Source organism: Fibrobacter sp. UWB16 (assembly GCF_900215325.1).
Taxonomy (GTDB): Bacteria; Fibrobacterota; Fibrobacteria; order Fibrobacterales; family Fibrobacteraceae; genus Fibrobacter.
On the sequence record NZ_OCMS01000006.1, the window covers coordinates 57672 to 115342 of the forward strand.

Here is a 57671-nt window from a genome sequence, read left to right on the forward strand (position 1 = left end):
ACTTTCGAACGGCGTCATCATCCCGCACAAGGCTTTGCAGCACATCCTGCACATGGCTAAGGGCGATTCCACGGTTGAAGTCCGCACGTCTGCAACGCACATCCTCTTCAACACGGGTTCCATCCAGGTCATCTCGAAGCTCTACGAAGGACCGTATCCGAGCTACCGCTCTGTGATCCCGCAGCAGTTCGAACGTACCGCACAGGCCAACACCACGGAATTCCAGAACAAGATCCGCAGCGTGATTTCTATGGCCAACGCTCGCACCCGCAAGATCCGCTTGCAGTTCGACGGTAACATCCTCGAACTCAGCGCAACGGACCCGGATGTCGGCGGCGATTCTCGCGAAGCACTCGCTATCACGCACAACGGCGAAGGCAGCTTCTGCATTGGCTTTAACGGCCAGTTCCTCGCAGAAATCCTCGGCATGTGCAAGAGCGAAGAAGTCATCATGAAGATGAACAATCCGCTTGGCGCTTGCATCATCGAGCCGGTTGGCGAGAACATGAACTTCTCGTTCTTGTTGATGCCGACGCACCTCACCGACAACTAATCGTAGTTCGGAAAGATTTAAGGGCTCTCGCGAGAGAGCCTTTTTTAGTGGAATGTATCTGCAAATGGAAGTGCGCCAAGTTTAATCGGAATTGCCGAGAGAATTAATCGGGACTGCCGCGCGCAAAGAAAAACGCGCGCGTTTTGGATAAAGTAATTATGTCGAGTCAAATACGCAAGAGAGTCAATAAGAAAATCACGAAAGCTATTCACGACTTCAATTTGATTGAAGACGGAGACCGCGTGCTCATTGCCACAAGCGGTGGCAAGGATTCAAGCGTGTTGTTGATGGAGCTCGCCGCGCGACTCGGCAAATTCGGGCCAAAATGCGAACTTGCCGCCATCCACATCCAAAGCGATTTTGCAGACAAGGCCCCCCGCGAATTTTTGCAACGAATGGCAGAAGAATACCCGCAAGTGCCATTTTACTTTAAGGATGTCGCCGTAGAAGCGCGCCTCAAGGAAGGTCGCAAGCTCAATTGCTACTGGTGCAGCACGCAGCGCCGCACGGAACTCATCAAGTTCGCAAGCGAAAACAACTTCAACAAGATTGCACTCGGCCACCACATGGACGACATCGTCGAAACGCTTTTGATGAACATGCTATACAAGGGCGAGTTCAGCGGCATGCCGCCCATGGTGCCATACGAAAAGTACCCGTGTAGCATTATCCGCCCGCTCTGCTACTGCGAAGAAAGCGAAATCATCGCCTACGCCGAAGACGCAGACATTCGCAAGTTCACCTGCACCTGCGAATTCTCGAAAGCAAGCCACCGCAAGACCATCCGCGAAGAAATCAAGAGCTTGACGAAAGGAAGCTCCACGCTAAAAGCTAATTTATTCGAAAGCATGCGAAATATTAGAATGGATTATTTATTGTAAGACCGCTTTATTGCAAGATTTCCCAACGTCCATTCTTTCGAGAACCAATGCGGGCAATGTACGATTTTTCCCGTAAAGCCTTCAAAGTTCTATTAATCGTTGGTTCGGAATAACCCGTTTCATGCATAAGCAAGGGAACCGTAATAGACGGATTCCGTTTTATTTCTGCGTAAATCAGCGATTCTGTTTCCGTAAGATTTATCCTATCGTTTAACCTATCATTTATCCTATCATTTATCCTATCATTTATCCTATCACCCAACTTATCACCCAACCGCTGTTGACCTTCAAAATAGAACGAAGTCCGCATGAAATGATCCGTAAACGAAAAAGCTTTTTCGTCATAGGAGCGCAGAATACGCCGCATACCGCTCCCAAGCTGTTCGACCATATCTAAATCATGGAAAATACGCATAAGTTCGCGATTGCGCGGCATCGAGCAACAGTTGAAGAAATCTTCTTTCGAAAGGCCTTCCACTAACCCACCGTAGTTCGTTATTTCCATCCTGTCAGAAAAAATCTCAAACAGGGGCGGAACCTCTTTTGTGTAATCATTATGAACGACTGCATTGATTACAGCCTCACGCAAGGCAACCGGATCAACCAAAGGCTTTTCGATACGCTCCATAGGAGTGATTTTTGCATGAGTAATGTTCGCCACTTTCAATCGCGTGAGCACCGATTTTACAGCCTTGATAATACTACAATAGCCAAACTCTTCATTTTCAATAAGGTCGTACTTGTCCGCGCCTTTGTACCGCGCCACCTTTATCGACACACCGTTTTCATCAGCAAGGAGATAAGCGTTGTAATTGTATCTCCCATCGGGAGTAAGCAATTCTAGAGTCTTGGCAAATTGACTATTCAAGGGCTTTTTACTTTCTTCGTAGTAAATTTTCAACTGGCTAAATGTCAAATCCTGCCGCGGGGCCGGAATTCTAGCAAGAGAAATCTTTGCGCGAGAGGCGAAAGTCTCTAGAATCATCTTTTCGCTCATTCCATGGACTGAACTCCCCACACGCATAAAGCAACCTTCGGACGTCATACCAGCTTTTTTCAGGTAATACGGCTTTTCGGGACCACCAGAAATCGCCACATGAACAATACCCTTGTCGTCTTTTTCCTCCGTCACGACTTCAAAGAGCCCAATAGCATTCGGCTTGATATTGTTCAAAATTCTATCAGCCACTTGACGCTGCACATGGTCTATATCCTTTACGCCATATACAGAGCCATCGTCATTGACTCCAATATAGATGTGTCCACCTGTAGAATTCAAAAAAGCGATTACAGAACGCTCAAAGGTTTCGGACAATTCGCGCTTGTATTCAACAAGATGATTTTCTTTGTTCATTACGCCTCCATTGGGCTGTTGAGGCGTCCCCTTATTCCAGAAACCCAGAATAAAAAAAGACGCGATTCTCCATTTGACAGAGAATCACGTGCTGCATTAATGTACCTAATATCGCCAGATGTGGCAAGGGGTGTGGGAAAATTTTACAAATAGGATTATTTTGTTGACACCAATGCGCGGATTTTACCGGACACAGCGCACAGAACGATAGTCCTCTTTCGCGAACGCATTCAAACTCGCAGCATCACTGCTGAACGACAAGAACAAATAATACGCATTCGATTCTGGATTTTCAGGATCTTCGGTCGCGCTCCAAAAATACGCGTAACCGCCAAAGCCATCGAACTTGCCACCCGTAATTGCACCATCATCTGCTTTCAAAACAGCGCTGCGATATCCCGCCGGGAGCGCGTTGAATCCGAATTCATCGGAGCCGTTACCTTTTTTTGAACCAACCATCCTTTGCCTTTAAAGCCGCGCCAACTTTATTCGGGACCACGCCGGAATTGCCAGCACGAGACGTCGCGGCATCCCCAGAAGTTGCGAGATTCACCGCAGAAATGAGTGCCGCAAAGTCCGCCTTCGTTGGGAGGCGCCATCCCTCAGGGCAAATCGTTTTCGCCTCCGCCCATGTATAGAGCCGCCCCAACCGTTTGCAATTGCGAGTATCACCATCTGGGCAAGCACTTGTTTCCGTTTCGTAATTCAGATTTTCCGCCATCCACGTGAGATCGCCAATCTTCACAACATCATAACTCTGCCCGTCACGCGAATCCGTGAAGGACTCGGAACAAGCCAAGAGGAGGAAGAAAAGAGAGGTGATAAAGAAAGAGGAATGAAATGGGATGCGCATAGGGAGAATTTAAAAAATTTAGTTCCTAAACTTTTCAAACTCTTCTTATCACACCTTTGGCATTGCTTGGTAAATTTTCCCATTTAAAAGTTTTCCATTTTCCTTCTTGGAACGGCGAACACCATCAACGCCCCATGCACCCCACTGTTTAAAGAAGAACGCAACATTCTGTTCCGAAGCTTGTTTCTGGATATTTTCAACCCATGCTTTTTGCATCAGCCTTGCCTTAGGGCCGCTTTCGCCTCCAACAATAACCCAATGGATTCCATCAAGGTTTATTTCACCAAGGTCACTCAACAAGGGCTCGCAAGAAAGAAAGCGAACTTTGGCATTTATTTTACGCAATACTGCTATACGACTTTTACGAACAGCATTTTCAACAGTTACTCCAATCCAAGCATTATCCGGCACACTTCGAGTTTTAAAAAACTCTTCCATTCGTTCCGCTCTTTTCGTGAGAATTTGGAAACGGTGGTTCGTGGCCTTCTTGATTGTTTTGAAAACCTTATCAATAAAAGTAAAAGGGACTTTTTCATTGAACAAGTCGCTCATGGAGCATACAAAGATATTGCTGGGATAACGCCAATGAAGAGGTTCATCTAAGGATTCTTCGTGTACTGTAACATCAAAGCCGTTTTTGTACTTATCAAGCCCCATATTCTGCAAACGCAAAGACATGGTAGCCGCATAACAATTTGCACAACCTTCAGATAAACGGTCACACCCTGTAACCGGATTCCATGTCTGATCAGTCCATTCAATCTTCGTAGTCTTCATCTAGATAGCCTTGACATATATTCTTTCCATTTTATCATCATCAAGATAAAATGCATTCTGTCTAATTTTTTTAGATTCATCGTATGCACAAACTTGAATTTTCCCTTGTTCGGCAAATTTTCTCAATGCCGCATTACCATGCTTAGGCATGGAACCATGTTCAAAGCAAAAATCTCGAATCTGTATATTTGTTTTTGAACCTGTTTTTAAGTAGGATATCAATTTATCTTCTAGACGATCCCTAAAGAATGATTCAAGAAATGATTCTTGCCCTTGGTTTCTCTTATCATATCCAGTTCCTTCTTCCTTGTCTATTTCCCATTTCGCTTCAACAAATTTTTCCAACCCTTTACGGTTACTAGAAAAATAAATCAAACAATTATGTCCCTTACCAGCATTATCTTGGATAATGAAACTATCTACAAAAACCTTCAATTTGTTTCGAAGGGTATCTAAAATATTTCTAAGAAAGGCTACATCGCTTTTTATTGTATATAGTTCCGGTACAGAGATGAATTCTTCTAAAAAAGTCTTTACGGCATTGGTCTCACCTTCATTACTTTTAAATCGGTAAATATGAGATAAGGGTAAAAAAAGCAAAAGTTCCGTATCCCCATCACTTAAAATTTTCTTTATATCATTAAGATGTATACTCTTATAACCAAAAGGGTCTATAAAGAAAAACCTTTTGAAATAATTATGCGTTTTATGATTTTCAATTATTAGAGGAAGAAAATCGGAATAATCCTGATTCTGAACATTTATCTTTACCCAACTTGTCTTTTGAATTTTGTGTTCTGCAACTAAAGCATTCAATTTTTTGAAGTTTTCGGGGTTCATCTCATTAAAGCAAATCTTCACACGCAATCCATCCAAGAATGTTTGCGAAAGATAGTCCATCAATATCTTTGGACTACCAGGATTTCCATTTTCATCTTCGCCAGGGCCAGCAAACAAATCAGCTATATAAATTCGATCTTTTTTATTCCAGGGCAGTTTATACGCTTTACTTAATACCTTGAGATATCTTTTGATATACGCTTTATATATACTAAGCTTGGCTTTGGTCGAATCATTGAAACCTTCAAAAAATTCTGGCATACTCTATCCCTTCCACACGTGTTCGCGGTGGTATTTCAGATATGGCAAGTGATGGGCGTCTATCCAGCGAAGACGCATATCGGGATAAATGCCTACCCTTTTCAGATTAGATTCATTCAGCTGAGACGATAGCATAATGCAGCCGTTATCGTCAAAGGTGATTAGCCCCTTGTCAAAGAGTGCGTCCAGATTGGCACTCAATAAGAATCCGTTATACACATCGAGGCGTTCTTCAGCAGAGGTACATTCATTCCATGGCCTTGCATGGCTAGCACGAAGGATTTCTGGAATAATGCTGTTAGTGACGGCACACGCACCTTTCCAGTAGTTCATTAGGGCTTCGCGATATACATCTTGGCCGACACGCTGTTTGACGGTTTCCTCGGTTTCGGTTGCAGGTAGGCCTCCAGCGACAATTTGTCGCCAACGCGTATTATATATTTCAATTGGTGTCGGCGGCAATGCAATGAACAGCTCTTGCATGCGGTGCAGTACACGGCGAAGCGACTCATACTCACGTTCTTGCACTATGATTTTTTGAGATCCAACAACATCGAAAGCACCTCCGACATGGAGTTCCGATTCATTGAACGGAGCTGTAAAGGTCACATCCATTTCGTGGTCGCAACACTTGATAGTGGCACGCTCGTTATGCGAGGCGCTACCAAGAGTGACGGAATCCAAGCCATCGGATTCCACGATGCTCCAGCCCGAATCGTCACCAGCCTTTTTAATCAGTTCCCGTTCAGTGAAGGTCATAGTATTGTTAATAGGTTCCCGCGTTTTCGATAGCCTCTTCAATTAAATCGGACAAGTTGTCTTCAATATCTCGATACACACCAACACTTGTAACACACCTAGAATTAAATGTGCGCACATATTGAGACAAAGGTTCTCCATCATCAGTATAATTAAAATCCAATGGATTCAAACCTTTTTCGGATTGATTGCCGTCAGAATCTTTCAATTTATGAACATAAACGCCAACAATACCCTTTTCTAATTCGTAGGCCTTTTGAATTTCATAATCCACCCAAGGACGCGTAAATGTTGTTTCACCAATAAGAACAATTAAACAAGAACGCATTTTTAACTGCGAATTAATCCATCGTTTAATGGTCAGTTCACTACCCTTTACTTTTTCCCAATCATTATCTGTGAATGTAGAGGATTGATCTACAATTCCCATATTGCGAACTTGGTTTGCTCGCCACGCATCAGCATCGTATTCAAAGCTAAAGAATACTTGTCTTTTTATTGGAGTCATCACTCTCACCTTTATACATCAAAGCATAACTCAACAATTACAAGGACAACAACAAACTACAAAACTAATTTTCGTTCCTATTTGAAAAACGCAAGTAACAAAGGCTATAACAAAAGGAATTCCATAAAGTGGCCATAATGTTTTAGCCAACGCAGTATCAATTCGAGAACCAACACGCTTCTTATACGGATTCGGATCTAAACTGTATTGATTATCAAAATTTCCCTTAGACCTAAGCAAAACGACTTCTTTGTACATTTCTCTATACGCCCTTTCCGTTTGCAAAAAGAATGCATCAAGATACCAAAAAGCCGTCACCCCCAACAAGATAATAACAGCAAGTAGCAACACGGATAATTTCCCGTTGAACAAAGCCAAAATACCTCCAATATATGTAATGGTCCAGCCCTTTATTAAAAAGGAGTTGCTCGCCATTCTCTTTATACAATCTTGAATCAGATCAAGTTCCTTATGAAACGCTGTCAATTGTTCTGCTTGAAGCATCTTTAAACCTCCACTGAAATGTTATAGTCTTCAATATTTTCCATAATATACGCTGCTGTATCGATATAGCTCTGCGGATCTTTCGCAAAATCAGCCCACTTTACAACTTTGATATACGAGGATTCACCGCTAAGAATAACAACGCCATTCAAGCATCGGGAGGCGTTTACACGCTTACGATTGAACATATTCTTCGCAACGATATCGAATGTCACATTATTATTGTATCTCGTACAGCTGCAATTATAATTGCACGAACTTTCATTCAAATAATACGAATATGAACCGCGCCTGTCAGGAAGGACTACTGCCAAGATGGCATTAGATTGACTAGTCCGTTCATCTCTAGTCACTCGACGAAGCGAATACGAAATTTCCCAGGGAATCCACTGCGACGAATCCCTTCTATGGGGTTCCTTCATATTCGGAGATATCAATAGAATTGTGGTCGAACTATCGAAAATACGGTCTTTTAACATTTCCCAGATTGTATTTTCATCGTAATTCGACAAATCTTCGCCATCACGCTCGGCCTTATTGACATCATCTGTCTGATTGAAATACCGCTGCAACAGGTCAACATAGTCACGAACAGTAGTATGTTCAAACATTTCGGGCAATGGGTCTTTAAGCGGACAAACGTCATCATCCGCGTACTTGTACGATATGAATATTTTCTTACCCATTTACGAAAGCCACTTTGATAACGGTATATAAGTAAATGTACCATTCTTTTTAAATCTCACGTACCACCCACGCTGCTTTGGAACATTCAAGTTCTTAAATCCGGAGTTCGATTCTATTTCCTCATGAAAAAAATTTTCAGGATTAAACACATCCTGCTCATTTATATTTCCACTTCCATCACCTTCACAATAGACGATAAACGGATATATTTCCATATACTCATTCCCTCTATAATTTTGGCGAGCAATCTGAGTGTCATGCCATGCAAGGAACGCCAGGTTATCAGGAAGCTTTTGTACATCGCCCATTCCAAGTTCCCAGTTGCACCATTTTGATGCTATTGCTCCATTAGATGCCAGGAATAAGAATCTATCACACGTCTTGATCTTTTTCTTTATCACCTGAGCTGTTTTTATAGAAGTTCTTAAAGGGAGAGATTTATCTTCGCTATCTATATAAACATATACATTATATCTATTTCTTAGAAAAGAAATTAGCCCCATCGTATATTGTAAATCACTATGACTATGGGAAAGAAAAACAAATAGTTTACATTTAGACGACTGATAGTATTGTTTGCCAAGATTTTCGAGTCCTTCCCAATCATCTTCATTCTTTAAATAGTGAGACTCTTCTTGAAAACGACGATACTCGTATTCAATATCCTTATCAATATATTCTTCAAACAGTCTTGGTTGAAATAAATCTTGCAACAAAATCATTTTCTAGTTCCTTGTTTTAATTCATCTTATCCCAGGCTTCGAGGACGAGGCGTTGGGTGCGGTATTCGCCGTAGGTTGAGAGTTCGGCGTCGCGGAGGACGCGGAAGGTTTCGCTGGGGTAATCGTCGCCCATGACGGTTTTGGGGTCGAGGATGTATTCGAGGTCGCGGCGGCTTAAGCCGTAGAGTTTTGCGAAGTAGGCGTCGAGTTCGGCGCGAAGCCCCGCTCTGTGCGAGTCTTCGAAGACGATGGGCGGAATAGAGGCCGGATCGAAGTCGGAGGCGGCAAGGGCATTGATGTCGGTGCCGGTTGGCAAATCCTTGTGCTGGGCAATTATGAGCTTGCGGAGGTCCACGCTAGCGTCGTTCCAGAGAGCACGAGCCCATTCGACGATATCGGTAGCGGTATAGGTCAGGGCGAATACACGCGGGACGATAAAGTTGATGGCAGTTTCAGTGAATGCGGCCGGAGGAAGAACAGGTAACTGTTTCGTCACAAACATTGTTGCGTATGACCCGCCTATTTTTGTACGTGATACAAAATCAAACGGCAAAGCATTGAAATTCGCTAACAAGCAAGACATCATAACAGCACCTTGACTGAACGATGACAATAATTGAGTATTATGTCCAACTCCGCAAAAAGGCATTACTGACGCAATCATCGTTCTTTCGTTCATGGCATTGGTTACGCCTCGCCATCCCATTAGATACTTTGGGCAATATTTTTCAGTAGCATTGAGCAGTTTCTGCACAATATCATCGCTTTTGGTGGCATCAAGATAAACTTTCTGCAAATCAGCATCCGTTTCCGTCATAGCAAAATGCAGGCAAAGTTCACGGAGCTTTTGTCCATCTTCTTTACGCAAAGCGGAGACTACAGAGGAATCTAGGGTGGTTGATCGCAGCACTGTTTCGGTATATGGCACCCAATATTCTGGTTGAACCACGAAACCCACATCAGCCTTTTGCACTAACGAAATATCAACTGTTTTCCCATTAACAAATGTTGCCCAACGATGATCCATCTGATGCATCATTTTAGGTTCATACAAAGGTAGCATCATTTTCCCATCAGCCCCTTCCCCTGAAACCTTTGCAAAGAGATCACTTGCCGATGTCATGTTATACATCTGTTGGAATTTGATATTCCACGGATTTCCGTTCTTATCATCAGATTCACGAATAAAAACGCCCGCCTTGCGATATATCTTCTTCGCAAGTTCGGCATCTTCCTGACTTCGGAACACGGGGCATGTGTGCGTATTCGGGTTAATCAAGTCAAAGTCATCCGCCGTCATCGAGAAATGGCGTCGTTTGTCTTCGAGTTCGGGTACATTCTTGAGGAAGAATGCAAAGTCGCCCGGCGTATTCCCGGCTGCAATCGTCAGCAAGCAGAACTTGAACATTCGATGCACATTGGGGAATATGCCTTCCTTATTTTCGAAATCATAAAGGCTATGAAGTTTTCCTTTGGAGGCTATTTCACCAAAGAACGCCTTAGTTGAATCATCTGTGGCAATTCCGGATGGACATACAAAACCAGTAGTTCCTCGTTCATTACGGAGACGATAATTTAATTCAGCAAATTTTGAATAAAGATTCACCTTTCCAAACGATGTCAACGGGAAACGGCCACTATTTCCATAATAGGTGTTCTCCGCTTCTAAAGCATGTTTTCTTATTTCATACAGCTCGTATATATGCGGCCGGTCTTTTTTCAGCTGATCTATTGCTATTTTTCGATCATTACCATTTAACATAGCAATTTCTGGCAAAAGGTTCGCGAAAAATTCAACTTCCTTTAACTGCGATACCTCCCACGGTGGGTTACCCACTACGCAATCGAAGCCGCCCTTAGCGAACACTTCCGGGAACTCCACCGGCCAATGGAAGAATGAGTATTCTTCGCTCAGTTTGGCAGCAAGTTCACGGACTCCTTGTTTGGTTTCTGCAAGGTCGTTCATTACGTCGTAAACATCTTCGCTGGTCGGAATCGTCAACGGATCCGTCTTTTTAGCGAAGAATGCCGCCGTATAGAGATCGCAAGCAGCACGATTCCTAATGTAGTCCGCATCATTTAGGAGTTTCTCATAAAGCGCACGTTTACGCTCTTCACTTGCCAAGTTGTCATTAGGCAATGCCTCTATATCGCGAGTAAGCTTAGCCAGCCTTTCATTAGATAGAGGTTTCGCCTTCTTAAGGAAACTCTGCTGCGACTTTTTACCCGACTGGGAGTCATTCGTCTTCTTAGTCGCCGTACATACGGCCTTGTCATCGCCAATTAATGCCGTGTACGCAGCCGCGGGGATTCCGTCATTCAGTACCTTGAGGTCAAATACGCCTACAAGCGAGTTTCCCTGCTTGATATGGTGATTCAGGAACTCCAACGGTTTGCCCGGTTCGTAACCTTCGAGCCAGAGCGCGGTGCGAGCCAGTTCCACGGCCATTTCATTCAGGTCCACGCCGTAAATGCAGTTGGTAATCACGTCGCGAAGCGCCTTGCGGTAGGTTTCGGCGGTCGCGCTTTCCCCCGTCTTTTCGAGACGCTTTTCGCTGAGGACTTCAGCCAAGCGGCGGCTACCGGCAAGCAAAAAATGCCCAGAACCGCTGCCAGCGTCAATCATACGGAAATCAAGGATGGCGCGTTCGTAGTCCGGTTCGCGTTTTTCCTTACGGGCAAGGTCTTCTTCGGCCTTGAGCTTCGCTTCGATGGCGGGTTCAAGAGCCGTCTTGACGAGGCTCTGCACAAGGCTTGCATCGGTATAGTAGCTACCACTGAGCTTACGGGCGTTACCCTTGGTCGATCCGTCTTCGATAATGCCGTCTTCGTCGCCCACGCCCACGAAACTGAACGTCTTGGCCTGTAAATCCACATGGGGCACTAGTTCCAACAGGCTCTCGTAAACGGAGCCGAACTCTTCGGTGCCCATGTTGCGATAATCGGTGAAGGTCTTCACGTCGTCGATATCGTTCCAACGAAGCTGACGGATGGCCTTCATCAAGTGTTCGTTATCGAGTTCGCACGCATCCAGTAGCGGACACTGGTCGGCCTTGAACAGACCTCCAAGCGGCATCAAGTCCAGATTGTCGTTACCTTCCTGGAATGCCTTATAGACCACCTTCACGCCGTGCCACAGGTCGGTATAGCGGTCGGTACGGATAGCCTTCTTGGCGCGTTCGGCCAAGCGGTGGACGCTGTAGCCGGTCCAGTAGAGCCGATGGGCGTTGCGGAATCTGGGTTCAAGTTCCGCGTCGGTGCCGGATTCGCTGGGATGAGCAAAAATCAGGCCACGTTCCTCGATAGTGCTAAGGAAGAGGAATCGGTAAACTTCACGGAGTAGCGCCTTGTAGAACACCTGAACGGTATAGGGAGCACCGTCCGGGCGCTTGCCTTCGGCAAGGGAGTTCAGAAGCACATTGTTGCCGGGGCCTTCAGTCTTGAGGAATCCGGCGCCAAGGTATAGGAGAGCATTCGTCACTCCGGTACGCAGACCTTCGCGCACGCGCGTCCCCTGCAAGATGCCTTCGGTACGCCACTGTTCCCATACGTTCACGCGGCTTGCCTGCATAAAGCACCAGAACGCCACGAAATCAGGGTAACGGTCTTCCTTGAGGATGGATTCGATATTGAACGAGAGGTAGCTAGGACGGACAAGGCTTTCGGAATCGCGGAGCAATCGGAGTTCACGCCCGTTGGTGACAATCGCCCATGTGCAAGGTTCAATTGCGTTCAGGAACATCTGGGCAAGCGCATAGCCGCTCTTTTTGCGGCTAGTCACGCCTTCGATGGTGAAACGGGCATCGGCCATGTCGAGCGAGAGGTCTGCTGGCACAATAACAAGCGGAACATTTGGCGTCACGTAGGTCGTCACCGGGTATTTCACGCCGCCGATTACGGCTGGCTGTTCCTCGGTAATACCGGTATAGTCGAGAGCGGTACCGAAAAGCTGGAAGACGAAATTCTTGAGACTGTCAAACGAGGCATTCTTTGACGCATATTCGGCGTAGAGCGCCTTCGCGATACTGAACGCACGGCTGGTTTGGTCACTGAACTTGATTCCCGGAGGCAAGTTGTAGTCCTTTTCGGACTGGGCCGAGCACTTGCGCTGGGCAATCTGGGCGATACTGTCACTTACAAAGAGGGAACCGACCAAGTCAATCGTCGAAAATTCAATCTGGTTCTTTTTCATCTGAGTATTTCCGGGTTCAGCAAAAATTCAATCAGGTTCACGTGAAGGATTCCGTCCGTATCGCGGAATGTCTCGGGGATGTCGTTCTGGACGATGATTTTCGAGAAGAAATCCTTGGCGAGTTTTAGCGAATCGAGTTCCGCCTTGATTTTTTCGTCGGTGTTCATCTGCCAAGCCGACTGGATGTAGATACGCTTGTCGCCGTGGTTTACCACAAAGTCGATTTCCTTTTGGACCCTTCCACCTTTATTCCTGTCAACAACGACACCCACATCTACCGAGTAGCCTCGCGAAACGAGTTCGTTATAGACAATGTTTTCCATCAAGTGACCGGAATCAATCTGACGGAAATTCAGTCGGGCATTGCGCAGCCCCACATCGGTAAAGTAATACTTGTTCGGGTAATCGAAGTAATGCTTGCCCTTGACATCGTAGCGCTTGGCCTCGCTTACGATAAAGGCATCCTTGCAATGTTCAATGTAATCGCTCACGGTGTTCACGCTCAATTTTTCGTTCTTGACGCTCTTGAGTGCATTCGTGATGTTGGTCGGGTTCGTAAGGGAACTTATCTGGGAACTGAGATTATCCAGTATGTTTCCAAGAATGTCGGAACGCGCCACATTGTTGCGTTCCACGATATCCTTGATATAGACTTCATCGAAAAGCGATGCGAGATACTGCTTTTGCTGCTCCGAGTTTTTCAGTTTCAGCAAATAAGGCATTCCACCGTAAAGCATATAGGCGTCGAAATCGTCGCGGACATGCCCGGCCCTGTACCCGTGAAATTCGGCAAAGCTCAGCGGATAAACGTGTATTTGCGATGCTCGACCACGAAATTCTGTCGCGATGTCCTTGGAAAGCATCTTCGAGTTGCTACCCGTGACATAGACATCCAGATTCTCATAGTCCTTGAGCTCGTTCAACAAATCGTAAACGGTGATTTCGTGCCCAGCATTGTCGGGATCCGGAACAGAATAGCAGAACTGGATTTCGTCGATAAACAGATAATACTTTTTACGGCGGTCCTTTATTTGCGATTCTACGTATTCGGCAAGGACTACCGGGTTCCTGAACTTCGCGAACTTGCGCTTGTCCAGTTCAAGCATAATGATGTTCTCTGCCCTGGAGCCATTTTTCAACAGGTAGTCGTAAAAAAGATGGAACAGGAGCGTCGATTTTCCACAACGCCTGATACCTGTAATGACCTTGATCTGGCCATCCCACATGTAATCGACAATCTTTTTTAGATACCGTTCGCGATCAATCATTAAAGCCTCCATCCAAGCGACGCCTTGACTGAAAAGTTACGCCAAAAATGGCAAAAGAATTCAGACATAATATAATAAAAAAGACTCGCCACAGGTCATTATAGGTCGCCTCCGGGCACAAGCACATAACATCCAATCAAGTCCGCCGGTAAGCACGGCTCCACGGTCACGGTACCGTAACGCTGGGCGCTGGCCGAACGAACTCGCAAATGGTCTTCGGAAAGCACGGCCCCGCGTCTCTGGGCAAGGTCCGCAAAAAGCTGGGTATTACCCCGATAAAAGTCAAGCGCACGAGCCACATTGTCGCGGATAACGGGTTCGCCAAGATTTCCGGTCGGACTCCCTTCGAGGAGCGCGTTTACGTCGCCGTTTTCGATGATTCGAGGCTCCCCTACCAAGTTGACGGCCACCGCCACGGCCTCTTCGGCCATCATCAGCTTCGGCACATTCTTGCCGGTATTGCGCAACTGGTAACGAACTCGGAGCAAGTAAATGGCGGTCAGTTCATTCACGGCCTCGGTCTCGTACGCGCCAGAACGGGCTGCGATGTCGTTCTTGCCAGAAAGAGCGCCTTCCAACAGATAGTTAGAGAGACTCTCCACGATGGGATTCGTACGGTGAATAAAGGCATAGCCTTGCGGCGGCGGATACGCAAACGATATCTTCAGAGGCTTTTTCAGGTCCTTCTTGGGGAAAGATGCTTGCAACTGGCTACGGATTTCGAGAGGTAATGTCTTGACATCGAGGGTAAAGGCATGCTCCGAAGCACGTTCCTTCGCCGCATTCAAGCGCGTCGTCGCCACCTCGAAGAACTTCTGCACGTCTTCGGAGTCGCCAAGGGCTTCCTTCGTCTTGTCCCATTCCGGCATGATTTCTTCGGGCTTGAGGGACTGCTGGCTGAAAATGGTGCGGTTACGGCGTTCCTTGTCGATGGCGCGTTGCCAGTTCCGTTCAACATTGTTCACGTCGGTAGCAAACTCTTCGCCAAAGTCAAGTTCTAGCTGACCATTCTTATCGGTCGCCACGTATTTCTTGAGCAGAGCAGCTTTCACAAGCGCCACGCGGATATTGCCATTGTCTTCAGGAACCGGAACAGAAATACCGAGGTCTTCCTTGATCTTTTCGGCCTTGCGGAGGATTACATTGAAAATAAGTCCGTCTACCGGATTGTCGGCACCGTAAAGCATGGTACACCAGACATCCTTGCACTGTTGGCCGAAACGGTCTACACGGCCTTCGCGCTGTTCATGGCGAGTCGGATTCCATGCCAAGTCATAGTGAACGACGGCGTTAAAGTAGTCCTGAAGGTTAATACCTTCGGATAGGCAGTCCGTCGCCACGAGAATCGGCGAATCGGATTCCGCCAATTCACGGACCTGTTCTTCGCGTTCCTCATTGGTGAGTTCACCGGTAACGCATGCCACGCTGCACTTGGGGAACTCAGCCTTGAGCTGGTCGGCTACATAGTGCGCCGTCGCAATATACTTGCAGAAAATGACCGGACGGTAACTGTCGCCCGACTTCTTTAGCATCTTGAGCATGTCGTCAAGATGTTTGGCAAGACACTTGAACTTCGGATCTTCAATCTTGCCACTCAGGGATTCGGCCTTCGCTATCAGGCGCTTGACCGCTTCGGAATCTTCCAGAACCGGACTTACAAACTGGTCGTTGGCTTCTGTATCGTCTTCGCCGTCGTAGGTTTCGGTGATGTAGCCTTCCAAGAGAGCCGCATTTTCGGCGGTTTCTTCGGCCAGCTTGGCGTTCTCTTCGATGCTGTTCAGTCGAGTCGTAAGGGCGCTCTTGGCGGCAAGCGGACTGGAGGATATGCAGCGCAACAAAGCGAGCGTCGCATACCACATCATACGTCCCTTGAAACCGTCGGTAATTTCGGCCCTGTTCGCGATATCTACGCAGTATTCGCGAACCTCGTTAAAGAAGTCGCCCCATTCACCGGTCAACTTGTAGGTGATTTCCTTGGTCTTACGGTCAGGGAAAGCAGCCTTGCCGGGATAGTTCATCACGTCAATTCGACGGCGCTGTACCAGATGACGGCCCAAATCTTCACGGAGCTTCGTCTTTTCACTGGATGAGTGGTCCACGGACAAGTCGTCGAGTTCGGCATAGTCCTTTTTCAATAGCGAAAGAAGGTTATTGAAGGCATGTTCGTCGCCGGAATGCGGCGTTGCCGTCAAGAGGATAATATGGCGTTCCTCGTTCGCAGCCAAGTCCTGCAACAGGGAGAATCGCAACTGTCGGCCACCGCCCACGCAACATGTATGGGCCTCATCGACCACCAGCATGGCGTCGTCGATATGTGTCTTGAACCAGTCGCGGTGAGTGTCGCTCTTGATATAGTCCAGCGAAATGACCGCCGCCGGATAATGCTCAAAGAACTGTTCCGTCTTGCTGACCTCTTTTTCGAGGCTTGCAATAGAACGCGCCGTGATACCGACGGCGTCGATATTGAAGTGTTCCTTGAGTTCCGTCACCCACTGGGTCACAAGATGAGGCGGACATAGAACGACAAACTTGGATATTTCACCGCGTTCGTAGAGTTCCTTTATGATAAGGCCGGCCTCGATTGTCTTACCGATACCTACGTCATCGGCAATCAGCAAACGGACCACGGGCATCTTTAATGCCATCAGAAGAGGTACCAGCTGGTAGCTTCGCGGCTCAAAAGCCAAGTGGCCGAAACTGCGGAACGGTCCGGCGGCATTCGTAAGCTTGAGCTTCAACGCATCGCGGAGCAGCTTGGCGGATTCAAAACGTCCGATATCGGTCGTATTCGGAGCCGGGAATACGGCACTTTCAAGTCTCGTATCCTCGATGGACGGCATGATAACCTGAGTTTCGTCATCGGTTCCCCCAAGCGGACGGAGCTTGATGCAATCCTTCAAGTCGCAGGGTTCCACGACCCATTCGCGTCCACGCACTTTGACAAGGGAGCCTAAGGGGTAAATAACAGTATCAGCCATCTTAAATCCTTCAATTCATCAAAAGTTAGAGTTCGTCAGTATCGCAACCGGGGAACTTATTCCTATTCTGCATTATGGCTTGTTCCCATTCTTCTGGGGTTTTGCCGATAACGATAAAGCGATATCCCTTTGCATCAAGATATTGACGCAAGGAATCCTCCGGCATTTCTGCCAAGAGTACCAGACGCGAAGCCTTCCACAAAGCCAAAACCGTATAGGCTCCATTATTGATAGCCTTATTATATGCATCCGGCTTTACGCAGAATATCGAATCCAGTATGTCATCGAGCGACTTCGCGTGTTCATCTTCGCGTACGGTCGCCTCTGCCTGAGTTTCGACCTTTTCAGCCGTGGCGTTAGCGAGTTCGACAAGAATCTTGAGCGCGTCTTCGTCATGACGGTCAATGATGCTGTGCTGGGGTTGGTTATAGTAGCTCAATAGGCATCTGTAGCACCCTGCCACGCAGCGTACTTCAAGCGGTTTTGTCTGTTCGAGATCGTTCAGTTCATCGACAGACTTTGGCGAAGGTCCTCGACTGGGATCTTCAGCCGCACTATTCCACGAGAAGTGCATAATCGAAAGCGCACGACGAGCAATTCGGCCAATCGCCTCGCCATTGCGCAACAGTTCTGTCAGAACACCGGCTCCGCCTTCGGAAGCCTCGTAGAAAAGCAGACTTGTGCATTCCTTCTCGTTAGGCATCTGCTTTACGGAAAGTTCGGACTGTTCAATCTGGAACTCCTCTTCGATGGCTCGCTGTAGCGCGGAGGCTACCGTCGCCATCGTCGTCTGGGAATAGGGAGCCGTATCAAGCAAGCCACGCTTGGGTTCGTAGACCAGAATGTTCTTCGTGTCTTCGACAAACGGCACAATACGTTGCGGCTGGACCTTGGAATTTTCCTTGTCGTCCTGATCCGGCGCATCCGTATCGCCGGGGTCAGTTTCCCAGCGTCCCGTCATCGGATTGATTTCGAATCCCTTCACGGACATGTTCTTGCGCTTGCGCCAACCGAGATTCAACATCCACAACTTGGCATTCGGACCATAAGTCAGTTCACCGACACAATCGCCGTCCAGCATCATCTTCGACTGGTTATAGCAAAGAATACCCTTGTCGCTGGCAAAGCGATAAACCGTCTGGAGGTCATACCCCTTGCGAAGGCGTTCTTCCTCGTTTGCCGAAATACGCGTACTCGGCTTTGTCTCGACGGTTTCAATCTTGTAGAGCGAATCTATCGTCGTTCCGGCGGTCAACGGCTGGCCACACTTTTCGCACCGTTCGGCGTTCACGCTCACGTGTCCGTAACCGCAACGGTCGCAAATCACCATTGTCTGGGTAGCGAGTTTGTCCGTTGCCGTCGCCTGGCCGTTACCGGAGTTCAGCTTTGCCTTAAACACCTTGTAGCGGCGACCTTCGTGGTAAATGATGCTCTGGGGACCAAATTCGGAAATGGCAAGGAATCGCGGACGGCTCACCATAGAACCGGCGTCATCCTTCTTACCGGCGAGATTTCCCCTGACCGACGGAATCCACGCCATCAGCGGAAGGCGCGGAAAATCATACCCCGGAAGGAAGCCCTGGCTTGCCAAGTAACGGTATGGGTAGAAATCGTTGTTCTTGTTGGCAGATTTACCAATCAAAACATTCAGCTGCTGGCTGGCATCGAAGTAGCGCCTCTTGGCTCGTTCACGTTCAATGGCTGTTATGCTGAGGCTCTGAACAATCTTATCGGAATCCGCCATCTGTTTCTTGATAGACCGCAACAGAGTGCGCCAGCTGTCAAAGGCGGCGTTAAAATCCTTGGCAACATCGTCAATGACCTTATCGACGTAGTCATCCTGAACCCAAGGCTGTTTCTGTTCGTCTTCGGACAGAGCTTTGCGAACATCGGCCAAGACGTTCTTGGCCTCCTTTTTCGCAGCCTGTTTTACGCCGTCGTCGTTAATTCGTTCTAACAGGTCTTTTCGAATGTCAAGGCGTAAGCCGGATTCCGGGTCCATCACGTTATCATAGATGCTCTGGCCCAGACCGTAATCGAGTTCCTGAAGCCAAACAGCGTGAATATGGCTCGTTATCAAGTCCTTGTTCGTAATGTCAAGCGTAGGAGCATTCACGATACCGGACACCATATCGGTTCGCTTCTCAAAGAACCACTGGTCGTGGGGACTCATAGAGGAGCTATAGGTAATCACCAGAGCCGGTTGACCGGATCGCCCCGCACGTCCACTACGCTGGGCATAGTTGCTCGCCGTGGGAGGCACGTTGCGCATATAGACTGTGTTCAGGCTCGATATATCGACGCCAAGCTCCATCGTAGGAGAACAGTAGAGAACCGGCAGGCGCTTCAGCTCAATTCCTGGATTTTCCTCTTTCCATTCCTCGATATCTTTTTTGGTAAATCTAAACTGACGTTCCAGTTTCTTGCGGTCTTGCGCATCCACCTGGGCCGTATGTTCGTGTGCGCTGTAATCAAAGACATAGCAGCTCTGATTGTCGATTGCAGACTGCACAAGGGCATCCTTGACGTTCCTATAGACAGCACCGAAGTATTCATTGGCGCGGATACCGGCATTAGAAACATCCGGATTTCGACCAGTATGCCATTCCATGGTATTGGCATGCAACTGCCAGCCATCGGGTGTACGGTGAACAATATCGGCGGAACGGGCTATTTCGAATGCGGCTACGACGACTTCGCGAATCAGGTCCGCACTCCCCTTCGCCTTGATCTTAGCTTCAGCCGGAGTTCCGGCCCATATACTGGAGTTCTTGATGGCCCTAGAAATCTGGGAGTTCTGAGCCAAGGACACCGTCGCATAGTCGCGTCTACCCGCGCCACGCGTTTGCTTTCGGCCAGAATCGTCAACATAGTTGAACCCATCGGGCTTCTCGTTATAGGCGAATCCCCACTTTTCAAGTAGGTCAAGATAGGACGATTCCAGAACCTTCTGCTGCTCGCTTCTGTTCAGATAGAATGAATCCACGCAGAGCTGAGCCTTCATTATCTGGAACAAGATATGATAGAACTCTAGCCTCTTGGCCTGAGTCAAGCAAGCCAGTTCATCACAGCCTGCAAAGCGGTTGTCATCACCACAAAGTTCACGCAAGCCCTTATACTCGATATGGAGCATACCCAACATTTCAAGCGGCGGATTGTTGTTGTACCAACCGGAAGCGAGATCCTTCATCAGACGATAACCGAGAATAAACTTAGCCTCGTTCTTGACATTTTCGAGTGCATTAGGCTGGTCTATCTTCGGGTTGACCATGTACTCCTTGAGCACATCCTTGTTACGCGAATCGAAGCCCAGAGCCGCGAATACGGCACCGGAAAGCTGTTCGTACGGCAATACGCCGCCATGCTGCTCCATCGCGCCAAGCAATGCGGCACGGAGCGTCACAGTGTAGACGAAATCGTTAAAGTGTCCGGCCTGTAACGCAGCATCCTGACGGTTGTCGGTAAAACCAAGCATCTTGCGGACATCGTTATCGCCAACATCCTTGCCATAGGGATTGTCACGGAACAGCTGGTTAAGTACGGCCAGCGTAAGTACCGTGGTCGCCGAAGAACGGCCTTCACCACTCAAGCCTATAAGTTTGTTGCGGTCAGAACTGAACTGTCTGTATTCGTGGCCGCAACATGGGCAGAAACGAACCTTGCCCGGAATGTACCAGAAGTCGGTATTATTCGGTTTCTTTTCAATATCGCGTGTGCCGTCGGCCCGTATATACATCGGAATCGGCTGGAACGGAGCATAGTTCTTGCGAACTACCGGAAATCCATGCTTGTCAAGTTCCCACCAGCTTTCTGGCAGATCATCGGTTGTCTGATACTTGAAGCCGGACTTTTTCGGAACGAGGAAACCATTGACATCGCTATTATCATCCGTCGGAACCTCGCCGATATCGCGCGGTTCGAACACCTTGCGTTCATCATTGAAACGGACCGGAAAGAACTCTTCGCCACATTCTCGACAGAAGTGGGCGTTGAATAATTTTACGCCATCACTACCAGGAGCATAGACCTGAGCATCCAGGGTTACACGGCGCTTACCCTCAGGTTCGAGGGTACACAGTACGCTGCCGGGGCCGCTGATGAACTGGTGCAGCTTGAAGGCGAACGGCTTTCGGCCATTAGGGTTGGTCAGGGCATGGGCCGCCATCAGGTAATCTTGCAAGGCTCCCAACGCGCTATCCAAAGATACGTCCGCATCTTTAGCAAGTTTTTTAGCCGCCATACGAAGCGTAATTGGCTTCGCTCTCTTGGCCTTGCCTACAGCCGGTTTGTCAATACCAAGCGTAAGTTCCACCCAGACCGACAACGGATCGTTCCTAAAATCATCCAAGGACGTAAACGGGGTTACACCCTTTGCGATACGTGCATTCAGAAGCGGTCTTACCTTATCCAGATTCAGGTGTTCATCCGTCGCTTGAGCCAAAGTCTCCGTAATCACATTAGAAGGCGGGATTTCGGCACCGAACAGTTTAGACGCCACCGATGCCACGGCTCGGTTCTGGTCATCCTCGGTTCCGGCATTATCCATAGTCGCCGATGTTCCGATGCAGATTAGGTTATCAGCCTTAGTTTCACGACGTAGGCGGCGTACCAGCAAGGCCACATCGGCCCCTTGCCGTCCACGGTATGTATGCAATTCGTCCAGTACGAGAAACTGCAAGCCATCGCAATGCTCCATCACGGCCTTATCGACCTCGGAACCACGAGTCAGAATCAGTTCCATCATCATATAGTTCGTAAGCAATATGTCTGGTGGATTGCTCGCTATGCGCTTTCGTTCGGCATCCAAATCTTGCCCAGTATAACGATCCACCGTGAATGCGCCGGTATTGCCAAGAAACTTGTTGATTTCCTCCATCTGGCTATTGGCCAAGGCGTTCATCGGATAGATGATGATGGCGCGTGTACGCGGAGTTTTATCAAGTTCCTTCGCACGCAAGATGGAGTCTACGATAGGAATGAAGAAGGAAAGACTTTTACCGGAACCTGTACCCGTCGTGACAACAAAGCTTTTGTGCTCCTTTGCGAGCGATATGGCTTGTGTCTGATGCTGATATAGGGACATCGGCTTACCACCCATACCCTCGTTATCCTTGCCTACCTTGAATATGTCGCGGCACTTCGGTGACAGAACACCTTCGTCACAAAGCTTGTCAATCGTGGCGCTAGTCTGGTAGTTCGGATTGATTTGAATCAGCGGATCCGGCCAATAGCGGCCATCAGCGTATTCGGCATCGACGACGCGCTTGATGTCATCCGCCGAAATCTTAGTGAAACTGCGTGAAAAGCGGCTATACTCGTCGATAACCGCATCGCGATAGCTGAATACATTCTGCGCCATATAATAGTTCGTTCCTTACACTTATAATATAAGAAAAGTGTTCATTATTAGTTATAACGGGTCGTGCACCAACGGCAACCCTAGCCAGAATGGGAATGTCCCCCCTACCGACAATGTTTCTTTAGCGCAGCAATATACGCCTCAGCATATCTTGATTTCGTGACGCCTTTGCGCATAACATAACCGACAGTCATTTTGTCGTGGACATCAAGGCGTTTTGCGATGATGTTCTTGCCGTTGAGTTTGTGGCTAATGACACCAGAGCAAATCGTGTAGCCGTCAAGGCCGATGAGCAAGTTAAAAAGTGTGGCACGGTCGCGGACTTTGATGTTTCGCGGACAGTCAAAATCGATGGCAGTGAGCGGTTCTTCGGCAAAGTAGAACGAGTTGAAATCGCCCTGTTCGTAGGTCAAGTACGGGAATGGCTTGAGATCCGCAAGCGTGATTTTTTCTTTTTTTGCTAACGGATTCTTCGATGACATGAACACGTGAAGCGGTGTTGCAAAAAGTGGTTCAAACACGAGATTGTTCTTTTGAATGAGCTTGGTGATGACCTTTTCGTTTTTATCGCTGAGGTAGAGAACGCCCATTTCGCTTTTCATCTTGGCGACATCGTCAATGATTTCGTTAGTTTGCGTTTCGCGAAGCGTAAAATCGTAGCTCGGACCACCAAATTTGCGGATAACATCGACAAACGCATTCACGGCAAAAGAATAGTGCTGGCAGCTGACGGAGAAAATCATGTTGCCGCCCTTGCCGCCTTTATAGCGGTCTTCCAAAAGCGTCGCCTGTTCCAAAACCTGCCTTGCGTATGAGAGGAATTCATCGCCTTCGTTTGTAATGGTCACGCCTTTGTTGGAGCGGTTGAAAATCGTGACACCCATTTCTTCTTCAAGTTCATGGATGGCAGCGGTAAGGCTTGGCTGCGAGATAAACACTCGCTTAGACGCTTCAGTAATGTTTCGCGTGTCTGCAATGGCAATGGCATATTTAAGTTGTTGTAGAGTCATAAGTTTTCCTTATCGCTAGTTATAAATCACCATAGGAAAAATCTATGGTGAACGCATAAAAAATAGTATTTTACCGATGATAAAAAGTGAGGTATATTTGGAGCGTTCAAAAAACAAAGTAAAAAGGTAGGTAAAACACCATGAGCATTAAAACATCTGTAATTGGTTTCCCGCGTATCGGTAAGAATCGTGAACTCAAGTTCGCTAGCGAAAAGTTCTTCAAGGGCGAAATTTCCGAAGCTGAACTCCAGAAGGTCGCCGCAGAAATCCGCCAGTACGGTTGGCAGAAGCAGAAGGCCGCAGGCATCGACTTCATCCCGTCCAACGATTTCTCGTTCTACGACAACGTTCTCGACACCGCATTTTTGCTGAACGTCATTCCGGAACGCTACAGCAGCCTCGAATTGAGCACGCTCGAAAAGTATTTCGCAGCCGCCCACGGTTACCAGGGCGCAAAGGGCGATGTGAAGGCCCTCCCGATGAAGAAGTGGTTCAATACGAACTACCATTACATTGTTCCGGAAATCGACGACGCTACCGAACTCAAGCTCGTCGGCAAAAAGCCGGTTGAAGAATTCAACGAAGCCAAATCGGCCGGAATTGAATCCGTTCCGACGCTTATCGGCGCATACACATTCCTCCGCCTCGCCCGCTACAACGGCAACAAGAAGGCTAAAGACTTCGCTGCTGCAGCAGTCAACGCTTACGCAGAACTTGCTGAAAAGCTCGCCACCGCAGGCGCCAAGTGGATTTCGTTCGCAGAACCGGCTCTCGTCTTCGACGTGACTGCAGAAGAACGCGAACTCTTCAAGACGATTTACGCAGAACTCTTGAGAAAGATCGGCGAAAAGAAGAACCTCAAGATTGCATTGCAGACTTACTTCGGCGACATCCGCGATGCCTATCAGGATGTAACCGCACTCGGCTTTGACGCTATCGGTTTGGATTTCGTCGAAGGTCTTAAGTCTCTCGAACTTTTGAAGACAGGTTTCCCAAAGAACACGCTCCTCTTAGCAGGCGTTGTAAACGGCAAGAACATCTGGCGCGCTGATTACGCACAGAAGAACGCAATCCTCGCCGAAATCAAGAAGTATGTCGCTGCAGAAAACGTTGTTGTTGGCACTTCTTGTTCTCTCCTGCATGTGCCCTACACGGTTGCCGCAGAACAGAAGCTTTCAGCCGACATTCTCAAGCATTTTGCATTCGCCGAAGAAAAGCTCGTGGAACTTGCAGAACTCGCAAGCGCTGACGCAGACGCACTCGCCAAGAACAATGCTTTGTTCGCAACCGCTCGCGTTCAAGCAAACGCAAAGGTTCAGGCTGAGCTCGCCGCCCTCGGCGCTGCTGATTTCGAACGCAAGCCGAGCCGCCTCGAACGTCGCGAAGTGCAGAAGGCAGAATTCAAGTTGCCGGCCTTCCCGACAACGACAATCGGCTCCTTCCCGCAGACTGCCGAAGTTCGCGCTAACCGCGCTGCATTCCGCAAGGGCGAAATTTCCAAGGAACAGTACGTTGCATTCAACCAGAAGAAGATTGCCGAATGCATCAAGTTGCAGGAAGAAATTGGCCTCGACGTGATTGTCCACGGTGAATTTGAACGCAATGACATGGTGGAATATTTCGGTTCCAAGATTGACGGTTTTGTGTTCACGCAGAACGCCTGGGTGCAGAGCTACGGTACCCGTTGCGTGAAGCCGCCTGTCGTTTGGGGTGACGTGAGCCGCAGCGCTCCGATTACGGTTGAATGGTCCGTTTTCGCACAAAGTTGCACCAAGAAGCCGGTGAAGGGCATGCTTACGGGTCCTGTCACGATTCTCAACTGGTCCTTCCCGCGCGAAGACATTTCGCTCAAGACGCAGGCTCAGGAAATCGGCCTTGCCATCCGTGACGAAGTTTTGGACCTCGAAAAGAACGGCATCAGAATCATCCAGATTGACGAAGCCGCCCTCCGCGAAAAGCTGCCGCTCCGCAAGAGCGACTGGCACAAGGAATACCTCGACTGGGCCATTCCGGCATTCCGCCTGGTTCACGCCAAGGTCAAGCCCGAAACGCAGATCCACACGCACATGTGCTATAGCGAATTCAATGACATCGTTCACGACATCGACAACATGGACGCCGACGTGATCACGTTCGAAGCCAGCCGTTCTGACCTCAAGCTGCTCGACGCCTTGAACGACGCCAAGTTCGAAACGCAGGTGGGCCCGGGTGTTTACGACATCCACTCTCCGCGCGTTCCGTCCGAACAGGAAATCGTCGATGCTCTCCACAAGATCATCGCGAAGGTCCCGCAGCAGAATGTGTGGGTGAACCCGGATTGCGGCCTCAAGACTCGTGGCGAAACCGAAACGACGGCAAGCCTCAAGAACCTCGTCGCCGCCGCCAAGAAACTGCGTGAAGAAAAGTAAAGCTAGAACGCACTGGATCCTATCGGCCTATGGCCTCCAGGATGACAGTGCGCCATTCGCAAAAAACTTACACCTCTACTGTCGTTGCAAGGAGACACCTCTCTTTACTGATAGACAGATTCTAAGTTCGCTCTAGTCTATCGCTCATCCCCGTGTGCAAAAACGCCGCGGGGATTTTCTGTTTATGACAAGGAAAAACGCGCACCTTCGTTATCAATAAAACCTATACCACCCCATAAAAAAGTAGTATAGTCCTATACCTTGTGAATAACCTACCACTTTGCTATCTTTGTGCCGCATTTGAAAGAAGCATCAAAAAACAAATGCAAGAAATAATGGATCCTATCGCCTTCGGCTTCAGGATGACGAAAGCGAAGCGACAAGCGAAAGAGACAACAGGAGGCGTAACATGGAAAAACGCACAGGACTTTTTGCAAATGGAATTATATGGTTTGGCGTCGCCATCTCCGTTTCCGAAATCGAAGCGGGTATAGAAATTGGCGCTGCCGCAGCAAGGGATTCGCTCTGGCTCCCGCTCGTGCTCGGGCACATTTTTGGCGGCATCCTGCTCTTTTTCGTGGGCCTCATCGGCGCACGCGTTCGCCTGAACGCCATGGAAACAACAAAATCCTCATTCGGCAAATACGGTTCCAAATTTTTCGCCGCGCTGAACACATTCCAGTTGCTCGCTTGGGTCGCTGTTTTGAACGCTCAAGGCGCTTCGGCATTGGCAGGGCTCAACTTGCCAATTTCGTTCCCGCTCACGTGCGTGATTCTCGCAGCTCTCATCGCCATCTGGGTTTACGTAGGCATCCGCCGTTCCGCCAACGTGACGACCGTCGTGATGGCAGCCCTCGCCGTTTTGCTCGCGATTCTTTCTGTGAAGTTGTTCGGACTCGACAGTTCACCCGCAGGTGCCGCCGGAAACGCAGCAACCGCGCTCAAGTTCTGGAACATTTTCGAGATTTCCATTGCCATGCCGATTTCTTGGTTGCCCGTGATTTCGGACTACACGAAGGACGCCGAAAAGCCCGTAAAGGCAACAGCAATCTCTGCACTCGCCTATACATTCGCAAGTCTCTGGATGTACATTATCGGTATCGAAATTTCGGGCATTGGCGCAGGCAACAACATCGCGCAAGCCATTCTCCTCGCAGGCCTCGGACTCCCGGGAATCATCATCGTAGTGCTCTCGACAGTGACAACAAACTTCCTTGCGGCAAACTCCGCAGGCGAATCATCCAAGGCGATTTACAGTAAAATAAATCCAAAAATTGCAGGTGTTGTCGTGAGTTTCTTGAGCGCAGCTCTCGCCATTTCGGGAATCATGGAGCACTACATCAGCTTCCTTTACCTGATTGCTTCCGTATTCGCCCCGATGGCCGCCGTTCTCTTGGTCTCGTTCTACTTTTCCAAGGAACGCACCGAATCGCTCGGCGCTTGGCTCTGGAACATTTTCGCCTGGCTTGCGGGCTTTATCGCTTACCAAGTGGCGGAACATTTCGACTCCGTTTTCCTCGGCCCCACGCTCCTTGCAGTTATCGTTTCGGCAGCATTTGCATCCGTGCGCGTACTCTCGGAAAAGAAAGATTTTTAATTTTTAGTTCGCCATGTCTCAAAAGAAAATCGCGTTAATTAATGATGTTACAGGATTTGGTCGGTGCTCCATCGCAGTCATGGCACCGATTGTTTCCGCCATGAAAATTCAAGCGGTAACAATACCAACCGCTGTTCTTTCGGCGCACACGCAGTTCCCCGAATACTACTTCGACGACTACACTTCAAAAATGCGCGATTACATTCAAACCTACAAGGATTTGAATTTATCATTCGACGCCATTGCTTCTGGGTTCCTCGGTTCCGAAGAACAGGTCGACATTGTCATTGATTTCTTCAAGACGTTCAAGAAAAACGGCTCGTTTACCTTGGTGGACCCCGTGATGGGCGACTACGGCAAGCTCTACGAAACGTACACGCCAACTTTGTGCGAAAAGATGAAAGCGCTCGTCCATTACGCCGACATCTTGACGCCGAACTTGACAGAACTTTGCACGCTGACCGACGTTGAATACCGCACCGAAGGATTCACCGACGCCGAACTCGGCGAAATGTGCCGCAAACTCACGGAACAAGGCCCCGAACACATCGTCGTGACCGGCATTCCGTACAATAGCAAGCAAATCATGAACTACGTCTACAGCAAAGGCGAAGAACCGCGAATCGTGATGGTGGACCGCATCGGCGGCGACCGCAGCGGAACCGGAGACGTCATCAGTTCAATCATCGCGGGCATGTACATGAACGGCCACGATTTTTACGAATCGGTCAAAAAGGCCGCAGAATTTGTAACAAAGTGCATCCGCTACTGCGAAGACAACAACGTTCCCACGCATTGGGGACTGTGCTTCGAGATGTATCTTCGTGACTTGATGGAGGATTAAATGGTTGTTTATACTGTAACTGGAAACGTTGGACAAGCAGGCTACCTCGACATCGCCAACAGCGGCGACATCACAGGCAAGAACATTTACGTGAACATGACAAACCGCTGCCCGTGCAGTTGCGTTTTTTGCTTGCGCCAGACAAAGAAAATGATGGAAGGCAATTCGCTCTGGCTCAAAGGCGGCGAACCGAGCGTCGATGGCGTCATGAGCATTTTCGACAAATACGACCTTTCCGTCATCAACGAACTCGTCTTTTGCGGCTACGGCGAACCGCTTGAACGTCTCCATGACGTGTGCAAAGTCATCGACTTGCTGCACGGTAAATACCCGAATTTAAAAGTACGCCTCAATACGAACGGACTTGCAAACCTGATCCATAATCGAGACGTAACGCCGGAACTCGAAGGCCGTTTCAACACCGTTTCCATCTCGATGAACGCCCCGGACGCCGAAGAATTCCTGGAACTCACGCGTTCGAGATTTGGAATCCAGTCCTTCGACGCGCTGAAAGAATTCGCAGTGCTTGCAAAAGAACATGTGCCAAATGTGGTGATGACCGTCGTCGAGAAAGTGATGCCCGAAGAAAAAATCGAACGCTGCCGCAAGATTTGCGAAGAGCTCGGCGTCACGCTGAGAGTAAGGCCCTTCGAAAGCTAAGGAATAAAGCTAAGAAATGCTGCCGCCGACAAAATCGGCGGCTTTTTTGCAAAGTTACCCTTTAATCTTCTGCAAAATACCCTTCACCCATTCCGGTTTAATAAAGAATACCGCAATGGCAATCACGGTTGAAGTATGGAAAAGGCTATGGAAAACAACCGAGGCTGCAATATAAGGGTCTAATCCAGAGATGCGGATAAAATTGAATAAATTAAACAAAATATGAATAAGGATCATCAAAGACCCAGCCACCAAAACCGGCACATTCTTTTTCACAAGCGCAAATACGCCAACCGCTAAATAAACAACGCCAAAGAAAGCAAGTTGAAAAACGGGAGTTTGCACACAAATAAAATGAGACAAGCTATTCAATCCGCTTACGGCAAAGCAGATAGCGCAAAGCCGGAACAAGCCCAAATTAAAATCTTCATTCGCAATAGCCACGCTTTCATCTCGCTTTTTAGGAACAACAAAGAACGCCGCCACGGCAACGACAACATTTATGTTAAAAATCAAGCTAATGAAGCTCTGGGCAAGATTCACTTCTCGCATTTCATTCCCCAACAAACCGCTTATAGGATTCATAGCGAACGCACACAATACAACCCAGATAAGGAACGGCACCGCCAATATTTTTAGCGCCTTCACGCTCTTTTTGACAAGCGCAAATATCCCTAGCGCAAGTAAAACGGCAAAAGCCAAGACACCGAGCAGCACAACTAAGCCAACTCCCGAGGCAATCAACAGTCCGACCGTCGCAAGCAAATCTTCAAACGACGAATTTGTAAGCGCGCTCCACAGCGAACTGAAAAATCCACCGTGCCCAGCCATAAAGGACGTATTGAAGACAAAGTTCAATACATTCACAATGTACACGATAGCGCAAACCCTGAACAAAGCCAAGTTTCCGTTGAATTGATTTTTTTCTCCTTCGCTCATTTGGCCCCTCTATTATTGGATTAAATATATTACCTCGTTCTAAAAATACAAAAACGACCCGAATTTTATTCCGAGTCGTCTTTAAAATGTTACTGGATCCTTCGACGCGATGCCTCGCGGCATCTTGCTCAGGATGACAATCGCGCGTTATATTAAGCGGGGCGTGCCCCGCCATTTTTTACTTCACGAAGGCGGCGTAGATGGCCTTGATAGCCTTTTCAGTATCGGCTTCGTCAACACCAGTGATGATATTGATCTGGGAAGAACCCTGGTCGATAATGCGGACGTTTACCTTGTTTTCTGCGAGAGCCGTAAAGAGCTTTGCAGCAACACCGATCTTGTTCGTCATGCCGTGACCCACAGTAGCGATAAGAGCGATGCCCGGGAAAATCTTGATACGGTCCGGACGCATCTGCTGCGTGATGTCTTCGAGGACAACGTCTTGCACGGCGTCGAGAGCCTTGGAATCCACAACGATGCTCATGGAGTCAATTGCACTCGGGCAGAGTTCGTAGGAGAGTCCTTCGCTTTCGAGAACGGCGAGCACGCGGCGGCCAAAGCCAACTTCCTTGTTCATCATGGACTTTTCGATGTAGATCATCGAGAAGCCCTTGCGGCCTGCAACACCCGTAATCGGGAGCTTTGCGCTTTCCGGAGTCGGGCCAATGATGGTGCCTGCGTCTTCCGGGCGGTTCGTGTTGCGGATGTTGATAGGAATCTTCTTGGCGCGGCACGGAGCGATGGATTCGTCGTGAAGCACGCTTGCACCGGAGTAAGCGAGTTCGCGGATTTCGCGGTAGCTCACGTATTCGATCGGGAGCGGGCTTTCGACGATGCGCGGGTCAGCCATGAGCATGCCCGAAACATCGGTCCAGTTTTCGTACTTGGCAGCGTCAATGCCGTTAGCAAGGATAGCGCCAGTGATGTCGGAACCGCCACGGCTGAAGGTCTTCACTTCGCCACGGAGGTTAGAGCCATAGAAGCCCGGCAATACGTACAACTGATTTTCGTCGCCGAGAGCCTTTGCAATTTCTTCGTAGGTTTTCGGAGCGATGCGGTACTTGTCATCGAAAGTGATGAGCGGGTAGCTATCGACGAAGTTTGCACCGAGATACTTTGCCATGAGGCGTGCGCAGAGGAATTCGCCACGGCTCACGAGGAAGTCCGTGCTCACGGATTCCGGATGATTCTTGAGCTTGTCTTCGAGGCTGTCGAGGTCTTCGGTAAGCTTGTCTTCAAGACCGAGGTCCTTGCAAATTTCATCATAACGCTGGCGGATGAGGTTCCACGGCGTAGAGAAATCGAGGCCCTTGGAGGCGAGATCATAGGTGCTGTAGAGGAGGTCGGTCAGCTTGGTTTCTTTCGGGTTACGCTTGCCCGGAGCAGAAACGACGATGACTTTGCGGTTCTTGTCGCTTTCGACAATGGCCTTGATTTTTTTGAACTGACCTGCGTCGGCAACAGAGGAGCCGCCGAACTTACATACGATTCTAGACATGTTATTCCTTTGGGCCGCTGACCTCTCAGCTTCAAGCTTGACCGCTTTCCTCGCGATCATACCCCGTTCGGGATATTGCCCAAGCTTACCCATCGAGCCAGCCACTTGGTGTTTCACGACGGCATTTTACCGCCGCGCGGGCACAATGTAGAAATTTAAAATGCGACTGGCTAGGGGGTACAACACCTCCAAAAACTCCAATTACTATATTCCCATAATGAATTGTGTTTTAGGAAAAAGGAGAAAATCATGAAATACACCTTGCTTACGGCTGTGGCATCCGCATTCCTCATCGCCGCCTGCAGCGACAGTAACCCCTCAAGTGCCCCAAACGCCATTAGCGACAGCAATCCGTCAAGTTCCTCAAATGCCAATGGCGACAGCAATCCGTCATCCTCAAACGCCAACGGCGATAACACCGCCTCTGACAAAAATCCAAATTCAATAACAGGAACACTATACGTCGACGAATCACAACATTTGCTGGTCACAACATTCACAGACGTCCATGGTAACCGTTGCGATCTAGAAAACGACAATTTGATTTGGAAATCTCTAACAAAAGACGTCGTAACGGATTCCTTCGACTACGAATTCATTGGCGATACGCTTGTCCTCTACGATTATTACGAAGGCGGAATCGAAGAGTACGGCGACCTGTACGTGGGTGGCACAGCAGGCAACATTTACGGCACCTGGGTCTATACCGGCTCTGAACGCAACCGAAAAACAGGCGAAGAAGAACACTCCACAAACACCCGTTACGTGACCCGAACCTACACTTACGCTCCGGGAAAAGTGACCATCAGTGTCGAATACCACATGGACCTTTACGTTGCCGATGAACAGGAAAGAGGCTACATGGAATCCAGCTTTATGGTGGAATTGTATGGTTATCTCGCCCGCAGAAGCCACATGGACGACGTCATCTACATCATGGACAACGAAGATCAAGCTAGCAGCATCGCCCAAAGCATTGAAAATAACGGCGTTCAAATTATCGAAGGCTCAAAGACAAATCAAACCTTCAAAATTGGCGACAAGACATACACCGTAACCGTCAAGAAAGCGGAAACGACACTCCACTTTTCCGGACGCACCAACCGAGAAGTAAAACTCGAAGTGACCGACGGCACCACCACCTGCAGCAGTTACGCCATCTACAAGACGGTAGACGAAAACCTCTGCAAAACGGAAAATCTTGAATATTTTACGGTCTATGATGACGAAGACGAAGATGGCAACAAGCTCTTCTACGTTTCGAGGTACAAAAACACCGACCACGAAAAGTTCCAGGAATGCCTCAGCAGCATCGCGATACCGATTACGGATATAAAGAACTAAACCTGGTAACAAAGGCTCCATAAGGAGCCTTATTTTTTATAAAAATTTACCGAATAATTTGGCGAAAAAAGCGTGTTATATAGTAGGAGCCATCTCAAATAGAACTTTGAAGATCTATGAAAAAACACGAACAACTGATGCTTATCGCCGCCAAGTCAAACATTCCCGTGCTATTGCAGGGGGAATCAGGAGTCGGCAAGGAAATCGCCGCTAGGTTTATCCATGAACACAGCCCACGAAGCAAGGGGCCATTCGTAGCACTCAACTGTGGAGCCATTGCACGTAACCTCGCCGAGAGCCTTTTGGAAGGCGCCAAGAAAGGCTCTTACACCGGAGCCGCGTGCGATCACCAGGGCATTGTGCAAGCCGCAAACGGCGGCACGCTATTCCTCGACGAAATCGGCGAGATGCCATTCGACATGCAGAGCAAGCTTTTACGCATCCTGCAGGAACATTCCGTGCTCCCGCTCGGGGCCACGCAAAACGAACCGGTCGACTTCAGGCTTATATGCGCCACAAACCGCGACTTGCAAAACGAAATCCACAGCGGGAACTTCCGCAAGGACCTGTTCTTCAGGCTGAACGCCTTCCCCATCGTGATCCCGCCGCTCCGCAACCGGGACGACTTCGCCGACATCGCCACAGCCATTTGGAACGATATCACAGCAAGGACTTTTGCCGTTCAACTCCTGCTCCGCAAATGGGAAATCAGGGCGCTTTCCAGATACGACTGGCCGGGCAATATCCGCCAGCTGAAAAACGTCCTCCAGCGCTACGCACTATTAAGGCAACACGAAATATCGCTTGAAGAAATCCTCTCCGAAGAATTTTCGCACCAGACGATAAACGATATCGATGAACACTACACGTACTGCAACACACGAGCCTCGGCACCGAATTGGCAATTTATTCAAAAAGCGCTATACGAACACAATGGGAATAAAAGCAGAGCCGCCAAAGCGCTCAAAATCAGCCGCGGATGCCTGTGCTACCAAATAAAAAAGCACGAGCTCCGCGAATGGAACTCGTGCGAAAAATTGAACCGCCCGATTGAAGCTTGAGCAAGCCAAATCAGAACGGGAACGAATTAGAACTTCACGCCGACGGCGATGTAATGGTTGCCGCCTTCAAACGCCGGGCGCGGGCTATAAGCGTAGTCAAACACAACCATGCCAAACGTCACACCGAGACCGCCACTGATCGCATCTTCGGTATCCGGGCGGACTGCATAGCCCATGCGGAACGAAAGCATGTCGAAGTAGACCACTTCACCGCCAATCAAGACTTGCGCCTTTGTATCGGCACGGCGGTACGCATCTACAGACAAATGCACCATCCAACGGTCAAGAATCGGGATGAATCCCGTCACGCCCGCCTGGAGCGCAAGCGGTGCCGCTTCTTTCTCAGATTCATACTTGCTTGCAAAACCGAGATTCGTGAAGTTCGCACCGAATGATAAATACTGATTCACGCGGAAAGAGCCACCACCATCGACCGAGAACAAAAATCCAGTTTCGTCATCAATCGTCTGCGTGGCAAAACGTGCCGAGGCCGCCCAGTTGAAAACCTTGGAACGGCTACCAAAACCCGCCAAAAGCGACCAAGCGTAAGAGCCATATTCCGAAGTCTTGAGGCCATTCTCGTCACGACCTTCAATATTGTCGTAACCCAAAAAGTCAACGGCAAGCCCTAGCGTGTACTTTTTGCCAAGCGGAAGGCCATAGTAAGCCGAAACAAAGTTATCGGCACCGCCATTGCCAAAAATCACCTGACTGAGTCCAAATTCCGCATCGTTTGCAACGCTCATTGCAAGCGGATTGCGCGAAATTTCGGACACGCGGCCGGGATCAGCAACGCCTGCACCCGAGAGCGCAGCCGCACGCGGCGAAACCTGCATCGCAAGGAACTTCATCGTCACACCGCCCGGGTCCAAATGCCAATACTCCCCTGCAAATGCGAGGGAACCAACAGTTAGTGCAAACGAAATAAGCTTTTTGAACATACGATTAATAAGATACAAAAAAGTCGAAGCTACTTTCTCCAGCCTTCCATAATCTTAAGGCATTCGGCGAGGAGTTCAGCACTGCGTTCCTTGCCTTCCGTTTCCACGTAGCAGCGGAATTCCGGAGCGTTACCACTCGGGCGCAAGTGAATGATATCACCAGAATCAAATTCCATGCGGTAGCCGTCGACTTCGTTGAGCGATACAATCTTGCCCTGGAACGTCTTGTCCTTTGCAAACTTGGAGGGCTTTGCAGCGAGAGCGCCAAACAGCTTTTCGCCGAGATTCTTTTCGCGGATTTCAGCGAGCTTCGCCTTGGACTTTTCAGTCGGGAATTCCTTGAGGCGGTCGCTCACGGTAAAGCGCTTGGGCAACTTACGGAGCAAATCTACAACGCACATGCGTTCCTTGCGGACCATCACCATCACGGCAATCATCGGAAGGAGTGCGTCACGTGTTGGGAGAGCCTTGAGCGTGCGGCCATCGAGCGTCAAATCTGTCTCGAGCAAGAAGCCGCCATTAGCTTCGTAACCTGCAACCGTGAGGCTCTTGTCGTTTGCATCGACCAAGCTTTCCATGCCGGCAATCACATACGGGCTACCAATGCGCGTGCGGCAAATCTTTTCAAAGCTGCCGGACTTTTCAAGCGAAGTGTTGCAGCTCACCGGAGTTGCAATGCGCTTGATGCCAAGAGACTGTGCGGCCAAAATGCCAAGCACGTCACCACGGAGCCACATGCCCACGTCATCAGCCAAAAGCGGACGGTCCGAATCGCCGTCGGTGCTGAACACGGCATCCACGTAATCCTTGTGCGTAAATTCGCGAGCGAGTTCTTCATCTTCCTTGCGGATAGCTTCGGTATCGACCGGAACAAACACATCGCTACGGCCAAACGGCTTGACCGTCGCACCGAGGCTTTCGAGAACCTTCACCACGATGTCGCGGCCCACAGCGGAATGCTGGTAAACGCCAATCGTGAGTCCGTGCAACGCATCCTTCCCGAAAAAGTTCGGGTAACGCTTGCAATAATTTTCTTCGGCTTCAGCTTCGACCGCCGGGAGTTCCGGTGCAGCCTTCAGCATGCCCTTGTCGTCAAAAAGCGCTTCGTCAAAATCGACCGACTGCGAAACAATTCCCTGTTCGTCGGCCTTCGTGATTTCGCCATTCGGGTGGTTGAACTTGATACCGTTACGGTCAGCCGGGATATGGCTACCCGTCACCATGATGGTCGGCAAATGCTTGTCGATGCCGTACATCGCAATAGCGGGGCTCGGGATGCGACCGCAGTAAATCACCTTCCAGTTTGCATCGGCGCCAGCCTGCACGAGCGACTTCAAGATGCGTTCTGTACTCGGACGCAAGTCACCCGCAATCGCAATCGTGCGTTCGCACTTGTAAGACGCTTCGCAGTACTTGATAAAAGAACGTGCATACACATAGCACACACGGTCGGTCATAGCGCTCACGAGACCGCGGGCACCGCTCGTACCAAATGCCACCCCGGACTGTTTCATCACATCTTGCATTGCAACGGACATAAAAACCTCTGTTTAGTGATTAGTGGTTAGTAGCTAGTGGTTAGGACTGTTGATTTTAAAACGCAAAATCCTAAGGCACCGCCAAACCGCTAATTGTTTTACAAGGTAAAAGATACTAAAAACCGCATAATATCAAGAGCCCCTCATTTCAGCAGTAAAAGAAATAGAGGAGCATAGTGATAATAACAGCAAAGAATAGAGAACACATACTTTGAATATACATTTCAATTTTGACACTTTACTGTCAAAAATCAAGCTTTCAATTTTTGCAAGTCTAACACACCCGCATCAATTTCTATATTCCCCGTCATGGATAGAGCACGCCGTCGCAAATTTGGACAGAACTTTCTCGATGTTGAAACCGCCACCGCCATCGCAGGCGATTTGCCCGCCGAAGCAGGCGAATTCGTCCTTGAGATTGGTCCCGGTCACGGCGCTCTCACGGAGCACTTGCTCAACCGCGGGCTAGAACTTACTGCTGTCGAAATTGACGAGCAGTGCGTTGAGGTCTTGAATGAAAAATTCAAGGACTACAAGAACTTCAACATTGTAAACATTGACTTTTTGAAGTTTGACTTGCAGGCGTTTTTGAATGCGCACGCAAAGCCTTGGGTTACCGGCAACTTACCATACAACGTAAGTACCGCCATTATCGCAGGACTTATGCCGCGCTTGCACTTGACCAAGGGATTCATGGGAATGGTGCAGCTCGAAGTTGCCGAACGCATTTGCGCCGAACCCTGCTCCAGCAATTATGGGAGCCTATCCGTGCTCGTTTCTGCTTTTGCAAATACACAAATTTTGCGTAAGATCGGGCCAGAGCATTTTACGCCAAAGCCGAATGTCGATAGCGCCACGATGCTTTTGACACCGCGCGAAGATGCCCTCCAGGCGCCCGACGGATTCTTTGACTTTGTGCGTACCGCATTCACGCAAAAACGAAAGACTCTCGCCAACTCTTTCGGCCGTAATTACGACAAGAAGAAAATCCAGGCGACCATTGAACTTTTGGATTGGCCGACGACCATTCGCGCCGAAGAGCTCAGCCCCGAGCAGTTCCTGAATTTCTACAAGGCGTTTAAAGGTGAACCGTAGCAACGCATCCTTTTTTAATGTCACCCCGGCCTGAGCCTGCCCCGGACATGTTCCAGGGTGCCGGAGTCACTATTCTCACAAAAGGCTCTGTCATTCCCGCCTCCGAGCGGGAATCCCCTTATCCCATGATTATCAAAATTCTCATCGACAACATCAGCGGTTTTGCCAGCAGCGGCTGCACTTGCGATTCTTGCACGGCCGAAACTTCACAAAAACAATTAAAGGGCGAATGGGGACTTTGCGTCTACACCGAATTCAACGGCAAACGCATTTTGCTCGACACGGGAGCCTCCGCACGTTTCGCCAAGAATGCTGCACTCATGGGCATCGACATTTCAAAAATCGATGCAGGCGTCTTGAGCCACGCGCATTACGATCACGCTGACGGCATGCAGGAATTCTTTGACAAGAATGACCACGCCAAATTCTACTTGCGCGATGCAGCCCGCGAAAACTGTTACCATACGCACAAATTCTTAAAGTTTTTCACGTACCAAGAATACATCGGCATCCGCAAAGGAACTCTCAAGCGCAATGCCGACCGAATCGTATTTGCAAAAGGCGACTGCGAAATTTTTCCGGGAGTCACACTCGTCGGCCACAAGACTCCAAACCTCGATGAAATTGGCAAGCGCGCCCACATGAGCGTCAAGGAAAACGGCAAATACCGCCCCGACAGTTTCGACCACGAACAAAGTCTAGTCTTCGACACACCCAAGGGATTGTTCATCATGAACAGCTGCAGCCACGGCGGCGCCGACAACATCATTAAAGAAATCGAAGCGACATTCCCCGGCAAACAGATTTACGCCATTCTCGGCGGGTTCCATTTATTCCGCACGCCCGATGACCGCGTAAAAGCATTCGCCGAACGCCTCCTCGATTTGAATGTTCAAAAAATCTACACAGGGCATTGCACTGGGCAACGCGCCTACGAGATTTTGCACGATGTGCTCGGCGACAAAGTCGCACAAATGCACACCGGCATGGAAATTGAAGTATAAATTAGTACACTCTGTCATTCCCGCTATACGAAACTTTGAACTTTAGTTCTATAGTTGAGTTATGCTCTTTGAGTAGAAAGCGGGAATCTCCCTTTCAACAACAAAACGGTGATGCCCGCACAGCGGCGGGCATGACAGCGTAGATTATACAGGATCGTTCACCGGTTTGCTGTAATCGCGTTCGCCAAACAAGGCAGTTCCCACGCGAATCATCGTAGAGCCTTCTTCAATGGCGACTTCCAAATCAAGCGTCATGCCCATCGAAAGCTGATCGAACTTAGCAAAGGCGCCACCTTTTGCAAGGAACTTATCGCGCAAACCACGCAAAAACGCAAAGCATTCGCGACTGTCTTCAGGAACGCCCGTATTCTTGCCTATCGTCATGAGGCCGCGGAAACGCAGATGCGGGAAGTTTTCGCTTTTGCCGTCCGCTGCTGCGCCCGCTTTTGCCGCAAGATCGTTCAAGAAAGCTTCGGCTTCGTGAACATCCAGGCCGCTCTTCGTTTCTTCTTCGCCAGCATTCACCTGGAACAAAATGTCGAGAACTTTACCCTGACCATTTGTAGCTGCCGCACAGACCTTTTCGAGCTTTTCCACCGCTTCGATACTTGCAATGGAATGGATGCAGTCGGCCACAAGTGCAGCCTTCTTGAGCTTGTTACTTTGCACAGGACCAATCACATGGCAACGCACGCGGCTTCCGTCCTTTGCTGTACGCGGTTCAGAGAACTTGAGTTCCGCTTCTTGCACGCGGTTCTCGCCAAAGTCCGTTGCACCCAAAGCAATCGCATTTTCCACAGCTTCTGCCGGGTGGAACTTGCTCACCCACACAAGCTTAACCGAATCACGGCTGCGGCCCGCAATCTTGCAAGCCTCAGAAATCCTTGCTTCGAGAGCTGCAAGGTGCTCGCGCATTTCATCAAGTGTGAATTCCATAGTTTTAGTAGACCGTTAGAAGTTGGAAGTAGACAGTGATTAGTGATTATGTTTTTCAGTTAAAAGATAATAAATCCTTTTCGGCCTAATATTAAAAAATTTATTCGCCAGTTAATATACTACTCTTCTCAAAAAGATTTTTATAAATTACAAAGTACCAGTATCAACATACTGGATTTTGCTATATCCTTTCTTATATCTTTTCCTAAATCCTTAGCTATATCGTTTGCTAGATGAATCGGCACTCCGATTCAATTTAATCAACTATATAATCTAAAGGATATGAAAATATATCTAGACAACTGCTGCTACAACCGGCCTTATGACGACCAAAGCCATTTGACCATTTCCATTGAAGCACAAGCTAAAATGCAAATACAATCTCTTGTAAAAGCACAAAAATTGCAATTGGCTTCATCATTTATTCTTGATTACGAAAATTCTTGTAATCCGTACACAGACAGAAAATTTGCTATAACAAAATTTTTGAATGATAATGTTTTCGATTATGTAGGAAACGACAAATCAGATTTAATCGCTACAAATGCCAAGAAAATCATGGCAACAGGGGTAAAAATGAAAGACGCTTGTCACATTGCCTGTGCAGAATTAATGAATTGTGATTATCTTTTAAGTACGGACAAGCGGAGGTGCTGAAAATGATAACTGAAATCACTCCACCAGCAACAATCGAATTGCTTTCCAGAGGAATGGAATGCCTCATCCGTGAACTCGGAGTTGTTGACACTGAGTATTTTATAGCAGCGGTCCAAAGAGAACGATTTGACTATACCAAATGGCAACGTGAACATTTCAACAAAATGGATCTGCAAACCTTTGTTGACAAGGCCTCTGCCTACGCCAAAGAAAAAGGGAAATAGCAAAAAGGCCCGCGCACATCACTGTGGCGGGCACTTTTAATTACGCTTTCTTCGCGCTTTTTGCGGCCTTCGGCACTTTGAACAAAATCTTCACGATTTCGTCAATATGCTTGTGCGTGAAAATCTTGAGGCCCTTCTTCGCCGGTTCCGGAAGTTCCGCCACGTCCTTCTTGTTGCCTTCCGGCAAGTGGAGCGTCTTCACGCCAGCGGCGAGTGCAGCAAGCGCCTTTTCGTTCAAGCCGCCAATCGGGAGGCAGGCGCCCGTAAGGCTCACTTCACCCGTAAACGCAATGTCCGGTGAAATCGGCTGCTTCGTAAACGCGCTCAAGAGGCACAGCGTAAGCGCGATACCTGCAGAAGGTCCATCCTTCGGCACGGCACCTTCCGGCACGTGAATATGGATGTCCGTCTTGCGCACAATCGCAGGGTCAATGCCAAAGCGTTGCAAGCGTTCACGAACAAGCGAAACGGCAATCTGTGCGGATTCCTTCATCACGTCGCCAAGCTTACCCGTCAAAATCAGCTGACCCTTGCCGCTCAAGAGCATGCATTCAATGGGCAAAATTTCGCCACCGACACTTGTCCAGGCAAGACCCGTCACAACGCCCGGGCGACCTGGTTCCGGCAGCTGGTTGTCCAAGAATCTCGGAGCGCCGAGGTAATCCTGAAGCACCTTCGCCGTCACTTCCGGCTTAATCTTCTTGCCCATCACAATGTCTTTTGCACGATGGCGCACAGCACTTTCAAGCACGCGTTCGAGTTCACGAACGCCCGCTTCGCGCGTCCAGCCGCGCATCACGGCATTAATCATCTCGTCACTGAAGCTCACCTGTTCGCCAAGCTTCACGCCCGTGCGTTCACAGATGCGCGGGAGCAAATACTTGCCCGCAATCTGCAACTTTTCGTGCGGATAATAACCCGGCAGGCGCACCACTTCCATACGGTCGCGCAGAGCTTCCGGAATTTCGCCTTCACTGTTTGCCGTCGCAATAAAGAGCACACGACTCAAGTCAAGCCCCACTTCCATAAAGTGGTCGGTAAAGTCATGGTTCTGTTCCGGGTCCAAAACTTCAAGCATGGCGCTTGCAGGGTCGCCTCTAAAGTCGCTTGCCATCTTGTCGATTTCATCGAGCAAAATCACCGGGTTCATGCACTTTGCACGGCGCAAAGCGTGAATAAATCTACCCGGCATCGCCCCAATGTAAGTGCGGCGGTGACCACGGATTTCAGCTTCGTCACGCACGCCACCAAGCGTAATGCGGACAAAGTTACGCTGCATCGCCGTTGCAATCGATTCCACGAGAGTCGTCTTGCCAACGCCCGGAGGACCCACAAGGCAAAGGATCGGAGCACGGCGTTCCGTACCAGTAAGCTTCAGCACGGCCACGTATTCCATGATGCGTTCTTTAACTTTATCCAAACCGAAATGTTTAGAGTCAAGTTCCGCCTTTACCTTCTTCATGTTCAAAACGGTATCGGTGTAAACGCCATACGGGAGCGAGAGGAACCAATCCACGTAATTGCGGCTCACCGCATATTCAGGGGAGGTCGGCTGCATCATGCGCATGCGACCGATTTCTTCTTCGAGTTTTTCTTCAATCGCCTTGCTAAACTTCTTGGCCTTGATTTTCTTGAGCAACTGGTCCGGTTCCGAAGCACCGCCATTTTCGCCGTCCAACTCATCTTGCAACTGGCGAATCTGCTCCGAGATAAACCATTCCTTCTGCTGCTGAGCCATCTTCTGGCGCACATTCTGCTGAACGCGAATCATCACGTTCTCGTTTTCCTGCGCCACCTGCATCAGGCTAATCAATCGATCCGCAAGAGCGTCAATCGTTTCGAGTTCCAAAAGCGCCTGCTTCTCGGAAAGCGAAATCGAGAGGAACGGAATCATCCCGTAAAACGCATTGATGTGGCTATCCATCGTAAAGAGCGCTTCGACCATGCCATCGGCGATGTTCCTGTGCATGGCATATTCGCGAAACATGTTCAGCACGTCTTCAAACTTTTCGCTCTTGTCTTCGGCCTTGATAAAATGTTCTCTCGGCGAAACCGTCACCTGCAAAAATCCGTCGCGCAAAGCAATCGAACGGAGATCCACAATGGAATCGCCTTCCAGCACGACCTTCACACAGCCATTCGGGAACGGGGTCACATTCGCCACGCGGGCAACCACGCCCACCGAGTAAAGGTCGAGCATCGGGTTGTCGAGCGTTTCCTGTTCCACATTCTTCTGTGCAACCAAGATAATTTCGTTGTTATGATTCTCGGCAAATTCCAGGGCGCGGAGAGACATCTCGCGGCCCACCAAAATGCGTCTAGTCGTCAGCGGAAATACAACAGCGTCCCTCAGAGGGAGCAACGGGTACGTTTTATTAAAGTCAAAAGCCATATACTACAAAGATAGTATTTTGAAAGGAGAGGGAACAAAAAAGCAGTCACCGTTTTTCGGCAACTGCTAAAATTTGCATTCGTGAGGTCGCGGCGTTCAGGAGGTAGCGGCTCCCAGCAGCAACTAAGACTTTTTCTTGTTGTGCTTGAGGCCTTCCTTCACCATTTCGACAGTCACGGTGAACTTTTTTTCGCCAGAGCCAGGCATCTTGAACATAGCCTGCTGCAGCACGCGTTCCATCACAGAACGGAGCCCACGAGCACCCGTCTTACGGGTCATCGTTTCGCGGACGATTTCCTTGAGGGCATCGTCTTCAAATTCGAGCTTGATGTTGTCCATTGCAAACAAGCTCTTATACTGCTTCACAAGCGCATTCTTCGGCTTTGTCAAGATGTTGAGGAGAGCCGTCTCGTCGAGTTCTTCAAGGGCAACGGCAATCGGCAAACGTCCAACAATTTCCGGGATGAGGCCAAACTTGATCAAGTCTTCCGGCTCGAGCTGCTTGAAGAGTTCGCTCAAGCTGTTTTCGCTTGCAGTGTGGATATCGGCACCAAAGCCCATGCCACCCTGGTTCACGCGCTGGGAAATAATCTTGTCCAAGGTTTCAAAGGCGCCACCGCAAATGAACAGGATATTTCTCGTGTTCACCTGCACAAGCGGCTGTTCCGGATGCTTACGGCCACCCTTCGGCGGGACCGATGCAACCGTACCTTCCAAGAGCTTCAAAAGTCCCTGCTGCACACCTTCACCGCTCACGTCACGCGTGATGGAGGGGTTCGCAGTCTTACGAGCAATCTTATCAATTTCGTCGATAAAGATAATGCCGCGTTCAGCCTTCGCCACATCGTAATCGGCAGCCTGCAACAAGCGCACGATGATGCTATCGACGTCTTCGCCCACGTAACCGGCTTCGGTCAAGACTGTCGCATCGGCAATCGTGAACGGCACATCCAAAAAGCGTGCCATCGTCTGCGCCAAGAGCGTCTTACCCGAACCCGTCGGGCCAACCAAAAGCAAGTTCGACTTTTCGACATCGACATCGTCCTTGGACTTGTGAGTCTGCTTGTAGCGGAGTCGCTTGTAATGGTTGTAAACCGCCACAGAGAGCGCCATCTTTGCACGATCCTGTCCAATGACAAAATCGTCCAGGTGCGCCTTGATTTCGGTCGGGAGCGGGAGCGGCTTGGAAGCAATCTCCTTCGCTTCCTGTTCCTGTTTCGTACGTGCCAAGTCTTCTTCAAGAATGCGGCTGCACATGCGTATGCAATCACTGCAAATATACGCACCGGCACCGGTGATCATCTTTTCGACTTGTTCGGCCGGCTTTCCGCAAAAACTGCAACTTACAGCCGGGTGGTTCTTGCCACTACGATACATTAAATACCCTCTTTACGCGGCACAAAAATTTCATCGATGACGCCAAAGGCCTTAGCTTCTTCTGGGCTCATGTAAAAGTCGCGGTCCGTCTTTTCGCGGACTTCTTCGACCGGCTTTCCGGTATGCTTCGCGACAATTTCGGTAAGGGTATCCTTTGTACGGATAATTTCCTTGGCGGTAATCTGAATATCTGTAGATTGTCCAGTAGCGGCACCCGACGGCTGGTGCAACATGATGCGGGAATGCGGGAGCGCATAGCGCTTGCCCTTCGTACCTGCAGCAAGGAGCACGGCGGCCATCGAAGCACAACTACCAATGCAGATCGTAGCGATATTCGGGCGTACGTGCTGCATGGTATCATAAATGGCAAGCCCTGCCGACACGTAACCACCCGGGCTGTTGATATACAGCGTGATATCCTTTTCCGGATTCTCGTATTCAAGGAAAATCAATTGGGCCATGACGTTGTTCGCCACTTCGTCGTTAATCGGCGTGCCCAAAAAAATGATACGTTCCTTGAGGAGTCTGGAATAGATATCGTAAGCGCGTTCGCCGCGCCCGGTAGTTTCAATGACGGTAGGGATGATCATTTATTCCTCTTATTACTTTGTTTCTTCTGCAGCCGGGCGGATACCGACGATGAAGTCAGCAGCCAACTGGAAGCGAAGTTCGTCGCGCAACTGGTTGATACGGCCAGACTGGCGGAAGTGGTTCTTCAAGTTTTCGAAGTCCACGTGGTAAGCAGCGGCCATCTGCTGGAGGCGTTCGTCAACGAGAGCCTGCGTCGGCTTGATCTTTTCCTTCGTGGCAACGAATTCGAGAATGCGGTGCTTCTTGATTTCGCGGACAGCTTCGCCGGAGAGTTCGTTTATCTGTTCTTCGGTCGGTTCGACAACGTCCTTTTCGCTCTGGGCATTGCGGTTGAGCGTCCACTTGATGAGGTCGTAGATGCGAGCCTTCGGCACTTCGAACGGGTTAGCTTCGATGAGCTTGTCGATAGCTTCGTTGATTGCCTTGTTCTTAGCAGCGTCCTTCTTCTGGGCAGCGAGGCTTTCAGCGAGGTTGTTTCTCAAGTCAGCTTCGTCCTTAACGCCAATCTGCTTGCAGAATTCTTCGTCCAAAGTCGGCGGAACGATTTCGCGAACGTCCTTGATTTCGACGTTGAACTGAGCGGTCTTGCCGCGGTAGCGTTCGTCCTTGTGGTCATCCGGATACTTGAAGTTGATTTCCTTCTTGTCGCCGGCCTTAGAACCCATGAGGCCTTCATCGAATCCCGGAGAAGCGGATTCACCGAGGAGGGAGCGGAATTCCTTGTTTTCCGGGAGTTCCTGCTTTTCACCGTCAATCACAACTTCGATATAGTCGCCAACGACAACGTCGCCCTTCTTGGCTTCGCGGTCAACGTGTTCGTCCTTGCTCCACATCTGCATGAGGCGGTTGAATTCAGCCTGGACTTCTTCTTCGTGGACGGCAGTAGCCGGAACGGTGATGCCAGTGTCTGCGTAACCCTTGATATCGATTTCCGGATCAACTTCGACTTCGACCTTCAGTGTGATGTCGCTCTTTTCGTCATCCTTGAAATCCGTAACAACCATCTTGCCAACCGGGATGATGTTTGCATTCTTGAGCGTTTCCTGAACGATAGAGTTCACAACGTCATCAACGGCTTCGTGACGGATGGACGGTCCGAACTGCTTCAGGATCATGGCCTTCGGCACCTGTCCCTGACGGAAACCCTTCAAAGTCACCTGCTTCCTGTACTGGGAGAGCTTCTTTTCGAACGGTGCCTTGAGATCACCCTGCGGGATCGTAATTTCAATTGTACGCACGGTGGCGCTTGTTTCTTTGATTTCAGCGGACATATTTACTCCGATAAACGGTTGTTAAAAAAGTGATAAAAAAAGAACTGCGAGGGGTGGGAGTCGAACCCACACACCGAAGTACCAGATCCTAAGTCTGGCGCGTCTGCCAATTCCGCCACTCTCGCGATTTCAAGACCAAAGATACAAAAAAAAGCAAAATATTTTTCTGTTTTTTTCTGTAAATAGCCTTTTGCAACGTCCAGGAATCCCCTATCGCGCCAAACCAAGCTTTAGTGGGCAGCGCTCCAAGTTCTAAATTCTAACTTTGGTTTCATGTTTCAGGCTTTCCGCAATATTAAAATCGGTGTTTTCATTGCATTTGTAAATCTCCTCATCCAGGGAATTTCATTTTTTGTCCAGAATTTTATCGCAAGGAACCTCGGGACAGCCTCTTACGGACACTTTGGGCTCCTCCAGACCGACTACTCCATTTTCTGCGCCATCGCCGATTTCGGGATGACAACGCTTATCCTCGCCTTCTTCGGAAGCCGCGCGACAGTCGGATCGCTCTTCAGGAACATCCTCCAATTGCGGCTTTTCGCCGCCATGGGGGCAGCACTCCTCATGATCGCATTCGCCTGCATTTTCCGCCACGACCATCCGATCTTTTACGGCGAACTCATCTTCACGCTCGGACTCGTCTTCCAGCACGCGTTTTTCGACTGGTACTTCATCTGCGGCAAATTCTGGAAAAGGCTCTTCGTCTCAAAACTACTGCATACGATTTCATATTCCACCGTCATGGGGATTACGCTTCTCTATTTCAGAGTCGATAGAATCGAGCTGATTGCACTTGCCATGGTTCTTGCAGCGCTCCCTGCATTCTTCTACGGCGTGACACAGGCCTTCAATGCAAAGCTCCTCAAAATCACGCGCCGCACATTCCGCTTTATCGCCATCATGATCAAGGCAGGCACCCCCTACGCCATTTCCAGTTTTGCGTCATTTGCGTACCTCCCTCTCGGCCTTTACGTCGCCGACAAATTTGCAAGCAATGAATTTTTAGGATGTTACAACTTCGGGCACAAAATCCTATTGCTCTGCTCCAGCATCATGGTTCACTTCATCTCGTCGAACCTCATCACGTTACACTCCACGCACGATAAAGACATCCACCTTAAAGACATCGCCATCTTTACGCTGTTCATCGCCGTGTGCTCTTCTCCGCTGTGGATATTCCCATCGTGGATCCTGCAGATTCTTTTCTTTGCAGCGAACTGGACCGAAGCAACACTCCAGACAAGCGCTCACATTCTGCAAATCCTCTCCTTCTCGCTGATATTCCAGGCCACCCGCACAACGCTCATCTCGACGCTCCTCAAGGAACATGCCACCCCCACCTATGCCCTCATGATAAGCGTCGGCGGCATCGCAAACATCATCGTTTGCGGACTTGCAGGGATGTACCTAGAAAATGAGCTTATACCCCTATTTGCTCTTACCGGTGACTTCTTGCTGACCGCAATCCTGTTCGGATATTTCATCCGCAATAAGAGAATGAAGTGGTAAAAAGGTATGAGGTCGGGCTTCGCCCTTTGAGATATGAGCAATGAGATTAAGGGAATCAAAGCTACACTGCAATAAACAGTGGTTAGTGGCTGGTGGTTAGGGAGGGTGGTTTTGCTCTTCCTGATTCGCATTCGGCAAGAACCGCAGGCTTCGCTGAACCAGTCTTAACCGTACAAATCGTCGATACGGTAAAGATGACCATGCCCCAGATGCAGTAAATACCCTGCTTGTATCCCGACGTAAAGAACCACCATCCGACAAAGTAGATGAAGTAAGTGTACATCAAGATCTGGCGCGGAGTAAACGGTCTGCACAGGCGCAAATGGAGTACCGTAAGCCCAAGCCCGCACAGGAACGGCAAGAACAGAACACCGAACAAATGAAAGTCCTTATAGACATCCCAAAGGTAGTTCACCGTATTGAACCCCACCACCTTCTGGATCCTCTCGTTAAAGGCGTCATCCCAGCGGAAACTGCTCCTGAACGAACCCGTCAGCTTGGCATATTCAAAAATACCGTTAAAGAAATCTATCCCGTATGTATGCGGATGGATTTCCCTATCGTTCGGCGGGTTCAGCACATAGTCCAGATTCCAGTAGTTGTTCGCCAAGTACTTGTAAGGCAATTCCACCACGACACTCAAGGCCTTGCCCTGGACCGAGCCGCCACCATACTGGTCGCGAAGGCTACCGATCGAAATAAAGACAATAATCGCAATCACCAACAAAGACGCAATCACTATCGGCGAAATCCTCTTGTACAGGTAATTCACAAAAATCAGGAAAAATCCGAAATTGAAGAAAAGCGACGTTCTGTTCGGGTACGCCATCAGGTTAACGGCAATCGTCACAAATACCATCACAAATGCGACACGGCGAATCCATACAATGTTATTGTACTTCTTAAAGGAAGCGACACCAAAAAGCAGGACACACAAAGGGCCGCTATTGAACAACAGTGAGAAGTAACCGTAATCAATATACTTCGTCATCCACTTGGCCGGGTTCGGCGTAAAGATGACAAGAGTCCCGACCTTGTGGTAAATGCCATAGACGCCAATCAGGAAAACGAAGAAGACGACAAACGACAGCATCAAGTGGTATGTCCAGTTGTACTGCTTCGGACATACTGCAGGGTGGATCTGGACCGGAAGCCCTTTCGATTTCGCATAGAGCCTGGCGACAACGCAGCCCCCCGTAAACGAGAGCCCTCCCAGAAGCCAGACGCCCCAGGTAAACAAGTGAAAATCCGACATCGCCCTATCGATCTGGAAATACGATATGGCAAGCGTAATACACTGCGTAAAGCAATAGACATTCAGCGGGCTAAAGAAATCCTTCTTGAACCACCACGACTGAAATAGGCAAAAAATGACTACCAGAAAAAGAGCGGAACTGACCGGATATGCAATCGCCCAAGAAAGCACAAACTAGACCTTGTTCTTCTTAAAGAAACCCTTGAACGTCACCCATTCGCGAGCCACGGCAGTCCCACGCTTCTCTTCGGTTTCGAGGTAGTCACGTATATTGCATACGATTGTCGCAAGGAGGCAAGCCACTGCAAACACGAAAATCAACGTGACAGCCCTAAGCGGGTAAATCTTCTTATTGTTTTCCCAAGGCGGTTCAAGCACGTGGAGGTTCTTGAGCATCTTAGCCTCTTCCAAGCGCATCTGTTCGCTCTGCTGGCGCAGGAGCTTGTACAAGGTTTCCTGGATGCGGATTTCCGATTCACGCCTCAAGTACTCCGCATAGAGCTCCGGAGACTTCTTGAGCTCAATCATACCGATATTGCTATGCTTGCCCTTGAGCGCTCCACCAAGAGCCGCATTCATGCCCTTGACGCGCTTCTGGAGTTCCTGGTAGCGCTTGCTGTTCTCGCCGCGGTCGAGCTTTTCAAAGTCGAGTTCCATGCCCATCTCTTCGCGCATGGCCTGCAACTCGCTCAAGTACTTGATCGTCGCGCTTAGCTGCACACCCGGTTCGTAGACATTGTTCTTCACCTGGAAGTCGACAAACGAATTCAGCACGGAATCCAGCACATGTTCGCAGGAATCAAGCCTTCCCTGGAAGTACAGCCTGGACTGGCGGGCCTGATTCGTCTTGAACACGTTGAACGCCGAGTCCGCCTTCTCCAGCATGAACTCGATGACCTGTACCGCACGCTTTGCGTCCGTGTCCTTGTAAAACAAGGAGAACATGTCTTCCTTGTTGTAGTCAATGCCGAAGTTCCTGCGGAACTCCTTCAGCAAGTCCGCATGGAACTTGCCCTTGAACTTGTAATGCTTCGCGAGGTCGAACTTCTCGATGACCTTGTCATGCAGTTCCCAGGAATTGAGAATCGTCCACACGGCGTTCGCATCACCGTTATCCATGGAAAGTCCCAAAAGCGAACTCATGCCCGAGCCGCCCATCATACCGCTAAGCGCACTGCTCATGGACTGCTTGGATGCAGGCGGAGTGACAACCGCAGTCGCCGCATACATGGGATCAATGACCCACATGACAAGCACAAAAGCGACAATGGTCGGGATTGCAACAAACACGGAAAAGAACTTGAAATGCTTCAAGTCGCTATTCAAAACGCGCAGGCAAAATTCAATAAAACCGATAGACTCTTGCTTTTCCATAAACTACTTGTAATTGACGTAAATGATGAACGCAGACGAGACCACACTTAAGAGTGACGCCATGAACAAGGTAAAGTCCTTGAACGATTCATAATGGTTCTTGGGGATTTCAATGACGTCGCCCGGCAAAATCGGGTCCGTAGCCACATTGATAGGAATAGCCTTGGGCGTATCGCCACGCCAGACCTTGACCTGGTTCCAGTTACCCGTTATCGTATTCACGCCACCCGAGGAGATGTAATCGATTGCATGCCACGTGGGGTTATAAGCGTAACGTCCGATGTAGTTCACGGCACCGCCCAGGTACACATACAGTTCCTTCACAAAGAACTCAATTTCAGTATTCGGCTCGACATACGTTGTCTTCATCTCGGCAAACGTCAGCCAGCGCGGTTCCTTGTCCGGTTCACGCACGCACACGGCCTTATAACCGTAGTTGTGCATCCTGTTGGCACCGGCAAGGTCAAAGTAATCCTGGAGCGTTCTATCCGAGCGGTGGGCAACGCTAGTCCTGTATCCAGGAAAAATGAGGCTCACGTTATCTCCAAGCGGAACAAACGGAATGTAGACCTTGTCACCTTGCTCAAGCATGATGTCGCTATCAAAATCACCATTCATCGTCATGGTATTGTAATTCACGTGAATCGTATCCTTGCCACGAATCACCTGCACATCTTCTTGGTTTGCATTCGGCAAGAGCCCGCCAATCGCGCGGATGAAATAGCTCAGACGCGTCTGCGGATCGATAACATGCTGGCCAACCATAGTCAGAGCGCCCATGGCATTAATGCGGAACTTCTTGAGAGCCGCAAGCTGCACAAAACAGTATTCACGCTTGTAACGCTTGGAAACCAAGTCGAGAATCAGCTTCTGTGCTTCGCCAAAGGTCTTTCCGCCCACATGCACGGCGCCGCATTCCTCGACAGCCACATTTCCATCCGGATACACCTGGATAGAGAGATACTTGTCTTCGAGCATCAAGTCCAAAAAGTCACCCGGACCGATGATGTAATTTGAATCCACAGCGACTTCGGAAAGCATCGGCGTCAGCGATGCAGCACCGCGCGTAGACGATCCATCACCAAGAACGAGGCTTTTCGCAGCGGTCGAATTGCCAAACATGGAATCCGATGCAAAGGCACAGATACATGCCAAAAGAATACAAACAAGAAAAGAGCGCATATAACCTTTCTACAGTTTAGAAAAAGGATGACAAGTTACCTAATTATACAAAAAAAAGGCGCGGCATATAAGCCGTGCCTTTTTTAAAGACCGTTTTTTGATCTTAGTTAGCGGACTTGCCTTCGCCTTCGACCATGTCAACAGCAGCGTCAGCCTTAGCAGGTTCAGCAGCCTTCTTAGCCTTAGCAACGATTTCGTCTTCGACGAGACCGATAAGAGCCATTTCAGCAGCGTCGCCGGCGCGGTTCGGGCCGAGCTTCAGCACGCGAGTGTAACCGCCGTTGCGGTTAGCATAACGCGGACCGATCGTGTTGAACAAATCCTGGAGAACCTTCGGGTCCATCACGAAGCGAGCTGCTTCACGACGTGCAGAAAGGTCACCCTTCTTTGCGTAGGTAATCATGCGTTCTACACAGCTGCGCACAAGCTTAGCCTTGTGGAGAGTGGTACGCACATAGCGCTTGTTCTGATCCGTTTCCATGCCCTTCTCGAGAATAGAAGTCGTGAGGGCGCGGAGGATGGCACGCTTGTGTTGGGCGTTAACACCCAGTTTCTTGTTTTTTACACCGTGTCTCATGTTTAATCCTTCAAGTAATCATCGACGTCCATGCCAAAAGAAAGGCCCATCGACGTCAACACCTCGTTAAGTTCAACCAAGGACTTCCTACCGAAGTTCTTGTATTTGAGCATATCGTTTTCCTTGTTGCGAACAAGCTCGCCAATGGTATGGATGTTTGCCATACGGAGGCAGTTGCTGGAGCGAACGGAAAGTTCCAGATCGTCCACGCGCATACGGAGGAGGTTAGCGATACGCTGACGTTCTTCATCCATTTCGAGTTCTTCAGGAGATTCGAGATCGCCTTCGAAGTTGATGAAGATTTCCAAGTGATCCACAAGAAGCTTTGCAGCATATGCAAGAGCATCTTCCGGGTCAATGGAACCGTCTGTTGTAATTTCAAGTTCCAGACGGTTGTAGTCCGTCTTCTGACCAACGCGGGTATCGCTGATGTGCATTGCGACTTTCTGAACCGGGTTGAAGTTCGCATCCATGGCGATAACGCCAATCGGAGCGTCCTTGTCCTTAAGTTCGTCGGCAACAACATAACCACGACCGCAGGAGATCTTCACGTCCATCGACAAAGAAGCATTGCCGTTCAATGTCGCAATGTGAACATCCGGAGTCAGGATAGTGACATTTGGATTGTCCATAAAGTCCTTGGCCGTGACTTCGCCATCACCGGACATGTCCAGGTGAAGGGTTTCATCATGATCAGACAGGAGCTTTACACGGATGCTCTTGAGGTTGAGGATAATGTCAGTGACATCTTCCTTCACACCCGGAATCGTCGAAAATTCCTTGTCAACGCCTTCGATTTTCACGGAGACAATAGCCGCACCCTGCAGAGAGGAGAGGAGCACGCGACGGAGAGCGTTACCGAGGGTAATACCCCAGCCACGTTCCAAGGCTTCTACGACAAACTTGGCGTAGCGGCCATCTTCGCCGGTTTCCACTTTCTGGAAGCTGCGCGGCATCTGAAGTGATTTCCACATCATTGGCGATACCTCTTTGGATTAAATTCTTCTCTTCTTTTTAGGACGGCAACCATTGTGCGGAATGCCCGTCACGTCTCGAATAGAGAGAACTTCGAGGCCCGCATTCTTGAGAGCGCGGACGGCAGATTCACGGCCGCCACCAGCACCCTTAACGCGAACGTCCACCTTGCGCATGCCGAGATCGAATGCCTTGTGGGCAGCGGTTTCAGCAGCGAGCTGGGCTGCAAACGGTGTGCTCTTGCGGGAGCCCTTGAAACCGGAGTTACCCGGAGAACCCCAAGCGACAACGTTGCCACGAGCGTCGGTGATAGAAACGATTGTATTGTTGAAGGAAGCGAACACGCAGGCGATACCCTGGATGTCAATGCGCTTCTTGCCCTTCTTGATCTTGACTTCTTCAGCAGCAGCCGGAGCTTCAGCAGCGGCAGCAGCAGTTTCCTTGATTTCTTCTTCAGCCACGATGATACTCCTTACTTCTTCTTGTTAGCCACAGTCTTCTTGGGGCCCTTACGTGTGCGGGCGTTGGTGCGGGAACGCTGACCGCGGACCGGGAGGCCCTTGCGGTGGCGGATGCCGCGATAGCAGCCAATGTCCTGCAAACGCTTGATGTTCAAGGTAACTTCTGCGCGGAGCTGACCTTCCACAGAGTATTCATCTTCCAAAAGATGACGAATCTTACCTTGTTCTTCTTCAGTCAGGTCGTCACACTTCTTGTTCTTGTCAATGCCCAACTGAGCACAGACCTTGTTAGCGGTGAACAGACCGACACCATAGATTGCCGTCAGACCGTATTCAACAGTCTTGTTTTTCGGTAAATCGACACCAGCGATACGTGCCATACGATCTCCTTATCCCTGCTTCTGCTTGTGACGGGGGTTCTTCGAACAGATGATGCGCAATACACCCTTACGACGGATGATCTTGCAGTTTTCACATCTGGGTTTAATGGAGGCTTTGATTTTCATAGGTTTGACCTTCTTTTGTAATACCTATTACTTGTAACGGTAAGTAATTCGCCCGCGATTTAAATCGTACGGGGAAATCTCGACCAACACTTTGTCGTCCGGCAAGATTCTAATGAAATGCCGGCGCATTTTTCCTGAAACATGGGCGAGGATCTCGTGACCATTTCCGAGTTGAACACGGAAGAAAGCGTTGGGAAGAGCTTCCAACACAACGCCTTCTACTTGTATACCTTCTTCTTTAGCCACTAAGATGCCATCCTGCCGCGAATGCGGCCACGTTTCAAGAAACCTTCATAATTCTTGGTATGCAACTGGGCTTCGAGCTGACGAAGAGTATCCAGAGCAACACCTACCACGATCAAGACCGAGGTACCCCCAATATAGAAACTCATATTGAGAGCGTCTTTCATGTGCAGGGGAACAACGCTGATTAAAGCGAGGTAAAGAGACCCAGGCAATGAAATTCTGGTCAAAACGTGGTCAATGTATTCTGCTGTCTGCTTACCCGGACGGACTCCCGGAATAAACCCACCACTTCTCTTGAGGTTTTCGGCAATGTCGTTCGGGTTGTACTGGATTGCCGTGTAGAAGTAGGTGAAGAATATAATGAGGAGGGCATCTACTACGCTGTAGGAGACGTGTCCCGGAATAAATGCAGAAGCAAAAGCCTGCATCGCAGATACGTTCGGGAACCAAGATGCAACCATGGCCGGAATGAACATGATGCAAGATGCAAAGATCACAGGAATCACGTTAGCGGTGTTCACCTTGAAAGGCAAATAGCTAGCCTGACCACCCAAGACCTTGTTTCCGACAGTCCTGCGAGGACTTTGGAGTGGAATGCGACGGGTCGCCTGCTCGACGAAAACGATAAATCCGACAATGACAACTACCAGCGCCAAGATAAAGACCTCGATCGCAAGCGGCTGGATGCCTTCATTAAACATTTCGAATTCGGCCAAGATGGCCCGCGGAAGGCCACCGACGATACCGGCGAAAATGATAAGAGAAATACCGTTACCCACACCGTGCGAGGTAATCTGCTCGCCAAGGTACATCAAGAAGATCGTACCTACGGTGAAGGTTAACGTCGCAAGGAGACGAAAGCCGATGTTACCGAGTCCGGACGAGAAGTTCTCGGAAAGGACCGAGATGCCCGTACCGGCGGCCGTCGTCACCTTGAGGTTAGAAAGCCACATAGAAATGCCCCATCCCTGCAAGGCGGAAAGGACCACCGTGAAGTATCGGGTATACTGATTCAGCTTAGCGCGACCTTCCTGACCCTCCTTCTGGAGCATCTGGATGGCGGGGATAACCGAGCCCATCAACTGGAGGATGATGCTTGCGCTAATGTACGGCATGATACCGAGGGCAAATACAGTTGCTTTCGCAAATGCACCGCCGGTAAACGAGTCGTACAGGCCGAACAGGTTATTCGAATTTTTGAAGTATTCTGCGAGGACCGCAGCGTTTACTCCGGGGATGGAGATGTGAGCGCCAATACGATAGACAATCAAAAGACCAAGCGTAAAAAGGATCTTTTTACGCAGGTCTGCGATTTTAAAAGCATTGACGAACGCATCGATGGCTTTCTTGAGTGCTTCCATTAGATGATCTCAACTTTGCCGCCAGCAGCTTCAATGGCAGCCTTTGCCTTTTCGCTGATAGCGTTAACCTTTACGTTGATAGCCTTGTCGATAGAACCAAAAGCGAGGACCTTGACCGGCAGTTCGACGTTCTTGATGAAGCCCTGGTCGAAGAGGACCTTGGCATCGAAATCAGTAACGCTGACACCAGCGAGGCGCTTCAGGTTCACGATCTGGAATTCAACACCAGCGTGCTTGAAGCCGCGCTTCGGGATACGACGGTGAATCGGCATCTGGCCGCCTTCGAAAGCGACGCGACCGGCCTTAGCGCTCTTACGAGCACCAGCACCCTTCTGACCACGACCGGCAGTCGTGCCCCAGCCAGAGCCCGGACCACGACCAATGCGCTTGCGGCTCTTGCCCTTGGCAGCCTTGCCAGGATTGAGAGTATTGAGTTCCATCTTAGATCTCCTCGACCTTGACCATGTCCTTCACGGCATTGATCATGCCTGCAATGGACGGAGTCAGATTGTGTTCAACAGTTTGTCCGATCTTGCGGAGGCCGAGTGCAGCCACGTTAGCGCGGTGCACCGGAAGGCGACGGACGATACCCTTGATCAAAGTAATACGAACTTTCTTCATTAGGTATTACTCCTTAGGCTTCAAAACCACGCAACTTGGCGCAGTCCTGTTTGTTCTTCTGAGAAAGCAGGCCTTCCAAGCAAGCGCTGACGACAGTGCTCGGATTGGAGGAACCGTGAATCTTCGTGAGGATGTTGCGTACACCGGCGAGTTCGAGAACAGCACGGGCAGCAGCACCGGCGATAACACCAGTACCCGGAGCAGCCGGCATGAGGAGGATGCGGGTAGAACCGCTCTTCACTTCGATGTCGTGCGGGATAGTGCCATCGAGGAGCTGGACTTCCACGATGTTTCTCTGGGCAGCTTCGGTACCCTTACGGATAGCTTCGGAAACTTCCTTAGCCTTGCCGAGACCGACACCGACCTTGCCGTTCTTGTTGCCAACGACAACGAGAGCGGAGAAGGACATGCGACGGCCGCCCTTGACGGTCTTAGCGCAACGGTTGATGTGTACAACCTTGTCTTCAAATTCAGAAACTTGAGCTTCGCGTTCCAAAGTGTACCTCACTAGAATTTGAGTCCGCCTTCACGAGCTCCCTCAGCGAGAGCCTGAACGCGACCGTGATAGATGTAACCGCCGCGGTCGAAGACCACGGATTCAATGCCCTTGGACTTGGCGAGTTCAGCAATCTGGAGACCGAGCTGCTTAGCCTGTTCGGTCTTCGTCATTTCACCAAACTTACCCTGGAATTCCTTGGAAGCTGTGGTGACCTGAGCGACAGACTTGTTGTTTTCGTCATCAAAGATCTGGGCAATCATGTGAGACAAGGAACGGCGAACAGCCAAACGAGGGCATTCTGCAGTTCCGACAACAGACTTGCGTACGCGTTCGTGGCGTGCGATTCTGGACTGGATTCTTTTTTTAGCAATTGCAGTCATAGTTTACCCTTATTTACCTGTCTTCTTACCCTGCTTGCGACGCACAATTTCGCCAGCGTACTTGATGCCCTTGCCCTTATACGGTTCAGGCTTACGGTACTTGCGAATTTCTGCGGCAGCCTGGCCAACCTTCTGCTTGTCGATGCCGGAGATCGTAATCTTCAGCGGATCAACAGCCTTCAGTTCAACGCCTTCCGGAGCCTTGAAGATCACCGGATGAGAGAAGCCGAGAACCAAGTTGAGGTCCTTGCCCTTCTGTTCGACGCGGTAGCCAACGCCAACGATTTCGAGAGTCTTCTGGAAACCCTTGGTCACGCCTTCAACCATGTTATTGACGAGAGCGCGAGTGGTGCCGTGCATAGCGCGGGTGAACTTTTCATCATTCGGGCGGGTGAAGGAGAGCTTGTCGCCATCGAGCTTGATGGAGATGAGTTCGTGAACGTTCGTTTCGAGCTTGCCCTTCGGGCCTTCGACCTTGATGTTCTGACCGTTGACGTTAACCTTAACGCCAGCCGGGATAGTGATAATAGCTTTACCGATACGGGACATCTTTACCATACCTTTGCGATGACTTCGCCACCCACCTTGAGTTCGCGGGCTTCGTGGTCAGTCATGACACCTTTAGATGTGGAGATGATAGCATAGCCGAGGCCGTTGCGAACGCGCGGAAGCTTGGCCACGTCAACATAGTGACGGAGACCCGGCGTAGAAACGCGCTGGAGGCCCTGGATAGCGGATTCGCCCTTCGTGTAACGGAGGAGGACCTTGAGGATGCCCTGCTTACCGTCATCGACGACGACGAACTTCTTAATGAAACCTTTTTCCTGCAACACACGTGCAAT

The 57671-nt window shown here is 49.4% G+C and carries 53 protein-coding genes and 1 tRNA gene (2 of these 54 cut by a window edge); 13 read left to right on the plus strand and 41 right to left on the minus strand.

The genetic code is table 11. The annotated features are described in order from the left end of the window. Nucleotides 1-553 carry the end of a DNA polymerase III subunit beta gene (gene dnaN / locus CRN95_RS13950; protein WP_014546038.1) on the plus strand. 569 nt of this gene lie to the left of the window's left edge, so only the last 553 of its 1122 coding nucleotides appear in the window; the start codon falls outside the window, past its left edge; its stop codon occupies nucleotides 551-553. Between the two features lie 158 nt (nucleotides 554-711). Next, entirely contained in the window at nucleotides 712-1434 is a 723-nt protein-coding gene (locus tag CRN95_RS13955; protein WP_041260116.1) for a tRNA 2-thiocytidine biosynthesis TtcA family protein, read from the plus strand. A 7-nt stretch (nucleotides 1435-1441) separates the two neighbouring features. Here CRN95_RS13955 and CRN95_RS13960 read toward each other — a convergent pair whose 3' ends face one another. From CRN95_RS13960 to CRN95_RS14025, 15 genes are all read right to left on the minus strand, one after another. Next, nucleotides 1442-2788 (minus strand): RNA-binding domain-containing protein, encoded by a 1347-nt coding sequence (locus CRN95_RS13960; protein WP_088630050.1) that lies wholly within the window; start codon nucleotides 2786-2788, stop codon nucleotides 1442-1444. A gap of 183 nt (nucleotides 2789-2971) precedes the next feature. Then, on the minus strand, nucleotides 2972-3247 hold the full coding sequence (locus CRN95_RS15095; protein ID WP_254917867.1) for an FISUMP domain-containing protein: 276 nt from the start codon (nucleotides 3245-3247) through the stop codon (nucleotides 2972-2974). After that, nucleotides 3225-3641 carry an FISUMP domain-containing protein gene (locus CRN95_RS15100; RefSeq protein WP_254917866.1) on the minus strand — a complete coding sequence of 139 codons (417 nt, stop codon included), beginning with the start codon at nucleotides 3639-3641 and terminating at the stop codon, nucleotides 3225-3227. The genes CRN95_RS15095 and CRN95_RS15100 overlap by 23 nt, the downstream gene beginning before the upstream one ends. A 48-nt stretch (nucleotides 3642-3689) precedes the next feature. Next, nucleotides 3690-4418: a DUF5131 family protein gene (locus tag CRN95_RS13970; protein WP_088630049.1), complete on the minus strand. Its 729-nt coding sequence runs from the start codon at nucleotides 4416-4418 to the stop codon at nucleotides 3690-3692. After that, nucleotides 4419-5519, minus strand: a complete 1101-nt coding sequence (gene tcmP, locus CRN95_RS13975) for a three-Cys-motif partner protein TcmP (protein ID WP_088630048.1) — start codon at nucleotides 5517-5519, stop codon at nucleotides 4419-4421. A gap of 3 nt (nucleotides 5520-5522) precedes the next feature. After that, the gene (locus CRN95_RS13980; RefSeq protein ID WP_088630047.1) at nucleotides 5523-6278 is read right to left on the minus strand and encodes an HNH endonuclease; all 756 of its coding nucleotides are present in this window, start codon (nucleotides 6276-6278) and stop codon (nucleotides 5523-5525) included. 7 nt (nucleotides 6279-6285) lie between these two features. Continuing rightward, entirely contained in the window at nucleotides 6286-6786 is a 501-nt protein-coding gene (locus CRN95_RS13985) for a TIR domain-containing protein (RefSeq protein WP_088630046.1), read from the minus strand. Nucleotides 6787-6816: 30 nt separating this feature from the next. After that, on the minus strand, nucleotides 6817-7290 hold the full coding sequence (locus tag CRN95_RS13990; RefSeq protein WP_088630045.1) for a hypothetical protein: 474 nt from the start codon (nucleotides 7288-7290) through the stop codon (nucleotides 6817-6819). A 2-nt stretch (nucleotides 7291-7292) separates the two neighbouring features. Next, entirely contained in the window at nucleotides 7293-7976 is a 684-nt protein-coding gene (locus CRN95_RS13995; RefSeq protein WP_088630044.1) for a TIR domain-containing protein, read from the minus strand. Further along, nucleotides 7977-8699, minus strand: a complete 723-nt coding sequence (locus CRN95_RS14000) for a toll/interleukin-1 receptor domain-containing protein (RefSeq protein ID WP_088630043.1) — start codon at nucleotides 8697-8699, stop codon at nucleotides 7977-7979. Between the two features lie 16 nt (nucleotides 8700-8715). After that, entirely contained in the window at nucleotides 8716-12891 is a 4176-nt protein-coding gene (locus CRN95_RS14005) for an Eco57I restriction-modification methylase domain-containing protein (RefSeq protein ID WP_097021248.1), read from the minus strand. Next, nucleotides 12888-14159: an ATP-binding protein gene (locus CRN95_RS14010; protein ID WP_088630041.1), complete on the minus strand. Its 1272-nt coding sequence runs from the start codon at nucleotides 14157-14159 to the stop codon at nucleotides 12888-12890. Before CRN95_RS14010 ends, CRN95_RS14005 begins: the two co-directional genes overlap by 4 nt. Nucleotides 14160-14257: 98 nt before the next feature. Further along, nucleotides 14258-17137, minus strand: coding sequence for a helicase-related protein (locus CRN95_RS14015; protein WP_088630040.1), 2880 nt, complete (start codon nucleotides 17135-17137; stop codon nucleotides 14258-14260). 25 nt (nucleotides 17138-17162) lie between these two features. Continuing rightward, on the minus strand, nucleotides 17163-22496 hold the full coding sequence (locus CRN95_RS14020; protein ID WP_088630039.1) for a DEAD/DEAH box helicase: 5334 nt from the start codon (nucleotides 22494-22496) through the stop codon (nucleotides 17163-17165). Nucleotides 22497-22600: 104 nt separating this feature from the next. After that, nucleotides 22601-23506, minus strand: coding sequence for a LysR family transcriptional regulator (locus CRN95_RS14025; protein WP_088630038.1), 906 nt, complete (start codon nucleotides 23504-23506; stop codon nucleotides 22601-22603). A 140-nt stretch (nucleotides 23507-23646) separates the two neighbouring features. Between CRN95_RS14025 and metE the strand changes: the two genes are divergently transcribed. The 4 genes from metE (at nucleotide 23647) to CRN95_RS14045 (ending at nucleotide 29015) form a co-directional block, all read left to right on the plus strand. Continuing rightward, entirely contained in the window at nucleotides 23647-25914 is a 2268-nt protein-coding gene (gene metE / locus CRN95_RS14030) for a 5-methyltetrahydropteroyltriglutamate--homocysteine S-methyltransferase (RefSeq protein WP_176421765.1), read from the plus strand. A gap of 409 nt (nucleotides 25915-26323) precedes the next feature. Then, nucleotides 26324-27511, plus strand: a complete 1188-nt coding sequence (locus CRN95_RS14035) for a cytosine permease (protein ID WP_088630037.1) — start codon at nucleotides 26324-26326, stop codon at nucleotides 27509-27511. A 13-nt stretch (nucleotides 27512-27524) separates the two neighbouring features. Continuing rightward, on the plus strand, nucleotides 27525-28355 hold the full coding sequence (locus CRN95_RS14040; protein ID WP_014546053.1) for a pyridoxamine kinase: 831 nt from the start codon (nucleotides 27525-27527) through the stop codon (nucleotides 28353-28355). Next, nucleotides 28356-29015 (plus strand): TatD family nuclease-associated radical SAM protein, encoded by a 660-nt coding sequence (locus CRN95_RS14045; protein WP_088630036.1) that lies wholly within the window; start codon nucleotides 28356-28358, stop codon nucleotides 29013-29015. 54 nt (nucleotides 29016-29069) lie between these two features. Here CRN95_RS14045 and CRN95_RS14050 read toward each other — a convergent pair whose 3' ends face one another. Together CRN95_RS14050 and CRN95_RS14055 are read right to left on the minus strand one after the other, a co-directional pair. Next, nucleotides 29070-29780, minus strand: a complete 711-nt coding sequence (locus CRN95_RS14050; protein WP_235003065.1) for a hypothetical protein — start codon at nucleotides 29778-29780, stop codon at nucleotides 29070-29072. Between the two features lie 352 nt (nucleotides 29781-30132). Next, nucleotides 30133-31452 carry an aspartate kinase gene (locus tag CRN95_RS14055; protein WP_088630034.1) on the minus strand — a complete coding sequence of 440 codons (1320 nt, stop codon included), beginning with the start codon at nucleotides 31450-31452 and terminating at the stop codon, nucleotides 30133-30135. Nucleotides 31453-31701: 249 nt separating this feature from the next. On the opposite strand from CRN95_RS14055, the gene CRN95_RS14060 reads away from it, so the two are divergent. Next, nucleotides 31702-32796 carry a hypothetical protein gene (locus tag CRN95_RS14060; protein WP_088630033.1) on the plus strand — a complete coding sequence of 365 codons (1095 nt, stop codon included), beginning with the start codon at nucleotides 31702-31704 and terminating at the stop codon, nucleotides 32794-32796. Nucleotides 32797-32912: 116 nt separating this feature from the next. Further along, on the plus strand, nucleotides 32913-33857 hold the full coding sequence (locus tag CRN95_RS14065; RefSeq protein ID WP_088630032.1) for a sigma 54-interacting transcriptional regulator: 945 nt from the start codon (nucleotides 32913-32915) through the stop codon (nucleotides 33855-33857). A 26-nt stretch (nucleotides 33858-33883) separates the two neighbouring features. On the opposite strand, the gene CRN95_RS14070 is transcribed toward CRN95_RS14065, so the two are convergent. Next, nucleotides 33884-34798, minus strand: coding sequence for a hypothetical protein (locus tag CRN95_RS14070; protein WP_088630031.1), 915 nt, complete (start codon nucleotides 34796-34798; stop codon nucleotides 33884-33886). A gap of 29 nt (nucleotides 34799-34827) precedes the next feature. Beyond that, nucleotides 34828-36336 carry a phosphomannomutase gene (locus tag CRN95_RS14075; RefSeq protein WP_088630030.1) on the minus strand — a complete coding sequence of 503 codons (1509 nt, stop codon included), beginning with the start codon at nucleotides 36334-36336 and terminating at the stop codon, nucleotides 34828-34830. Between the two features lie 309 nt (nucleotides 36337-36645). Here CRN95_RS14075 and rsmA point away from each other — a divergent pair, with 309 nt between their 5' ends. Both rsmA and CRN95_RS14085 read left to right on the plus strand, forming a co-directional pair. Further along, nucleotides 36646-37431 carry a 16S rRNA (adenine(1518)-N(6)/adenine(1519)-N(6))-dimethyltransferase RsmA gene (gene rsmA / locus CRN95_RS14080; protein ID WP_088630029.1) on the plus strand — a complete coding sequence of 262 codons (786 nt, stop codon included), beginning with the start codon at nucleotides 36646-36648 and terminating at the stop codon, nucleotides 37429-37431. Nucleotides 37432-37556: 125 nt separating this feature from the next. Continuing rightward, nucleotides 37557-38435 (plus strand): MBL fold metallo-hydrolase, encoded by an 879-nt coding sequence (locus CRN95_RS14085; RefSeq protein WP_097021249.1) that lies wholly within the window; start codon nucleotides 37557-37559, stop codon nucleotides 38433-38435. Between the two features lie 144 nt (nucleotides 38436-38579). Here the strand turns inward: CRN95_RS14085 and CRN95_RS14090 are convergent, their stop codons facing one another. Beyond that, the gene (locus CRN95_RS14090; RefSeq protein WP_097021250.1) at nucleotides 38580-39371 is read right to left on the minus strand and encodes a YggS family pyridoxal phosphate-dependent enzyme; all 792 of its coding nucleotides are present in this window, start codon (nucleotides 39369-39371) and stop codon (nucleotides 38580-38582) included. A gap of 282 nt (nucleotides 39372-39653) precedes the next feature. On the opposite strand from CRN95_RS14090, the gene CRN95_RS14095 reads away from it, so the two are divergent. Both CRN95_RS14095 and CRN95_RS14100 read left to right on the plus strand, forming a co-directional pair. Further along, entirely contained in the window at nucleotides 39654-40028 is a 375-nt protein-coding gene (locus tag CRN95_RS14095; protein ID WP_200816217.1) for a hypothetical protein, read from the plus strand. 2 nt (nucleotides 40029-40030) lie between these two features. Beyond that, entirely contained in the window at nucleotides 40031-40252 is a 222-nt protein-coding gene (locus CRN95_RS14100) for a hypothetical protein (protein ID WP_088630025.1), read from the plus strand. Nucleotides 40253-40292: 40 nt separating this feature from the next. On the opposite strand, the gene lon is transcribed toward CRN95_RS14100, so the two are convergent. The 5 genes from lon to CRN95_RS14125 form a co-directional block, all read right to left on the minus strand. Further along, on the minus strand, nucleotides 40293-42644 hold the full coding sequence (gene lon, locus CRN95_RS14105; RefSeq protein ID WP_097021251.1) for an endopeptidase La: 2352 nt from the start codon (nucleotides 42642-42644) through the stop codon (nucleotides 40293-40295). 123 nt (nucleotides 42645-42767) lie between these two features. After that, complete coding sequence (clpX, locus tag CRN95_RS14110) at nucleotides 42768-44021, minus strand: ATP-dependent Clp protease ATP-binding subunit ClpX (protein ID WP_097021252.1); 1254 nt, start codon at nucleotides 44019-44021, stop codon at nucleotides 42768-42770. Then, entirely contained in the window at nucleotides 44021-44611 is a 591-nt protein-coding gene (locus CRN95_RS14115; RefSeq protein ID WP_088630022.1) for an ATP-dependent Clp protease proteolytic subunit, read from the minus strand. The genes clpX and CRN95_RS14115 overlap by 1 nt, the downstream gene beginning before the upstream one ends. Before the next feature lie 12 nt (nucleotides 44612-44623). Further along, the gene (gene tig / locus CRN95_RS14120; RefSeq protein ID WP_088630021.1) at nucleotides 44624-45883 is read right to left on the minus strand and encodes a trigger factor; all 1260 of its coding nucleotides are present in this window, start codon (nucleotides 45881-45883) and stop codon (nucleotides 44624-44626) included. A gap of 45 nt (nucleotides 45884-45928) precedes the next feature. Further along, a tRNA-Leu gene (locus CRN95_RS14125) sits at nucleotides 45929-46008 on the minus strand. 148 nt (nucleotides 46009-46156) lie between these two features. Between CRN95_RS14125 and CRN95_RS14130 the strand changes: the two genes are divergently transcribed. After that, a complete protein-coding gene (locus CRN95_RS14130) occupies nucleotides 46157-47392 on the plus strand; it encodes an oligosaccharide flippase family protein (protein WP_097021253.1) in 1236 nt (411 codons plus the stop codon). 82 nt (nucleotides 47393-47474) lie between these two features. Here CRN95_RS14130 and CRN95_RS14135 read toward each other — a convergent pair whose 3' ends face one another. The 16 genes from CRN95_RS14135 to rpsH form a co-directional block, all read right to left on the minus strand. Next, complete coding sequence (locus tag CRN95_RS14135; RefSeq protein WP_097021254.1) at nucleotides 47475-48818, minus strand: O-antigen polymerase; 1344 nt, start codon at nucleotides 48816-48818, stop codon at nucleotides 47475-47477. A 3-nt stretch (nucleotides 48819-48821) separates the two neighbouring features. Further along, entirely contained in the window at nucleotides 48822-50021 is a 1200-nt protein-coding gene (locus CRN95_RS14140; RefSeq protein ID WP_097021255.1) for a lipopolysaccharide biosynthesis protein, read from the minus strand. A 3-nt stretch (nucleotides 50022-50024) separates the two neighbouring features. Continuing rightward, complete coding sequence (locus CRN95_RS14145) at nucleotides 50025-51203, minus strand: polysaccharide biosynthesis/export family protein (RefSeq protein ID WP_088630017.1); 1179 nt, start codon at nucleotides 51201-51203, stop codon at nucleotides 50025-50027. Nucleotides 51204-51306: 103 nt separating this feature from the next. Next, complete coding sequence (gene rplQ, locus CRN95_RS14150; RefSeq protein ID WP_015732008.1) at nucleotides 51307-51780, minus strand: 50S ribosomal protein L17; 474 nt, start codon at nucleotides 51778-51780, stop codon at nucleotides 51307-51309. A gap of 2 nt (nucleotides 51781-51782) precedes the next feature. Beyond that, nucleotides 51783-52757 (minus strand): DNA-directed RNA polymerase subunit alpha, encoded by a 975-nt coding sequence (locus tag CRN95_RS14155; protein WP_015732009.1) that lies wholly within the window; start codon nucleotides 52755-52757, stop codon nucleotides 51783-51785. A gap of 18 nt (nucleotides 52758-52775) precedes the next feature. Next, nucleotides 52776-53201, minus strand: a complete 426-nt coding sequence (rpsK, locus tag CRN95_RS14160; RefSeq protein WP_049858437.1) for a 30S ribosomal protein S11 — start codon at nucleotides 53199-53201, stop codon at nucleotides 52776-52778. 26 nt (nucleotides 53202-53227) lie between these two features. Next, entirely contained in the window at nucleotides 53228-53596 is a 369-nt protein-coding gene (gene rpsM / locus CRN95_RS14165; RefSeq protein WP_014546096.1) for a 30S ribosomal protein S13, read from the minus strand. Nucleotides 53597-53605: 9 nt separating this feature from the next. Next, on the minus strand, nucleotides 53606-53722 hold the full coding sequence (gene rpmJ, locus CRN95_RS14170) for a 50S ribosomal protein L36 (RefSeq protein WP_014546097.1): 117 nt from the start codon (nucleotides 53720-53722) through the stop codon (nucleotides 53606-53608). 27 nt (nucleotides 53723-53749) lie between these two features. Next, nucleotides 53750-53968 (minus strand): translation initiation factor IF-1, encoded by a 219-nt coding sequence (infA, locus tag CRN95_RS14175; protein WP_014546098.1) that lies wholly within the window; start codon nucleotides 53966-53968, stop codon nucleotides 53750-53752. Further along, on the minus strand, nucleotides 53968-55329 hold the full coding sequence (gene secY, locus CRN95_RS14180; RefSeq protein ID WP_088630016.1) for a preprotein translocase subunit SecY: 1362 nt from the start codon (nucleotides 55327-55329) through the stop codon (nucleotides 53968-53970). The genes infA and secY overlap by 1 nt, the downstream gene beginning before the upstream one ends. Then, complete coding sequence (gene rplO, locus CRN95_RS14185) at nucleotides 55329-55769, minus strand: 50S ribosomal protein L15 (RefSeq protein ID WP_073442655.1); 441 nt, start codon at nucleotides 55767-55769, stop codon at nucleotides 55329-55331. Before rplO ends, secY begins: the two co-directional genes overlap by 1 nt. 1 nt (nucleotide 55770) lies before the next feature. Next, nucleotides 55771-55950 carry a 50S ribosomal protein L30 gene (gene rpmD / locus CRN95_RS14190; protein WP_073442653.1) on the minus strand — a complete coding sequence of 60 codons (180 nt, stop codon included), beginning with the start codon at nucleotides 55948-55950 and terminating at the stop codon, nucleotides 55771-55773. Nucleotides 55951-55963: 13 nt separating this feature from the next. Continuing rightward, nucleotides 55964-56446, minus strand: coding sequence for a 30S ribosomal protein S5 (rpsE, locus tag CRN95_RS14195; RefSeq protein WP_015732010.1), 483 nt, complete (start codon nucleotides 56444-56446; stop codon nucleotides 55964-55966). Between the two features lie 11 nt (nucleotides 56447-56457). Continuing rightward, nucleotides 56458-56829, minus strand: coding sequence for a 50S ribosomal protein L18 (gene rplR, locus CRN95_RS14200; protein WP_014546103.1), 372 nt, complete (start codon nucleotides 56827-56829; stop codon nucleotides 56458-56460). A 9-nt stretch (nucleotides 56830-56838) separates the two neighbouring features. Next, the gene (gene rplF, locus CRN95_RS14205; RefSeq protein WP_088630198.1) at nucleotides 56839-57378 is read right to left on the minus strand and encodes a 50S ribosomal protein L6; all 540 of its coding nucleotides are present in this window, start codon (nucleotides 57376-57378) and stop codon (nucleotides 56839-56841) included. 2 nt (nucleotides 57379-57380) lie between these two features. Beyond that, a protein-coding gene (gene rpsH / locus CRN95_RS14210; RefSeq protein WP_014546105.1) for a 30S ribosomal protein S8 crosses the window boundary here: on the minus strand, nucleotides 57381-57671 show its 3' portion. It continues 105 nt past the right edge of the window; only the last 291 of its 396 coding nucleotides appear in the window; the start codon falls outside the window, past its right edge; the stop codon is at nucleotides 57381-57383.

Bases quoted from the DNA above. Each gene is read 5' to 3' on its own strand.
- CRN95_RS13955 (WP_041260116.1), top strand. From the start codon at position 712: ATGTCGAGTCAAATACGCAAGAGAGTCAATAAGAAAATCACGAAAGCT.
- CRN95_RS13960 (WP_088630050.1), bottom strand. From the start codon at position 2,788: ATGAACAAAGAAAATCATCTTGTTGAATACAAGCGCGAATTGTCCGAA.
- CRN95_RS15095 (WP_254917867.1), bottom strand. From the start codon at position 3,247: ATGGTTGGTTCAAAAAAAGGTAACGGCTCCGATGAATTCGGATTCAAC.
- CRN95_RS15100 (WP_254917866.1), bottom strand. From the start codon at position 3,641: ATGCGCATCCCATTTCATTCCTCTTTCTTTATCACCTCTCTTTTCTTC.
- CRN95_RS13970 (WP_088630049.1), bottom strand. From the start codon at position 4,418: ATGAAGACTACGAAGATTGAATGGACTGATCAGACATGGAATCCGGTT.
- tcmP (WP_088630048.1), bottom strand. From the start codon at position 5,519: ATGCCAGAATTTTTTGAAGGTTTCAATGATTCGACCAAAGCCAAGCTT.
- CRN95_RS13980 (WP_088630047.1), bottom strand. From the start codon at position 6,278: ATGACCTTCACTGAACGGGAACTGATTAAAAAGGCTGGTGACGATTCG.
- CRN95_RS13985 (WP_088630046.1), bottom strand. From the start codon at position 6,786: ATGACTCCAATAAAAAGACAAGTATTCTTTAGCTTTGAATACGATGCT.
- CRN95_RS13990 (WP_088630045.1), bottom strand. From the start codon at position 7,290: ATGCTTCAAGCAGAACAATTGACAGCGTTTCATAAGGAACTTGATCTG.
- CRN95_RS13995 (WP_088630044.1), bottom strand. From the start codon at position 7,976: ATGGGTAAGAAAATATTCATATCGTACAAGTACGCGGATGATGACGTT.
- CRN95_RS14000 (WP_088630043.1), bottom strand. From the start codon at position 8,699: ATGATTTTGTTGCAAGATTTATTTCAACCAAGACTGTTTGAAGAATAT.
- CRN95_RS14005 (WP_097021248.1), bottom strand. From the start codon at position 12,891: ATGAAAAAGAACCAGATTGAATTTTCGACGATTGACTTGGTCGGTTCC.
- CRN95_RS14010 (WP_088630041.1), bottom strand. From the start codon at position 14,159: ATGATTGATCGCGAACGGTATCTAAAAAAGATTGTCGATTACATGTGG.
- CRN95_RS14015 (WP_088630040.1), bottom strand. From the start codon at position 17,137: ATGGCTGATACTGTTATTTACCCCTTAGGCTCCCTTGTCAAAGTGCGT.
- CRN95_RS14020 (WP_088630039.1), bottom strand. From the start codon at position 22,496: ATGGCGCAGAATGTATTCAGCTATCGCGATGCGGTTATCGACGAGTAT.
- CRN95_RS14025 (WP_088630038.1), bottom strand. From the start codon at position 23,506: ATGACTCTACAACAACTTAAATATGCCATTGCCATTGCAGACACGCGA.
- metE (WP_176421765.1), top strand. From the start codon at position 23,647: ATGAGCATTAAAACATCTGTAATTGGTTTCCCGCGTATCGGTAAGAAT.
- CRN95_RS14035 (WP_088630037.1), top strand. From the start codon at position 26,324: ATGGAAAAACGCACAGGACTTTTTGCAAATGGAATTATATGGTTTGGC.
- CRN95_RS14040 (WP_014546053.1), top strand. From the start codon at position 27,525: ATGTCTCAAAAGAAAATCGCGTTAATTAATGATGTTACAGGATTTGGT.
- CRN95_RS14045 (WP_088630036.1), top strand. From the start codon at position 28,356: ATGGTTGTTTATACTGTAACTGGAAACGTTGGACAAGCAGGCTACCTC.
- CRN95_RS14055 (WP_088630034.1), bottom strand. From the start codon at position 31,452: ATGTCTAGAATCGTATGTAAGTTCGGCGGCTCCTCTGTTGCCGACGCA.
- CRN95_RS14060 (WP_088630033.1), top strand. From the start codon at position 31,702: ATGAAATACACCTTGCTTACGGCTGTGGCATCCGCATTCCTCATCGCC.
- CRN95_RS14065 (WP_088630032.1), top strand. From the start codon at position 32,913: ATGAAAAAACACGAACAACTGATGCTTATCGCCGCCAAGTCAAACATT.
- CRN95_RS14070 (WP_088630031.1), bottom strand. From the start codon at position 34,798: ATGTTCAAAAAGCTTATTTCGTTTGCACTAACTGTTGGTTCCCTCGCA.
- CRN95_RS14075 (WP_088630030.1), bottom strand. From the start codon at position 36,336: ATGTCCGTTGCAATGCAAGATGTGATGAAACAGTCCGGGGTGGCATTT.
- rsmA (WP_088630029.1), top strand. From the start codon at position 36,646: ATGGATAGAGCACGCCGTCGCAAATTTGGACAGAACTTTCTCGATGTT.
- CRN95_RS14085 (WP_097021249.1), top strand. From the start codon at position 37,557: ATGATTATCAAAATTCTCATCGACAACATCAGCGGTTTTGCCAGCAGC.
- CRN95_RS14090 (WP_097021250.1), bottom strand. From the start codon at position 39,371: ATGGAATTCACACTTGATGAAATGCGCGAGCACCTTGCAGCTCTCGAA.
- CRN95_RS14095 (WP_200816217.1), top strand. From the start codon at position 39,654: ATGAAAATATATCTAGACAACTGCTGCTACAACCGGCCTTATGACGAC.
- CRN95_RS14100 (WP_088630025.1), top strand. From the start codon at position 40,031: ATGATAACTGAAATCACTCCACCAGCAACAATCGAATTGCTTTCCAGA.
- lon (WP_097021251.1), bottom strand. From the start codon at position 42,644: ATGGCTTTTGACTTTAATAAAACGTACCCGTTGCTCCCTCTGAGGGAC.
- clpX (WP_097021252.1), bottom strand. From the start codon at position 44,021: ATGTATCGTAGTGGCAAGAACCACCCGGCTGTAAGTTGCAGTTTTTGC.
- CRN95_RS14115 (WP_088630022.1), bottom strand. From the start codon at position 44,611: ATGATCATCCCTACCGTCATTGAAACTACCGGGCGCGGCGAACGCGCT.
- tig (WP_088630021.1), bottom strand. From the start codon at position 45,883: ATGTCCGCTGAAATCAAAGAAACAAGCGCCACCGTGCGTACAATTGAA.
- CRN95_RS14130 (WP_097021253.1), top strand. From the start codon at position 46,157: ATGTTTCAGGCTTTCCGCAATATTAAAATCGGTGTTTTCATTGCATTT.
- CRN95_RS14140 (WP_097021255.1), bottom strand. From the start codon at position 50,021: ATGGAAAAGCAAGAGTCTATCGGTTTTATTGAATTTTGCCTGCGCGTT.
- CRN95_RS14145 (WP_088630017.1), bottom strand. From the start codon at position 51,203: ATGCGCTCTTTTCTTGTTTGTATTCTTTTGGCATGTATCTGTGCCTTT.
- rplQ (WP_015732008.1), bottom strand. From the start codon at position 51,780: ATGAGACACGGTGTAAAAAACAAGAAACTGGGTGTTAACGCCCAACAC.
- CRN95_RS14155 (WP_015732009.1), bottom strand. From the start codon at position 52,757: ATGATGTGGAAATCACTTCAGATGCCGCGCAGCTTCCAGAAAGTGGAA.
- rpsM (WP_014546096.1), bottom strand. From the start codon at position 53,596: ATGGCACGTATCGCTGGTGTCGATTTACCGAAAAACAAGACTGTTGAA.
- rpmJ (WP_014546097.1), bottom strand. From the start codon at position 53,722: ATGAAAATCAAAGCCTCCATTAAACCCAGATGTGAAAACTGCAAGATC.
- secY (WP_088630016.1), bottom strand. From the start codon at position 55,329: ATGGAAGCACTCAAGAAAGCCATCGATGCGTTCGTCAATGCTTTTAAA.
- rplO (WP_073442655.1), bottom strand. From the start codon at position 55,769: ATGGAACTCAATACTCTCAATCCTGGCAAGGCTGCCAAGGGCAAGAGC.
- rpmD (WP_073442653.1), bottom strand. From the start codon at position 55,950: ATGAAGAAAGTTCGTATTACTTTGATCAAGGGTATCGTCCGTCGCCTT.
- rplR (WP_014546103.1), bottom strand. From the start codon at position 56,829: ATGACTGCAATTGCTAAAAAAAGAATCCAGTCCAGAATCGCACGCCAC.
- rplF (WP_088630198.1), bottom strand. From the start codon at position 57,378: ATGTCCCGTATCGGTAAAGCTATTATCACTATCCCGGCTGGCGTTAAG.